General features: G+C 42.5%; 54 protein-coding genes. 30 read left to right on the top strand and 24 right to left on the bottom strand.

The features are described 5' to 3' along the window. The first annotated feature begins 305 nt into the window (after positions 1 to 305). The 3 genes from tig (at position 306) to clpX (ending at position 3,662) form a co-directional block, all read left to right on the top strand. A complete protein-coding gene (tig, locus tag L990_RS11475; RefSeq protein WP_047449221.1) occupies positions 306 to 1,637 on the top strand; it encodes a trigger factor in 1,332 nt (443 codons plus the stop codon). 38 nt (positions 1,638 to 1,675) lie between these two features. Next, on the top strand, positions 1,676 to 2,356 hold the full coding sequence (gene clpP / locus L990_RS11470; RefSeq protein ID WP_047449219.1) for an ATP-dependent Clp endopeptidase proteolytic subunit ClpP: 681 nt from the start codon (positions 1,676 to 1,678) through the stop codon (positions 2,354 to 2,356). Positions 2,357 to 2,441: 85 nt separating this feature from the next. After that, on the top strand, positions 2,442 to 3,662 hold the full coding sequence (gene clpX, locus L990_RS11465; protein WP_047449216.1) for an ATP-dependent Clp protease ATP-binding subunit ClpX: 1,221 nt from the start codon (positions 2,442 to 2,444) through the stop codon (positions 3,660 to 3,662). Between the two features lie 28 nt (positions 3,663 to 3,690). Here the strand turns inward: clpX and L990_RS11460 are convergent, their stop codons facing one another. Genes L990_RS11460 through L990_RS11430 form a run of 7 tightly spaced genes read right to left on the bottom strand, consistent with a single transcriptional unit; the run spans position 3,691 to position 9,728 of the window. Further along, positions 3,691 to 4,485, bottom strand: coding sequence for a hypothetical protein (locus L990_RS11460; protein ID WP_047449213.1), 795 nt, complete (start codon positions 4,483 to 4,485; stop codon positions 3,691 to 3,693). A 52-nt stretch (positions 4,486 to 4,537) separates the two neighbouring features. Further along, a complete protein-coding gene (locus L990_RS11455) occupies positions 4,538 to 5,020 on the bottom strand; it encodes a dihydrofolate reductase (RefSeq protein ID WP_047449210.1) in 483 nt (160 codons plus the stop codon). Then, on the bottom strand, positions 5,017 to 5,811 hold the full coding sequence (locus tag L990_RS11450; protein ID WP_047449208.1) for a thymidylate synthase: 795 nt from the start codon (positions 5,809 to 5,811) through the stop codon (positions 5,017 to 5,019). Before L990_RS11450 ends, L990_RS11455 begins: the two co-directional genes overlap by 4 nt. Then, entirely contained in the window at positions 5,808 to 6,743 is a 936-nt protein-coding gene (locus L990_RS11445) for a hypothetical protein (protein ID WP_047449206.1), read from the bottom strand. Before L990_RS11445 ends, L990_RS11450 begins: the two co-directional genes overlap by 4 nt. Then, a complete protein-coding gene (locus tag L990_RS11440; RefSeq protein ID WP_047449203.1) occupies positions 6,743 to 7,492 on the bottom strand; it encodes a UDP-2,3-diacylglucosamine diphosphatase in 750 nt (249 codons plus the stop codon). Before L990_RS11440 ends, L990_RS11445 begins: the two co-directional genes overlap by 1 nt. A 3-nt stretch (positions 7,493 to 7,495) precedes the next feature. After that, on the bottom strand, positions 7,496 to 8,629 hold the full coding sequence (locus L990_RS11435) for a TlpA disulfide reductase family protein (protein ID WP_047449200.1): 1,134 nt from the start codon (positions 8,627 to 8,629) through the stop codon (positions 7,496 to 7,498). Positions 8,630 to 8,645: 16 nt separating this feature from the next. Continuing rightward, the gene (locus L990_RS11430) at positions 8,646 to 9,728 is read right to left on the bottom strand and encodes a peroxiredoxin family protein (RefSeq protein ID WP_197057274.1); all 1,083 of its coding nucleotides are present in this window, start codon (positions 9,726 to 9,728) and stop codon (positions 8,646 to 8,648) included. Between the two features lie 283 nt (positions 9,729 to 10,011). Here L990_RS11430 and L990_RS11425 point away from each other — a divergent pair, with 283 nt between their 5' ends. The 3 genes from L990_RS11425 to L990_RS11415 are packed head-to-tail and all read left to right on the top strand — an operon-like array spanning position 10,012 to position 12,617. Then, positions 10,012 to 10,947: a bifunctional riboflavin kinase/FAD synthetase gene (locus L990_RS11425; protein ID WP_047449195.1), complete on the top strand. Its 936-nt coding sequence runs from the start codon at positions 10,012 to 10,014 to the stop codon at positions 10,945 to 10,947. Between the two features lie 24 nt (positions 10,948 to 10,971). Then, positions 10,972 to 11,634, top strand: a complete 663-nt coding sequence (locus L990_RS11420; RefSeq protein WP_047449193.1) for an HAD family hydrolase — start codon at positions 10,972 to 10,974, stop codon at positions 11,632 to 11,634. A 53-nt stretch (positions 11,635 to 11,687) separates the two neighbouring features. Beyond that, a complete protein-coding gene (locus tag L990_RS11415; RefSeq protein ID WP_156121518.1) occupies positions 11,688 to 12,617 on the top strand; it encodes a hypothetical protein in 930 nt (309 codons plus the stop codon). A gap of 21 nt (positions 12,618 to 12,638) precedes the next feature. On the opposite strand, the gene L990_RS11410 is transcribed toward L990_RS11415, so the two are convergent. After that, a complete protein-coding gene (locus tag L990_RS11410; RefSeq protein ID WP_047449187.1) occupies positions 12,639 to 13,244 on the bottom strand; it encodes a bifunctional nuclease family protein in 606 nt (201 codons plus the stop codon). Between the two features lie 200 nt (positions 13,245 to 13,444). Between L990_RS11410 and rplU the strand changes: the two genes are divergently transcribed. The 8 genes from rplU (at position 13,445) to L990_RS11370 (ending at position 19,157) form a co-directional block, all read left to right on the top strand. Beyond that, a complete protein-coding gene (gene rplU / locus L990_RS11405; protein WP_047449184.1) occupies positions 13,445 to 13,756 on the top strand; it encodes a 50S ribosomal protein L21 in 312 nt (103 codons plus the stop codon). Between the two features lie 20 nt (positions 13,757 to 13,776). Next, the gene (gene rpmA, locus L990_RS11400; RefSeq protein ID WP_047449181.1) at positions 13,777 to 14,037 is read left to right on the top strand and encodes a 50S ribosomal protein L27; all 261 of its coding nucleotides are present in this window, start codon (positions 13,777 to 13,779) and stop codon (positions 14,035 to 14,037) included. Between the two features lie 97 nt (positions 14,038 to 14,134). Beyond that, positions 14,135 to 15,412, top strand: a complete 1,278-nt coding sequence (serS, locus tag L990_RS11395) for a serine--tRNA ligase (protein ID WP_047449178.1) — start codon at positions 14,135 to 14,137, stop codon at positions 15,410 to 15,412. Between the two features lie 79 nt (positions 15,413 to 15,491). Next, positions 15,492 to 15,803 carry a DUF4286 family protein gene (locus L990_RS11390; protein WP_047449176.1) on the top strand — a complete coding sequence of 104 codons (312 nt, stop codon included), beginning with the start codon at positions 15,492 to 15,494 and terminating at the stop codon, positions 15,801 to 15,803. A 6-nt stretch (positions 15,804 to 15,809) separates the two neighbouring features. Further along, positions 15,810 to 16,697, top strand: a complete 888-nt coding sequence (locus tag L990_RS11385; RefSeq protein WP_047449173.1) for a DMT family transporter — start codon at positions 15,810 to 15,812, stop codon at positions 16,695 to 16,697. Further along, complete coding sequence (gene ruvC, locus L990_RS11380) at positions 16,693 to 17,250, top strand: crossover junction endodeoxyribonuclease RuvC (RefSeq protein ID WP_410488767.1); 558 nt, start codon at positions 16,693 to 16,695, stop codon at positions 17,248 to 17,250. The genes L990_RS11385 and ruvC overlap by 5 nt, the downstream gene beginning before the upstream one ends. A 97-nt stretch (positions 17,251 to 17,347) precedes the next feature. Then, a complete protein-coding gene (locus tag L990_RS11375; protein ID WP_047449170.1) occupies positions 17,348 to 17,953 on the top strand; it encodes a DUF4254 domain-containing protein in 606 nt (201 codons plus the stop codon). A 166-nt stretch (positions 17,954 to 18,119) separates the two neighbouring features. Next, positions 18,120 to 19,157, top strand: coding sequence for a glycosyltransferase family 9 protein (locus L990_RS11370; RefSeq protein ID WP_047449167.1), 1,038 nt, complete (start codon positions 18,120 to 18,122; stop codon positions 19,155 to 19,157). Positions 19,158 to 19,179: 22 nt separating this feature from the next. Here the strand turns inward: L990_RS11370 and L990_RS11365 are convergent, their stop codons facing one another. Both L990_RS11365 and greA read right to left on the bottom strand, forming a co-directional pair. Continuing rightward, entirely contained in the window at positions 19,180 to 19,575 is a 396-nt protein-coding gene (locus L990_RS11365) for an HIT family protein (RefSeq protein WP_047449163.1), read from the bottom strand. A 9-nt stretch (positions 19,576 to 19,584) separates the two neighbouring features. Continuing rightward, entirely contained in the window at positions 19,585 to 20,058 is a 474-nt protein-coding gene (gene greA, locus L990_RS11360; RefSeq protein ID WP_047449160.1) for a transcription elongation factor GreA, read from the bottom strand. A gap of 270 nt (positions 20,059 to 20,328) precedes the next feature. Between greA and L990_RS11355 the strand changes: the two genes are divergently transcribed. Beyond that, positions 20,329 to 20,769 (top strand): hypothetical protein, encoded by a 441-nt coding sequence (locus L990_RS11355; RefSeq protein ID WP_047449157.1) that lies wholly within the window; start codon positions 20,329 to 20,331, stop codon positions 20,767 to 20,769. Between the two features lie 201 nt (positions 20,770 to 20,970). Here the strand turns inward: L990_RS11355 and L990_RS11350 are convergent, their stop codons facing one another. Next, positions 20,971 to 22,287, bottom strand: coding sequence for a peptide MFS transporter (locus L990_RS11350; RefSeq protein WP_047449154.1), 1,317 nt, complete (start codon positions 22,285 to 22,287; stop codon positions 20,971 to 20,973). 98 nt (positions 22,288 to 22,385) lie between these two features. Beyond that, positions 22,386 to 23,924 carry a YifB family Mg chelatase-like AAA ATPase gene (locus L990_RS11345; RefSeq protein ID WP_047449151.1) on the bottom strand — a complete coding sequence of 513 codons (1,539 nt, stop codon included), beginning with the start codon at positions 23,922 to 23,924 and terminating at the stop codon, positions 22,386 to 22,388. 225 nt (positions 23,925 to 24,149) lie between these two features. Between L990_RS11345 and L990_RS11340 the strand changes: the two genes are divergently transcribed. The 8 genes from L990_RS11340 (at position 24,150) to L990_RS11305 (ending at position 31,939) form a co-directional block, all read left to right on the top strand. Next, a complete protein-coding gene (locus L990_RS11340) occupies positions 24,150 to 24,440 on the top strand; it encodes a hypothetical protein (protein WP_047449230.1) in 291 nt (96 codons plus the stop codon). A gap of 15 nt (positions 24,441 to 24,455) precedes the next feature. After that, entirely contained in the window at positions 24,456 to 26,330 is a 1,875-nt protein-coding gene (gene mutL / locus L990_RS11335) for a DNA mismatch repair endonuclease MutL (RefSeq protein ID WP_047449148.1), read from the top strand. A 6-nt stretch (positions 26,331 to 26,336) separates the two neighbouring features. Continuing rightward, positions 26,337 to 27,155, top strand: a complete 819-nt coding sequence (locus L990_RS11330) for a rhomboid family intramembrane serine protease (protein WP_047449145.1) — start codon at positions 26,337 to 26,339, stop codon at positions 27,153 to 27,155. A gap of 4 nt (positions 27,156 to 27,159) precedes the next feature. Continuing rightward, a complete protein-coding gene (locus tag L990_RS11325) occupies positions 27,160 to 28,032 on the top strand; it encodes a rhomboid family protein (protein ID WP_047449143.1) in 873 nt (290 codons plus the stop codon). Next, a complete protein-coding gene (locus L990_RS11320; protein WP_156121516.1) occupies positions 28,029 to 29,126 on the top strand; it encodes an endonuclease/exonuclease/phosphatase family protein in 1,098 nt (365 codons plus the stop codon). Before L990_RS11325 ends, L990_RS11320 begins: the two co-directional genes overlap by 4 nt. 93 nt (positions 29,127 to 29,219) lie before the next feature. Beyond that, positions 29,220 to 30,041, top strand: a complete 822-nt coding sequence (locus L990_RS11315) for a 2,3,4,5-tetrahydropyridine-2,6-dicarboxylate N-succinyltransferase (protein WP_047449137.1) — start codon at positions 29,220 to 29,222, stop codon at positions 30,039 to 30,041. Between the two features lie 202 nt (positions 30,042 to 30,243). After that, entirely contained in the window at positions 30,244 to 30,801 is a 558-nt protein-coding gene (locus L990_RS11310; RefSeq protein WP_047449133.1) for a Sua5/YciO/YrdC/YwlC family protein, read from the top strand. 4 nt (positions 30,802 to 30,805) lie between these two features. After that, a complete protein-coding gene (locus L990_RS11305; protein WP_052180933.1) occupies positions 30,806 to 31,939 on the top strand; it encodes an MraY family glycosyltransferase in 1,134 nt (377 codons plus the stop codon). A 46-nt stretch (positions 31,940 to 31,985) separates the two neighbouring features. Here L990_RS11305 and L990_RS11300 read toward each other — a convergent pair whose 3' ends face one another. The 3 genes from L990_RS11300 to L990_RS11290 are packed head-to-tail and all read right to left on the bottom strand — an operon-like array spanning position 31,986 to position 33,801. Next, positions 31,986 to 32,678, bottom strand: a complete 693-nt coding sequence (locus tag L990_RS11300) for a head GIN domain-containing protein (RefSeq protein ID WP_047449130.1) — start codon at positions 32,676 to 32,678, stop codon at positions 31,986 to 31,988. 51 nt (positions 32,679 to 32,729) lie between these two features. Further along, positions 32,730 to 33,362, bottom strand: a complete 633-nt coding sequence (gene rimM, locus L990_RS11295) for a ribosome maturation factor RimM (RefSeq protein WP_156121514.1) — start codon at positions 33,360 to 33,362, stop codon at positions 32,730 to 32,732. Next, positions 33,271 to 33,801 (bottom strand): 30S ribosomal protein S16, encoded by a 531-nt coding sequence (locus tag L990_RS11290; protein ID WP_047449124.1) that lies wholly within the window; start codon positions 33,799 to 33,801, stop codon positions 33,271 to 33,273. Before L990_RS11290 ends, rimM begins: the two co-directional genes overlap by 92 nt. 309 nt (positions 33,802 to 34,110) lie before the next feature. Here L990_RS11290 and L990_RS11285 point away from each other — a divergent pair, with 309 nt between their 5' ends. From L990_RS11285 to ahcY, 4 genes are all read left to right on the top strand, one after another. Next, entirely contained in the window at positions 34,111 to 35,016 is a 906-nt protein-coding gene (locus L990_RS11285) for an ROK family protein (protein WP_047449122.1), read from the top strand. A 231-nt stretch (positions 35,017 to 35,247) separates the two neighbouring features. Further along, on the top strand, positions 35,248 to 38,739 hold the full coding sequence (dnaE, locus tag L990_RS11280; RefSeq protein ID WP_047449118.1) for a DNA polymerase III subunit alpha: 3,492 nt from the start codon (positions 35,248 to 35,250) through the stop codon (positions 38,737 to 38,739). Positions 38,740 to 38,843: 104 nt separating this feature from the next. Beyond that, positions 38,844 to 39,161: a thioredoxin gene (gene trxA / locus L990_RS11275; RefSeq protein ID WP_047449115.1), complete on the top strand. Its 318-nt coding sequence runs from the start codon at positions 38,844 to 38,846 to the stop codon at positions 39,159 to 39,161. 91 nt (positions 39,162 to 39,252) lie between these two features. Next, complete coding sequence (ahcY, locus tag L990_RS11270; protein ID WP_047449112.1) at positions 39,253 to 40,674, top strand: adenosylhomocysteinase; 1,422 nt, start codon at positions 39,253 to 39,255, stop codon at positions 40,672 to 40,674. A gap of 349 nt (positions 40,675 to 41,023) precedes the next feature. Here the strand turns inward: ahcY and L990_RS11265 are convergent, their stop codons facing one another. Together L990_RS11265 and L990_RS11260 are read right to left on the bottom strand one after the other, a co-directional pair. Beyond that, the gene (locus tag L990_RS11265; RefSeq protein ID WP_047449110.1) at positions 41,024 to 41,653 is read right to left on the bottom strand and encodes a DUF3226 domain-containing protein; all 630 of its coding nucleotides are present in this window, start codon (positions 41,651 to 41,653) and stop codon (positions 41,024 to 41,026) included. 8 nt (positions 41,654 to 41,661) lie between these two features. Continuing rightward, complete coding sequence (locus tag L990_RS11260; RefSeq protein ID WP_047449107.1) at positions 41,662 to 42,696, bottom strand: AAA family ATPase; 1,035 nt, start codon at positions 42,694 to 42,696, stop codon at positions 41,662 to 41,664. Between the two features lie 177 nt (positions 42,697 to 42,873). Here L990_RS11260 and L990_RS11255 point away from each other — a divergent pair, with 177 nt between their 5' ends. Next, complete coding sequence (locus L990_RS11255; protein WP_047449105.1) at positions 42,874 to 43,626, top strand: hypothetical protein; 753 nt, start codon at positions 42,874 to 42,876, stop codon at positions 43,624 to 43,626. Positions 43,627 to 43,698: 72 nt separating this feature from the next. Here L990_RS11255 and L990_RS11250 read toward each other — a convergent pair whose 3' ends face one another. Both L990_RS11250 and L990_RS11245 read right to left on the bottom strand, forming a co-directional pair. Beyond that, complete coding sequence (locus tag L990_RS11250; RefSeq protein WP_047449102.1) at positions 43,699 to 44,991, bottom strand: serine dehydratase subunit alpha family protein; 1,293 nt, start codon at positions 44,989 to 44,991, stop codon at positions 43,699 to 43,701. A gap of 216 nt (positions 44,992 to 45,207) precedes the next feature. Further along, positions 45,208 to 46,323 carry a PLP-dependent cysteine synthase family protein gene (locus tag L990_RS11245; RefSeq protein ID WP_081981688.1) on the bottom strand — a complete coding sequence of 372 codons (1,116 nt, stop codon included), beginning with the start codon at positions 46,321 to 46,323 and terminating at the stop codon, positions 45,208 to 45,210. A gap of 389 nt (positions 46,324 to 46,712) precedes the next feature. Here L990_RS11245 and L990_RS11240 point away from each other — a divergent pair, with 389 nt between their 5' ends. Further along, positions 46,713 to 48,239 carry an AbgT family transporter gene (locus L990_RS11240; RefSeq protein WP_047449099.1) on the top strand — a complete coding sequence of 509 codons (1,527 nt, stop codon included), beginning with the start codon at positions 46,713 to 46,715 and terminating at the stop codon, positions 48,237 to 48,239. Positions 48,240 to 48,299: 60 nt separating this feature from the next. Here the strand turns inward: L990_RS11240 and L990_RS11235 are convergent, their stop codons facing one another. Next, positions 48,300 to 49,967, bottom strand: coding sequence for a formate--tetrahydrofolate ligase (locus L990_RS11235; protein ID WP_047449096.1), 1,668 nt, complete (start codon positions 49,965 to 49,967; stop codon positions 48,300 to 48,302). Positions 49,968 to 50,026: 59 nt separating this feature from the next. After that, entirely contained in the window at positions 50,027 to 51,046 is a 1,020-nt protein-coding gene (locus L990_RS11230) for a hypothetical protein (RefSeq protein ID WP_047449093.1), read from the bottom strand. 197 nt (positions 51,047 to 51,243) lie between these two features. Here L990_RS11230 and L990_RS11225 point away from each other — a divergent pair, with 197 nt between their 5' ends. Further along, a complete protein-coding gene (locus L990_RS11225; protein ID WP_047449091.1) occupies positions 51,244 to 51,921 on the top strand; it encodes a porin family protein in 678 nt (225 codons plus the stop codon). A 71-nt stretch (positions 51,922 to 51,992) separates the two neighbouring features. Here L990_RS11225 and L990_RS11220 read toward each other — a convergent pair whose 3' ends face one another. The 3 genes from L990_RS11220 to L990_RS20220 form a co-directional block, all read right to left on the bottom strand. Beyond that, on the bottom strand, positions 51,993 to 53,633 hold the full coding sequence (locus tag L990_RS11220; RefSeq protein WP_047449088.1) for an NAD+ synthase: 1,641 nt from the start codon (positions 53,631 to 53,633) through the stop codon (positions 51,993 to 51,995). Between the two features lie 98 nt (positions 53,634 to 53,731). Continuing rightward, positions 53,732 to 54,340 carry an energy transducer TonB gene (locus L990_RS11215; protein WP_047449085.1) on the bottom strand — a complete coding sequence of 203 codons (609 nt, stop codon included), beginning with the start codon at positions 54,338 to 54,340 and terminating at the stop codon, positions 53,732 to 53,734. A gap of 264 nt (positions 54,341 to 54,604) precedes the next feature. Beyond that, the coding region (locus tag L990_RS20220; RefSeq protein WP_047449082.1) for a hypothetical protein at positions 54,605 to 54,879 on the bottom strand (275 nt) is incomplete at its 5' end.

Raw genomic sequence — 54,879 nt, 5'->3', positions numbered from 1 at the left:
GGTAGCCGCGCCAGACTTAGGATCTGGTGCCGAGAGGCGTGGGGGTTCGAGTCCCTTCATCCGCACAAAGCCCCGAGAAATCGGGGCTTTTATCGTTTACGTATACTTCCTAACTCAACAAAACGTTAATCCTACAAAAGATTGTTTGTAACTATAAAGCGATTTTCATACCTTTGCTAACCATTTTACGCTGTGGCGATATTCTGATAATCAAATCAATTCAATGCAATTTGCATCGTTTTTTTGAAGATAACAGCCTACAGAATGTAGAACCATAGTAATGATCATCATTAAACTGTCAACAAATGAATATTGCAAAGGAGAACGTTGATGCTCTAAACGCAGTGCTTAAGATTAACATCGAGCCTAGCGACTACGAAGAAAATCTAGCGAAGGCACTTGCCAATTTCCGTAAAAACGCAAAAATCGACGGATTCCGTCCTGGTAAAGTTCCTGCAGGAATCATCAACAAGATGTACCGCAAGCCTGCCCTCGTTGAAGAAATCAACAAGCTAGTTTCAGAAGCCATCTCAGGCTACCTAAAAGATAGCGACACCAAAGTTCTAGGAGAACCCCTGTCAAGCGAAAGCCAAACTCTTATTGACTGGGACAACGATACCGCATTCGAATTTGCTTTCGACCTAGGTCTTGCTCCAGCTGTTGACATTAAGCTTAGCAAAAGAGATAAAGTCAACTACTATACCATTGCAATCGACGAAGAAATTCGCAGCTCTTACATCACCAACTACCAACGCCGCTTTGGTAAGCTTACAGATGTAGATACTGTTGAAGGCAAAGAAGACTTCCTTCGCGGAAATCTTTCTCAAGCAGGAGGAATTAGCATTGAAAATGCAGCATTCTCTCTCCGCCAAATTTCAAACGAAGAGTTTAAGAGCCAAATAGCAGGAAAAGCCAAAGGAGATACCTTTGAATTCGACGTAAACGAAATTTTCGAAAACGAAACAGACAGAGCAGCACTTCTTAACATTAAAAAAGAAGAGCTCGCAAACATCAACCCTGCATTCAGCTTCACCATTACCGAGATTAAGAATTTCGAAAATGCGGAAGTAAATCAAGAACTTTTTGACAAAGCATTTGGAGAAGGCAACGTAACTAGCTACGATGAATTCATTCTGAAGGTTGATGAAGAAATCCGTGCAAACCTTGCTAAAGAAAGCGACTATAAGCTTCATGTAGATATCCGCACTAAACTTATTGAGAAAGCAGATCTTCAGCTACCAGAAGCTTTCCTCAAAAGATGGATTTACTTCATTAACGACGGAAAGTTCTCTCAGGAAGATATTGAGAAGGATTTTGCATCATATGCTGACGACATTAAATGGCAAATTATTAGAGAATTCTTCATTAACAACAACAAGATCGAGGTTAGCGAAGAAGAGCTCATCGCAGCAGCATCAGAATACGCTTCGTACCAATTTGCTCAATATGGCATGAGAAATCTTCCTGAAGAATACATAACCAAGTATGCAACAGACATTCTTCAAAACAAGGAAGAAAGACGCCGTATCGTGGAGAAGAAATTCGAAGATAAGGTTATTGAAAACGTTAAAGAATCCATAAAAGTTGAAGACAAAGAGGTAAGCCTTAAAGATTTTGACAAGCTATTCGAAAAATAGTTGTACCTTTAAGCATACACTCAACAGTCGAAGGCATTATGAACGAATTCAACAAATACGCAACAAAGCATCTTGGGATAAGCAGCTTAACGCTGCATCGCTACAACAGCATGCATCATGTGCACAGTGGCTACATCAACCCAACAATTATTGAAGAGCGTCAACTCAACGTTGCATCTATGGATGTATTCTCGAGGTTGATGATGGATCGCATCATCTTTTTAGGAGTTCCTATCAACGACGATGTCGCAAATATCATTCAGGCGCAGCTTCTCTTCCTCGACTCTACCGACAACTCGAAAGACGTTCAGATTTACTTGAACACTCCAGGAGGGTCTGTATATGCAGGATTAGGCATCTACGATACAATGCAGCTCATCAACTCTGATGTTGCCACAATATGTACCGGGATGGCAGCCTCAATGGGAGCCGTTTTGTTGACAGCAGGCGCTGATGGTAAGCGCTCCGCACTACCCCACTCGCGTGTAATGATACACCAGCCAATGGGAGGTGCTGAAGGGCAAGCTTCAGACATTGAAATCACCGCAAGGGAAATTTTAAAATTGAAGAAAGAGCTTTACGAAATCATCGCCTTGCATTCTAAGCAACCTCTTGAAAAAATTGAGAAAGATTCCGATCGAGACTACTGGATGACATCTTTCGAAGCCAAGGAGTACGGAATGATTGACGAGGTGCTTGTGAAAAGTATTACGAAATAAACAGCATAAGCCAAATAAAAAGAACCGCACCAAAGGCGGTTCTTTTTTGGTTTACACATGCTTAATCTGAATAAACTAATTAAAGATGGCCGGAAAAAAATGTTCATTTTGCGGTAGAGAAGAGAAGGATGTAAATCTTCTTTTGGCTGGAATTTCAGGCCATATCTGCGAAAATTGCGTTGAGCAGGCAGGACAAATAGTAAAAGAAGAGCTCAAGAAAAAAGGATCCTTCAGCCTTAACGACCTTCAACTCCGCAAACCCAGCGAAATAAAAGAATTTCTTGACCAGTACGTTATAGGTCAAGATGAGGCTAAAAAATTCCTCTCTGTTGCCGTTTACAACCACTACAAAAGGCTTAAACACGCATCTATTGCAGACGATGAGGTAGAGATTGAAAAGTCAAACATCATACTAGTCGGTGAAACAGGAACTGGAAAAACACTTTTAGCCAGAACTATTGCAAAGCTACTTCACGTTCCCTTTACCATTGTTGACGCAACAGTTCTTACTGAAGCTGGCTATGTTGGCGAAGATGTAGAAAGCATCCTCTCCCGCTTGCTACAGGTAGCCGACTACAACGTAGACATGGCCGAAAAAGGCATTGTTTTCATTGATGAGATTGACAAAATTGCCCGTAAAAGTGACAATCCATCCATTACGAGAGATGTCTCCGGAGAGGGCGTGCAGCAAGCACTATTAAAACTCCTGGAAGGCTCTGTAGTCAACGTTCCTCCACAAGGAGGCAGAAAGCATCCTGAGCAAAAAATGATACAAGTAAACACCAAAAACATCCTATTTGTATGTGGAGGTGCTTTTGATGGTATTGAAAAGAAAATAGCCCAACGGCTAAATACAAAGGTTGTTGGTTACGGAAATAGCAAGAAGGTTGCAAATATCAACAAAGCAAATATGCTTCAATACATTGCACCTCAAGATCTAAAATCGTTTGGACTTATTCCCGAAATTATAGGTCGACTCCCCGTGCTAACCTACCTCCAACCTTTAGATAGAGACGCGCTCCGCAAAATATTGACAGAACCCAAAAACTCGATTATCAAGCAGTACGTTAAAATGTTTGATGTAGACGGAATTAAACTAACATTCTCTCAAGAAGCACTTGATTACATTGTCGATAAGGCTGTCGAATTCAAGTTAGGAGCAAGAGGATTACGCTCTATTTGCGAAGCAATCATGATCGATCCTATGTTCGAATTTCCTTCACAAGAAATCAGCGAATTTACGGTTACTAAAGAATATGCAGAACAAAAAATCGAGAAGATTAACTACCAAATGTTGAAAGCATAAAAAAGGCAGCTAAATGCTGCCTTTTTCTTTATATATAGTATAATCCAGATTTATCTTTGTAGGTTAAGTAAACATGATTTAGCGCATTACCTTTTCCAAACTCTATGCTAAAAGATTCTGTATATCCAGAAGGAGTCATTGTAACCTTCCCTTCACTTGCATATGCAGAAGAATAAGTATAAACAATCGGATTTGTGATCGTCAGGTTATAGCTAACTTTGTTTACAAAAACACCATTCTCATTTCCAGAGAAGGTAAAGGTGTCATCACTAGTTCCAGTAACCTTCCCTTCCTTTTGTTCACAGTTTAAATTACATCCAAAAGCGATCTCTGCTCCAAACTTATCTGTAAGAATTCCTCGCTCAATAATAACTCCAAACTTACTCTTAGCATCTTCTTTGCCTTTAAAATCTAACCTAGTAGGTCCACCAATTTTTATCCCTGAATAAGATAAATCTACCGGTTTTATTAGCATACTAGATCCCTCGGCAAACGGAATTCCTGTATAGGAAATTTCTAACTTTCCAACTCTACCGTTGATTTCTGAATACTCTACGGTAAGGCTAACCAACTTACCACCTTCTAAGACCGGGGTTACCGTTACTCCTGCAGGAAACTTGTCTCCAGTAGGATTATCCACCTGCAATTTTGTAATTTCCATTGCTTGTTTTACAACATCGAAAAACATAGCATGCGAATATCTATTGGTTGAATAGTACCCAACCTCTTGAGGAGGTTCCTCGTATTTAGGTGAATTCAACTCACAAGAAGTAATCCCCAAAGAGGAAACTCCCAATACTAATCCAAATAATATTTTCTTCATAGATCTAAGATTTAAGTCTATTATACAAAAAACACACCAAAGGATAATAAATCTACAATTTTTTATAGGTAAAGAAAGAAAAAGGATATTCATAAGTAGCTCCTCTTTCAAAATCCACCCGATCAACCTCCTTCCACTGCGAATATTCGATATCAGGGAAAAAAGTATCGGCGTCATAGGTTCTATCAACCTTCGTGATATAAAGCATATCCGCAAAACTTATAGCCTGCCTATAAATTTCGCCACCTCCTATAATAAACACTTTTTCATCTGATTCAGCAATGGACAATGCTTCTTCCAATGAATGAACTATTTCAGCGCCATCTGCAAGATAACCTTCAGTGCGCGTAATAACTATATTCCTTCGTTTAGGCAGCGGTCTTCCAATCGATTCATAAGTTTTACGCCCCATAATAACAGTTCCCCCAAGTGTCAGTTTTTTAAAAAACTGAAGATCCTCAGAAATGTGCCATAATAGCTGATTATCTTTTCCAATGGCATTATTACCCGCCATTGCAACTACAAGCGCAATCATATGGCAATGTCTGCTTTAATTGATGGGTATGAATTATATCCTTCCAGTGAAAAATCTTCGTATTTAAAATCTACGATAGACTTTACATCTGGATTTAAAACCATCCTTGGCAAATCCATTGGTGCCCTTGAAAGCTGTAGGTTAACCTGCTCCATATGGTTCATATAAATATGGGCATCGCCTATAGTATGAACAAAAGTTCCCAATTTTAAACCAGTTACTTGAGCCATCATCATCATAAGCAATGCATAGGAGGCAATATTAAAAGGAACTCCCAAGAAAACATCTGCACTTCGTTGATAAAGTTGGCACGAAAGTTTTCCATCTGCAATATAAAACTGAAACAGTACATGGCAAGGAGGCAACTTCATTTTGTTGATATCGGATACATTCCAAGCGCTAACAATGTGTCTTCTAGAATCTGGATTTTTTTTAATCGATTCTACCACCTCCATCAACTGATCTGTTGTAGTTCCATCCAAATTATGCCATTGACGCCACTGGTATCCGTAAATAGGCCCCAAATCACCATTTTCATCAGCCCACTCATCCCATATCGTTACCTTATTATCATTCAAATACTTGACATTTGTATCTCCATTGATAAACCAAAGCAACTCATGAATAATCGAGCGGAGATGTAACTTCTTAGTAGTCAACAAAGGAAAGCCCTCTTCCAAATTGAATCGCATTTGGTACCCAAAAATACTTTTAGTACCAACACCAGTTCGATCCTTCTTTACAGATCCTTCAGCCAAAATTGTTTTCAGCAAATCGTGATATTGCCTCATATAGTCGCAAACTTATGATTTCGATATAATGTAAGCCTAACCACCCAAACAATAAGAGCGGCAAGCCCAACTCTAAGCACTAACATCCAAAAAACGGATGCTCCAATCGCTGCAAAAAGGAACAAATCCTCCAAATTACTATGGGATACAGCCACATGGTAGTTCAACAAATCCGCCTCCTCCTTTTCTATATTCTTCTTTTCGACCTCCGAGATCATAACTGCAGCACCATATGCAAGTCCTAATGTATTGGCGACAATCCACAAAAACGAAGTTCTATTGGGTAATCCCAAAACCGAAAGTAGAGGACGCAGCAACTTTGAGAGTATCTCTATAATACCCAACTTTTTCAAAATTTGCTGAAGTAAATTTAATGCAAATACCAGACCTACAATCTTAAATGAAAGAAAAATGGATGATGTCAGCCACTTGTGTAAGGCATCAATTAATGCTGGCTTTTCGACAATCCCACTTTGAACTAAAACTCCAGACGATGAGGGAAGCACCAAGTTCATAATCACCAAAGAAATAACAGAAAGCCCCAACCTAACCGAAAGCATGGCCCAAGCCGAAGATCCCGTTTTTCGCTGTACTGCGGTCTCCACAATAAGGTTGTGAGCAATCAAGCTAGAAATTGCCAGCATTGTAATCGCTCTCGCATCAAATGAAAAAGTAGATATAACGGCAATTGCAGAGTATATGTTAACTAACGCCGCCGTAATATAAACCAATGCAGCCTCCCCCGGGAGGCCTACTAGCTTAAAGAGAGGTGAGGTTACTTCTGATATTTGCTCAATAATCCCAAAATGTTGAAGAAGAACAACTCCTAAAGAAATGGAAATCATCATCTTCAAAATCCAAAGAGCCGATTTTAAAGATGGCTTGTAGCAATCTTTAACGACTGCGAGCACCTGATTAAAAGTAGATTTCATCAACGATCAAATTTAACGAGTTCCACTTTTTCTCCATCAAAAACAGCGTAAATACTGCTCGTTATCCAATCTCCCAATATGAACATCTTAGCATCATTAGGCAATTCAACCTCTACAGGTGTATGCCTATGCCCAAATATCATGAAATCGTAATTTCCTTTGAAAGATTCCTCTACCGCAAACTGATATATAAACTCTTTCTCACCCCGATAAGTCTCGGCGATCCCTTTAGAATAGCGGCTACTATACGACCATTTATGACCGAACCATAATGCCCAATTGGGATGAACTAAATTTGAGAACAAGAATTGAGCGATTTTTGATGTAAAAAGCATTTTCAGGGCCTTATACTTCCTGTCATACTTCCCAAGACCGTCTCCATGATGCAAAAAAAACACCTTGCCATCAATTCGTGTTACATAAGGTTCCCTATGAATCCTTACACCACATTCCTGTTCTAGGTAATCAAAAGCCCAAATATCGTGGTTTCCTGTAAAAAAATGGAGTTCAATACCCGCATCGGCGAGTTCTGACAGCTTACCTAAGAATCTTGTAAATCCTCTCGGAACAACTTTCTTATACTCATACCAGAAATCAAAAATATCGCCAAGGAGGTAGATTGCCTTTGCATCCTCCTTGGCCATATCAAGCCATCTAACAAATCGTTTTTCTCTCTCCAAAGGCAACTCCACACCAGGCAGTCCTAAATGGACATCTGAGGCAAAATAAACCTTGCTCCTATTCTGCATTAGCTATTTTAAAACTTTATTAATCTGATTCTCCAGTTCCTTTCCAAATAGATTGCGACCAACTAAATCACCATTCCTATCAATTAAAAAGTTCGTTGGGATAGATTTTACATTATATAGTTGTGCCGCAGGCGAGTTGGCTCCCAAAAAATCGGACACACAAATCCATTGCAGATTTTGACGCTTTATTGCGGCCAACCAAGGCGCTTTCGTAGCCAACGAAACTTGAAAAACCTCAAATCCTCGACCTTTATATTTATTATAAACTCCGACTAACCCAAGATTTCCTTCAAGGGATTCTTCATTTGCTGGATCCCAAAAATCAAGAAGAACCACTTTTCCTTTCAAAGATGATAGCTTAACAAGCTCGCCCCTATGATTCTTGATACTAATCTCGGGCACTCCTACTGTTTCTATCTTTTTTGAATTAAGCAAATCCCCCATCATTAAATCATTAGCCATCTGAGCATAATGCTTTCTTAGCGAAATAACATAAGGCGATTTTGCATAAACGGTATTTAGCGAGTCAGCCAACAGTTTGTAGTAGTTAACATCATCGTAAGTACCAAAAATATTTGTATTACTTGGAATTTGAGAATAGATAGCAAACAAGCTAGCCATGCTCTTTGGATTAGTTACAATGTACTTAATAAACTCGCGCTTACAAGTAACAAAAACCTTTCCCATTTTATACTCGACAGAATCATTTCCAACCACGCGTTGCTTATCAAGAGAATCCAAAGAACTTATTGTAACATTTAGAAGTCGAGATAGCGTACGAATGTCCTCGGAAGTTTTAGAGCCGGTTACAACATAAGAAGACTCGAGCTTTGAAGCGTCTCCTTCAAGCTTAATTTTATCCCCTCGCTCTACAAATAGGGTAATAAAGTTATTACCATCCACCTTAACTAGGTAAAAAGAAGGCTGCTGTTCTGGAGCAAACTTTACATTAAACTTGAACTTCCCATCTTTTGTTGTTTTAACAGAGTCTATAATTTCAGAAGAACCTACCTCTAGCCTCTCCAAATACACCACCTTCTCCTTAAGATTAGAGAACTGCCCTTTGATCTTAGCAGAATTATTAGAGCAAGATGAAAAAACAACAGCGGCTACTATAAATAAAAGTAATTGTCTCATAAAGATTTATATTCGTTTATCGGTCAGTAGTATTTTCAACATTAGGTGCTATAGCACGAAGAGAATCGCGCTTGATAAGGTAAGGTCTAACTAAGTACCATCGCAAAGTATCATACAAATTCTTGTTCAGTACATTCTTTGCAACTACAACACCTTGCCTATTAATTATAAAATTGGATGGAATATTGGCAACTCGGTACTTTTTAACTATCGATGAGTTCCAAATTTTAAACTCCGAAACCTGCTTCCACTTCCTCATTTCAGGAATCAGCATGCGTTGCATTTCATCCATGTTCCTATCTAATGAGATTTGTATAATCTCAAAACCATAAGGCTTATATTTTGCATAAACTTGAATTAAGTTCGCATTCTGTGCAACAGAAGGCTTTGCCCATGAAGCCCAAAAAGTTAATAACACGTATCGCCCTCTATACCGAGATAAAGAAACAGTATCTCCATCAAGCGATTTTAGCACAAAATCTGGAGCAACCGCCCCTTCTGCAATCGACTCCTTGTTTGCTTTTTGATTATTTAACTGGGACCTTAAGGCCGCCATTTGATTGTGAAAAGCCTTCACAATATGGCTGTCAGGGTATTTTCTATGCAAAACAGAGTCTACCAATAAAAAACACTTCAAATCAGCCTGCTCTGAGAGAAAGTAATGAGAGGAATCCATCCGCTGATATAACGCAGGAATGGAAACAATTGAACCCGAATTAGCATTAACAAACGCTCTCAAATACTTTTTATAGATTTCAATATTAGATAGGTATAAAGTTTTAACAACAGTCCTAACACTGTCGTACTTATAGCTATACTTCAACGTGTCAAATTGAGATTTAATGGCTGCTATACGCATCTTAAATCGAGCAAGAGAATCACTTAGATTTTTCAATCTAACAGCCCCCAAAGAGCCTTTAACAACTCCAAAAGGCAGCTTTTTCCCGTCAGGAACCACAACATCTAAACGATCATTCGGATAAGCAACTACGATTAATCCATCCGTCTTAGATCGATCTGTTATTTCAAAAAAGTCTGGATTGGAAAGTGATAGCCTAAACGAAAAATTGCCCAAAGAATCTACTACGGCTGAGTCCATCAGCACTTTTTTTGCTGGTGTAACTCTAGAAATAAACAACTTACCGTTAGAAAAACTAGGAGCAACTCCGCTTATAATTGTATTTGCCTTATCCTTCCTACCACATGCGGCAAGCAATATTACAAGACAAAGAAATGGGAACAATCGCTTAAACATCATCTTCTTTTAAAACAGGCTAAAAGTCGAAAAAAAAACGATTAAAACCAACTTCCCACAGCCTCCGATTTACGTGCTGCAAACATTTCTTTAAAAAGCAAGCTATATTTGCAGCAAAAAAAGGAAAATGAAAATCTACAAACCATTTGAAGAAGACGTTCCTGCCAAAGGAGTTGCAGCTCTCGGCTTCTTCGATGGTGTTCATATAGGCCATCAGGCTATCCTAAATAAGGTAAAAACAGAGGCAGCAAAGTTAGAGGCAACTCCATTGCTTTTAACACTTTGGCCTCATCCTCGTATCGTTCTCAATAAAAACACCGCAGAATTACACCTAATTAATACATTAGAAGAAAAAACGAGCTTATTTTCCCAAAATGGACTCGAACATTTTGTTGTAATTCCATTCACGGAAGAGCTGTCAAACTATTCTGCAGAGGCTTTTTTTAAGCATTTTTTTGTAGACTGGCTAAAATTATCAAAATTAATCGTCGGCTATGATCACCATATAGGCAAAAACGGAACGGGAGATTTTGAATCAATGCAGCGTTTAGGAGATAAGTATGGGATTTCTGTTGAAAAAATAGATGCACTAACCAGTGATGATATCAGCATCAGCTCTACAAAAATACGAAATCTCATAACCAATGGGGATGTCGCAACAGCACATAAATACCTCGGATATAGATATTTTATATCAGGCACCGTCGAATACGGGAATCAATTGGGCAGACAAATCGGCTTCCCAACTGCCAATATAAAAGTTGACAACACCAATAAGTTAATCCCTGCAGATGGAGTTTACGCTGTTAACGTTATAATTGACGGTTTCACGCATAAAGGAATGCTAAACATTGGCCTTCGTCCAACAATAAACAACAACCTGCATAAAACGATAGAAGTCAACATATTCGATTTTAATCGAACAATTTATGGATGTTCCATATCCATTCTTTTTGTCGAAAGAATCCGGAGCGAAAAAAAATTCGAAAGCATTGAATCGCTAAAATTCCAGCTAGAGCAGGATAAAAATATAGCGACAAAAATTCTCAACAAAATAGACTAGCAACCAACATCCCTTATTTTTATAATGAAATTTAAAGCTATAATTTTTGATATGGACGGAGTGCTCATTGACAGTGAGCCTTTACACAAAGAAGTAGAGCAACAAATACTGTGCAAACTTGGAGTAAAATTACCCCATGAAGAGCACATCAAATTTGCCGGAGTAGGTAAAGAAATGTGGAGCATCATCAAAAAGCAGTACGGCTACAATAAAGACATATCTGAAAATGAAATACATGCCACCAAACGCCAACTGTATCTAGAACGCCTAACATCAACCCCCATACGCCCCATCGACGGAGTTCGAGACATCATCCATTTTGCCGAAAATAGAAATTTAAAAATAGCGATTGCCTCATCCTCCTCAAGAGATAATATTGAGATAGTTGCTAGGGCCATTGAAATCTCAGACAAAGTTGAAATTATAGTAAGTGGAGATGAAGTGCCTAAAACCAAACCGAGCCCCGATATATTTCTTGAAACAAGCCGTCTGCTTAATCTAGCTCCAGAACAATGCATCGTAATAGAGGACTCAGCCAACGGAGTAAAAGCAGCAAAAGACGCTGGAATGTTCTGCATTGGATTTGCCAATCCAAACTCGGGAGATCAAGATCTTAGCCTTGCAGACGAAATTGTTTATAAGCTTACCGATTGCATCAAATCTATAGAAAATAAAGATTTAGTTTAGCTATATTTTTACTTTTTCAGTTGTTAATATACGGATACCTTAAACGTATGACAATGAAAAAGACTGCATTTCTATTAGTCATCGCCTGTATCACCGCCAGCTGCGTAGAATCGTTTTATGCACCATCCGTTTTTTTGCTTAATGCACAACCATTTAAGGCCCACAACAACTACGTTGAGGCATTTTATAACGGAGATAGGTTCATTCAACCCCAAGACTATGTGAAGGTGGCTGTTATTAGGCAAAAAACAGACTCGCCTAATATCGATAGGCAAATATCTGTTTTAAAAAAAGTTGCACAAAGCAACGGTGCTGACGGTATTTTAATCCTAGGAATAAATGACCCAGGAATCACAATCGCAAAAAAATACCATTTAGGCCAGGATGTCATTAAAATTTTAGCGAAAGAGGAGGCCAACGACTATTACACCCGATCAAAAGAAAACTCGATTACAGTGTTAGCCGTAAAATACAAAAGCAACCTAAAAAACATCGACAAGAAGTTAAAAAAAGTCGAGTTGTATGCATACAACCCGCATCAACACAGCTACGAATTTGAGGATTCGCTACTATTTAGCGTCGATTCTCAAATGATATCCCCATCGCATAAAACTCAATACACAAGAATCCTCCTTAACTACTCAAATGATTTTACAGGAACAGCAGCCTCTCCTAAAGTTGAAGCAACAACCAAAGTTGAGTACAATAAAAATGGAGTTATAATTTTCCAAGAGAAGACTTTCCCAAAGAAAAAGAACAAGGAGGTTATTACTTACAACTATAACAACGAGAAGCTGGTAGGAAGAGTAATAAAAACAGGAGACAATAAAGAACTAATTGAAGAATACAAGATTGACAGCCAGAATAAGATCAACGAAGTTTACATTTACAAACAGTCAAAAAATCAGCGTGTTCCTCTAATGATGCTTAAATGCGTTTACTACACGCTTGATGACTTTAGCCAAAACAATAATAATTTATAAATCAAGGAGCAGTAAGGAATGCTATTCCATTCTGCTCCTTTTCTGAATTTCATCACGAATATATGAGGCCTTTTCATAATCTTCCATATCAACAGCTTCCTGAAGCAGGCTATTCAAAGACTCAATGCTCATTGTTTCATACTCGCTATCATGATAATCTACCGTTTCAGAAGTATCCGAAGTAATAGAAGCCGCCTCCTCTCCTTCCGATCCATCCTCATCGATATACACACCAGCCCGGTCTACGATTTCGGGAAATGTAAAAATCGGGCACTTGAATCTTAGTGCAAGCGCAATAGCATCACTTGTTCTAGAGTCTATAACTATCTCCTTTTCCCCATTAAAGCACACCAGCTGCGAATAAAAGACACCATCCTCAAGCCTATAAATATTCACCTCGAGCAACTCAATATTGAACGAACTTGCAAAGGATAAGAAAAGATCGTGGGTAAGCGGCCGTGGAGGTGTTAACCCCTCTAAATGAATAGCAATAGACTGGGCTTCAAACCCTCCAATTATAATAGGTATACGCCGCAGGCCCTCTTCTTCTGATAGGACAAGAGCATAAGCGCCAGATTGAGTTTGGCTGTACGAGATACCTAGTACGTTTAGTTTAACTTTCTGCATCCTCTCGGAAATTCTTTAAAACACCATTTATACTGGTGCTAAGGTAATTAATTTAATTATATCTAGTTTGAGAAGAATGCCACTTTTTTAAGTAAGATTTAAAGAATTCTTCAAAAAATAATCCTCCATATTTTGCACATCTAATTCATTATTGCTACTTTTGCCGTTCGAATTGATATAGTACAAATTAAACTGAACCGATGTACGCAATCGTAGAAATCGCAGGACAGCAGTTCAAAGTACAAAAAGATCAGAAGCTTTACGTTAACCGTCTCAAGGGTGACGAAGGAACCCAAGTTAGCTTCGATCGTGTACTGCTAGTCGACAATGACGGACAGGTTAAAATTGGTGCACCTGCAGTAGAAGGCGCCAAAGTTAATGCTAAAATTCTTTCTCATCTTAAGGGCGATAAGGTTATCGTATTTAAGAAAAAGAGAAGAAAGGGTTACAAAAAGTGTAATGGACACCGTTCATACCTTTCTCAAATTTTAGTAGAAGATATTATTGCGTAACTTTTTAAAGTAGTAAGACAATGGCTCACAAAAAAGGTGCCGGTAGTTCGAGAAACGGTAGAGAATCGGAAAGTAAAAGACTAGGTCTTAAACTTTTCGGAGGTCAAACTGCAAAGGCTGGTAACATCATCGTTCGCCAAAGAGGTACACGCCATTACCCAGGTCTTAACGTAGGTATGGGTAAAGATCACACCTTGTTTGCGCTTATCGACGGTGTTGTTTCTTTCAGAAAAAAAGACAACAAGTCATTCGTAAACATCGAACCTATTTCTGCTGAGTAGGTAAAGATTTACGACAATAACTTATTATGATCTCCTGTTTTTTTGCAACTTTGTTTGCAGAAACAGGAGATTTTAATTTACATAAACTATATCTCACATGCTAACCCTCAAACAAATTCGAGAAGACAAGGATCAAACCATTAAACGACTTGCGGTTAAGGGGTTTGATGCGACAACAATTGTTGATGAGATAATCGCCTTAGACGACGAGCGCAAAGCAACACAAGCCAAGGTGGACGCCAACCTTGCAGAAATGAACAACATATCGCGCCAAATTGGGGTGATGTTCAGCCAAGGGAAGCAGCTTGAAGCAAATACCCTTAAGCAAAAGACGCTGGACATGAAAGAGGCTACAAAAGAAATGCAGGATCGCCTTTCGGAAGTAGAATCTCTTTTAGATCAAAAAATAGTGCTTCTACCAAACTTCCCTAGCGAACAAGTTCCGGCCGGAAGAACTCCAGAAGACAACCAAGTGGTTCGGGAAGGCGGTGAAAAGCCCAACTTGAATAAAGACAACACACTTCCTCACTGGGAGCTAACCAAGAAGTACGATATCATTGATTTTGAACTCGGAGTGAAGCTTACCGGTGCTGGATTCCCTGTTTACAAAGGCCAAGGAGCCAAACTACAACGTGCGCTAATTGCATTTTTCCTAGACGAAAACACAGCAGCAGGCTACACCGAAGTTATGCCCCCCCTTATGGTGAATGAAGCATCTGGTTTTGGAACGGGTCAGCTTCCTGACAAGGAAGGTCAGATGTACCATGCTACAACAGATAACTTCTACCTGATACCGACCGCCGAAGTTCCTGTTACAAACATATTTAGAGATGTAATTCTAAACGCTAAAGAATTACCCGTAAAAATGACGGCCTACACGCCTTGCTTCCGCAGAGAAGCGGGATCATACGGCAAAGACGTACGTGGACTAAACCGTCTACACCAATTTGACAAGGTTGAAATAGTTCAAGTTGCACATCCCGACGAGTCTTACAAAGCTTTAGAAGGAATGGTTGCCCACGTTGAAAACATCGTAAAAAAGTTAGAACTCCCATATCGAATTCTAAGACTTTGCGGCGGAGACATGAGCTTCACCTCTGCGCTAACATTTGATTTTGAGGTATACTCTGCAGCACAAGAACGTTGGCTAGAGGTCTCTTCCGTTTCAAATTTCGAAAGTTTTCAGTCAAATAGGCTTAAACTTCGCTTCAAAGACGATGGAGATAAGAAAACACAGCTTGCGCACACGCTTAACGGAAGTTCCCTTGCTCTTCCCCGTATTGTCGCAGCACTACTTGAAAACAACCAAACAGAAAAAGGCATCAGAATTCCGAAGGCTTTACAACCTTATACAGGATTCGAATACATTTGCTAGCAACAATTATTGAGTTAAATATGTAGGCACATCGTTTGTGTACGATGTGCCTTTTTTCTAGACACCGAAAAATACTTTTATGGCTGGATTTATCATCAACACAACCTTTAGCGTCGACAAAAAAGTTGATTTAGCATGGCTTGAATGGCTACAAAAAGACTACATCCCTTTTGTATTAAACTCTGGAGTGTGCAAAAGTCACCTACTCACCCGAGTTCTTTTACAAGGAGGTGAAAACGACTTAACCTATTCCCTTCAAATCCGAATCAGCGACCCACAGCAAAGCCTTATCTACGATTCGCTTTGCCACTCGGCTCTTGAAAAACAGATTCCTGAACTTTTCCCCAATGCGGTCTACTACTTCAAAACTGTTATGAAAATAATTGAGTAGCATAAAATGAGCAACGCCACAAAGAGCATTCTTTTTGCATCGATAACAATCCTTTTCTGGAGCACGGTTGCGACAGCTTTTAAAATAGCCCTTAAACATTGCTCAATTCCTCAAATCCTACTCTTAGCATCGCTCACCTCCTTTATAATTATGGGAGCAATGGTTCCTTTGGTTGGAATTCAAAAGATGTTTAGTCAAACTAAAGAAGACCTATTACGATCTGCTCTAATGGGGTTTTTTAATCCGTTCTTATACTACTTGATTCTATTTAAAGCATACACCTTACTTCCAGCACAGGTCGCACAACCCATAAATCAGATTTGGCCGCTAATTTTAGCCCTACTTGCAGTACCTTTACTTCACCAAAAGTTACCCAGGACAACGCTAACTAGCTTAATAATCTGCTTTGCGGGGGTTACTGTCATTTCATCTCAAGGACATCTAAATATCTTTGAAAATTCGAATCCCGTTGGAATTATACTCGCACTATCAAGTTCTATCATTTGGAGTTTATACTGGATCGTTAATGTAAAAGACACTAGAGACATTGTTATTAAGCTTTTTACTAACTTTGGATTTTCAGTCGCATACCTTCTTCTGATCTCTCTCTTCATCCCAAACTTTTACAGTTACTCAACAACAGCAATATTTAGCAGCATTTATATCGGCATTTTTGAAATGGGAATCAGCTTCTTATTCTGGTTAAAAGCGCTGAAATACGCTAAATCAGCAGCAAAAATAGGCCTCATGATATACCTCATTCCATTTATATCGTTAATTTTCATCCACTTTATAGCCGGAGAAGAAATAAAAACGACTACTATTTTAGGTTTACTTCTCATAGTAGCAGGCATTGGATACCAACAGAAGGATAACGTTTTCTCAAAAAATTAAAATCGTGGAAAAAATAATTTTAGGAATCGATCCTGGAACAAACTTAATGGGTTATGGCATAATTGCAGTTAACCAACAAAAAATAAAGTTGGTTTGCATGGGGGTTATCGATCTAAAAAAAATGGGAGATCACTACCTTAAGTTGGGAAAGATTTTTGAAAAAGTAACGTCCATTATCGACCAATATCATCCTGATGAGCTAGCCATCGAAGCCCCATTCTATGGCAAAAATGTGCAATCCATGCTAAAATTAGGACGAGCCCAAGGAGTAGCCATGGCTGCAGCACTTGCCCGTCAGATGCCAATATTTGAATATTCTCCTCGTAAAGTTAAGATGGCAATCACGGGTCAAGGAGCCTCTTCTAAAGAGCAAGTAGCCGCAATGCTTAAAAGTATTTTAAAAGAAAAAGAACTTCCTGAATCAACCTTTGATGCGACCGATGCATTGGGAATTGCTGTATGCCATCACTTTCAGTCATCCTCTCCAATCCCAGACAATAAGTACAATAGCTGGACTGAGTTTATTAGCAAAAACCCCAAACGTTTGAAATAAGCCTAATCCATTCCAATTACAACAAAAGTGAAATTTCAAATTTGCGTTTGTCTTAGAATAAGCTACTTTTGTTTACCAAACTATAATCCTTACTACTATGGAGTTTAGCGCACTATGCAATAAATTATTCGACCAGTGTGTTGAAAATTATCACATTGCAGACCATGTTGACAGCGAATTTGTAAATCCATACGAACAACAAACCATCGAATACGTCCTATACCTCAAAAACAGAATTGATGCTGTTCAGTGGCATTTGGAAGATATTATTCGCGACCCCAACATCGACCCGGTAGAGGCATTAGCACTTAAAAGAAGGATTGACAAATCCAATCAAGACCGCACCGATTTGGTAGAAATGATAGACAGCTACTTCTTCGAAAAATATGCCGCTATCAAGCCTCTAGATAACGCTGTCATTAACACAGAAAGTCCAGCATGGGCTATCGACAGGTTATCAATTCTTGCTCTTAAGATTTACCACATGCAGCAGGAAGTTAACCGAACCGATTCGGATAGCGCCCATATAGAACAATGCACTAAAAAGTTAAACATTCTACTTGAGCAGCGCGTTGATTTATCCAGCGCCATCGACCAGCTTATTGCCGATATCGAAGCAGGAAGACGATACATGAAGGTTTACAAGCAGATGAAGATGTACAACGATCCATCTTTAAATCCCGTTCTTTACGCAAAGAAATAGAATAAAGTGGTAGAGGTTTTCAAAAAAACCTCTACTAACTTACATGATTAGCTTTCTTTATCATGTAAATATTTAAAACTCATTCTATATTCCATCTCTTTTTTGTTTTCATCGACAATCGACTTTTTGTACATTTGCACCCTATTTACAAATCGACCTTTTTTGAATGAGTCAGCGACCAATTAAAATATTAGTTATCCGATTATCGGCACTGGGGGATGTCGCAATGACAGTACCTGTCATTATCTCTATTAAAAGCCAATATCCCAATGCCGAAATAACAGTTGTTTCAAAACCTTGGGTAAAACCGATTTTTGATAAAATTGGAGTAAATTTTGTTGGCCCAGAAATCAGAAAAGGGAGGAAAGGAATCGTTGATTTTCTTCGTTTTTTTAGGAAGTTGAACAACTTGGAAAAGTGGGATGTCGTTATCGACCTGCATAATGTTATCTTCTCGAAGCTACTTAAAATTCTTTTTAGACTAACAGGAACTCCTTTTGTTGTCATCGACAAAGGAAGACAAGAAAAAAAAGAGCTAACCGAATATCCTAAAAAAGAATTTAAACAGCTACCGAGCACTTTCGAACGGTACGCCAACACTTTTAAGCGAGCTGGATTTCCTATCAACATTGAGTTTGATACCATATTCCCAAGGGAAGAACAGTTAACCGAACAAATACTTACCATTACGGGATTAAAACAGGGTAAGTGGATTGGTATCGCCCCATTTGCTCAGCACAAAGGAAAGATTTACCCGCCCGAAAAAATGGAAGAGGTTGTTAAACACTTCAGCCTGCAAGCCAGCACAAAGATAATCCTCTTTGGAGGAGGTGCTTCCGAGCAGAAGTTGCTTTCTGAATGGGAAACAAAGTATCCCAACACCATTTCGATGGCTGGCAAAATCAAATTAGGACAAGAGCTCTTAGTAATGAATCTGCTCGACGTTATGGTTTCCATGGATTCAGCAAACATGCACCTAGCTTCGTTATGCGCAACACCCGTTGTCTCCGTATGGGGAGCAACACACCCTTACGCTGGATTTTACGGATGGAAGCAACCTCAAGAAAATATTGTACAGCTATCATTAGACTGCCGTCCCTGTTCCGTTTACGGGAATAAGGAGTGCATGTGGGGAGACTATAGATGCATGAACAACATCACTCCTTCTCAAATTATCGAAAAAATCGACAACATCATAAAATAAAAAAGAGGGCAAAGCCCTCTTTTTACTTTATATGCTCAGAAATCTGTTTTGCAATCTCCGTAAATTCCTCGTTCGTCAACTTTAATTTTTCCTTACGGAAGTCCAGATCTGACTCCTTATTAATGGGCACTAGGTGGATATGTGCATGGGGAACTTCCAACCCCAAAACAGCAACCCCTACCCGACTGCAAGGCATGGCCGCTTTAACCCCTTTTGCAACCTTTTGGGCAAACAAAGTCATACCAGCAAGGACTTCTGGGCTAAGATCGAACAAGTAATCTACCTCCATCTTAGGCACTACTAACGTATGCCCTTTTGCCATTGGGAAAATATCCAAAAAGGCGTAATAGTTCTCGTCCTCGGCTACCTTGTAGCTGGGTATTTCGCCACTAATAATTTTAGAAAAGATAGAAGCCATAGAATCTGCTTACCTAGAAATTTCAACAATTTCGAAGTTCACCAGCCCTGCAGGTATTTGCACTTCAACCACATCACCAACCTTCTTGCCCATTAGTGCTTTGGCAATAGGCGTTCCGATTGATATTTTACCCTCTTTCAGGTTTGCCTCATTTTCGGAGACAAGGGTATACTGCATTACAGTATTATTCTTAAGGTTCTTAATTTTAACCTTATTCAAAATCTGTACAGAGCTGATATCTATTTTAGACTCGTCAAGGATGCGAGCGTTGGCAAAGGTGTCCTCCAGTTTAGCAATACGCATTTCAAGTAGGCCTTGCGCCTCCTTTGCTGCATCGTATTCTGCATTCTCCGAAAGGTCGCCCTTATCGCGCGCCTCGGCTATCTGACGAGCTATGGCAGGTCGCTCTACACTCTTTAGGTGTTCAAGATCTTCGCGAAGTTTATTAAAACCTTCCTCCGTAAGATAGATGACTTTTGACATAGCTAAATAATTTGGGATTAAATAAAAACGAAAGAATTCCGACGCTGCCAGAACTCTTTCGCTTTACAAATATACACTTATTTTAATCTATCCGCCACTTTAACACCTCCAAATTCCCCAAAAAGCAACGATTTAGCTCAACATCATTCACAGATGTTAACACATCCAGCCCGCTATTCAGGCTAATTTCAGGGAGAGTAAATTTCCTTTAACACTCGCCCAGCACCATATCCTACTTATAATTGCTAATATTGCTTCAATTTTAAAAATATGAGAACAAAACTCCCTCGCCTAATTGCGGCTACGCTGCTGATGCTCAGCTGCGCCAAAGAAGAAAAAAATGTGCTCCCAAACGTCCCTGTCTACTTTACCATATTCCTCAACGACCCTGCATACATTAAGCTTCAAGCCACCGGAACATCACTAAAAGTACGCTCCTACAATGCGCTGCCAGTAGGATACAGAGGCAATGGCGTCATTGTAATAAATGGGGTAGATGGATTTCACGCCTACGATGCCACTTGTACCAACCCATCTTGCCTAACCTCCTCTATCCAAAGTATAGATATAGTTGACGAGCTGTTTGCGCTGTGCCCCGCTTGCAAAACCCGCTATAGCCTTCTAAGCGGATACGCCACCAACTACAAAGCGCGACATCTTAAGGAATACCAAACAATGCAGACTGGTTACCAGCTGAACGTTCATAACTAGCAGGCAAACGCCTCTCCTAACCGCGACGAAAATCTACTACAGGCATAACAATCAACGACAAAACAGCCATCTGCTTAAAATATAATACTTTTCACAACGCTCCCCCTACCATGTACCTCAATTTGTAGACAGAAGTTGAAGTTAGAACACAAAAAAGGAGACCCCAAAAAGAGTCTCCTTTTCGTATTTATTGTAGGAGTCCTAAACCCTTCCGTGCATCCAGTAAACCAGCTTTTTCCTAATCAGAATAACGGCCAATCCTAGCACTATAACAAATGCAGCAATACCAGCAAAGGTGGTACCATACCCCCAATCCTTTATGTAACCAGCAATAAATCCACCCATAAGGTGTGCAAGGAAAGTTGGCAAAAACCAAATCCCCATAAACATCGAAACCATCGAAGGTGGCGCCAACTTGGTAATCATAGACAAACCTATTGGAGAAAGCATCAACTCGCCTATGGTTTGAAGGAAATAGGCGCCGACTATCCATGACATGCAAGCCTGAAGGCCTGTAGCACCTGCATGTTGTACTGCACCCAGCATGACGATAAATCCTAATCCCAAGAAAATCATTCCCAACCCCATTTTTACAGGAGTTGATGGGTTCTTTCCGATTTTATGAAGACGAAGCCAAAGCGCAGTAATAGCAAATCCTAATGTCGATACTAGGAATGGATTAACGCTCTGAAACCATGATGTAGGAACAAGCCATCCCAAAAGATTTTTGTCTATCTTTTCTTCAGTAAACAACGTCATGGAACTACCGGCCTGCTCAAATCCAGTCCAAAAGAAAGTCACAAAAAATAGTAGGATAAAGATTACCCTAATTCTATCTTTTTCCTCCTTGGTAAGCGGCATCTTTTCTTGCTTTTCTACGGCCAAAATTTCCTTTTTCTTTTGCTTACCTACCCCTTTTAGTATGCTTGGGGCAAATATCCAGTAAGTAAGCATACTCACGAATACTGCCGCGGCAGCCACCGAGAATCCAGCTAAATAGCCGTACTGTATAGCCACATATCCACAGAGCAGAGGGGCAACCCAAGCTCCAATATTGAATAGCTGATAGTAAAGAGTAAAAGCATTATCCCTGCGAGGATCTCCCTGCTCATAGAGTTCTCCAATCATAGAAACAACCGTTGGCTTGAAAAAACCGTTACCAATAGCAATGAGCAGCAAACCGCCAACAAAAGGCCCCATCGTATTGTCGATAGACAGGGTGGCTAACCCAAGAATTATAAAAATTCCGCCAATTGTCACCGACTTTCTGCTTCCAATTATTTTGTCGGCCAAAATCCCCCCAAAGAAAGGGAGCCCGTAACAAAGTGCGTTAAAAATGCCGTATATATTACCGGCAGAATGCTGCGAAAAGTTCATCCCCGCAAGCTGGGCGCTGGCCCCGGCTACCATATAAAGCATAAGAAGGGCGCGCATGCCGTAGTACGCAAAACGCTCTCCAGCACCTGTTGCAGCAATAAGGTATAGTGCAACTGGCTGTTTCTGACTGGTTCTTTCCATTGTTAAGATTTGTTTAGGCTGCGAATATATCTATTTTATGCGCAAACCGCCGCAAACCATTGCAAAAAGATAGAAAGGCAGACACAGAACAAAGACAGCTAATCAGCCCAATCGCTCCTGTCTAAGCTTCGGTAGTTTATAGCCTCAGCAATATGACGAGTTTGAATTTCGCGCTCGCCCTCCAAATCAGCAATTGTTCGAGACACCTTCAGAATTCGATCGTATGCTCGAGCCGATAGCCCCAACTTTTCCATCGCATTTTTTAAGATAGCCGTCCCCGAATCGGAAATTTTACAGTACCTCCTAATCAGCCGCGAACCCATCATGGCATTGCAGTGAATGTCGCTTTCGTCGACAAAACGCTGATGCTGAAGTAACCGAGCTTTTACCACCCGCTCGCGTACCGTTTGGCTCGATTCAGCCAATCTATGGTCAGCTAACTTGTCAAAAGGTACTGGCACCACCTCTATTTGAATATCAATTCGATCAAGCAACGGACCTGATATTCTGCTAAGGTAACGCTGAACCATACCAGGAGGGCAAACACACTCCTTTTCGGGATGATTATGAAAGCCACAAGGGCAGGGATTCATTGAAGCAACGAGCATAAAGTTGGCAGGATACTCAATAGAGAACCGAGCCCGAGAAATGGTTATCTGTCGATCTTCCAATGGCTGCCTCATCACCTCCAGCACAGTCCTCTTAAACTCGGGAAGTTCATCTAAAAACAAAACTCCATTATGCGCTAAACTTATTTCTCCGGGCTGAGGATAGGTTCCTCCACCAACTAACGCCACATCTGACACCGTATGGTGGGGGGCCCTAAAAGGACGACGAGTTATTAAGCTGCTATTTTTTTCGACCTTCCCCGCCACAGAGTGAATTTTAGTAGTCTCCAACGCCTCTTCGAGCGTTAGCGGGGGAATAATTGTTGGCAACCGCTTTGCCAGCATCGTCTTCCCCGATCCTGGAGCACCAATCATTATGATGTTATGCCCGCCTGCGGCTGCAATTTCGAGCGCTCGCTTCACATTTTCCTGCCCTTTCACATCGGCAAAATCCACCGAATAGCTGTTAACGGTATCAGAGAATAGCTCATCAACATTGCAAGTTGCGGGTTCAATATGCTTCTTATCAGCAAGAAAGTCGACAACGTCCTTTAGGTTGGACATGCCGTACACCTCAAGTCCCTTTACAATAGCAGCCTCCTGCGCATTCTGAACGGGAAGAATCAACCCTTTAAATCCTTCGGCAGCAGCCTGCAGCGCAATAGGGAGCACTCCCTTCACAGGCTGTAAACCACCATCAAGAGAAAGCTCGCCCATTATCAAGTAATCTTCAAGATGATCCGAAACAATTTGCTGAGAACCAGCAAGTATCCCAATAGCAATTGGCAAATCGTAAGCAGAACCTTCCTTTCGAATATCAGCAGGAGCCATGTTAATGATGATTTTATGTCCAGGCATTTTATATCCATTGGTCATAAGAGCGGAGGTAATTCTTTGCTGACTTTCCTTTACGGCGCTATCGGGCAAACCAACCAGATAGAAGTTTACACCAGCAACAACGTTAACCTCGATGGTGATTGTTGTTGCCTTTATGCCATAAACTGCGCTTCCAAAAACTTTTACGAGCATATCTAAGTAGTAAAGTATTGCATCTAAATTTACTATTTTATATTCACTTCACTTAATTCGGACTAATTTTTATACAAATATCCCCCTATTTTCTTAATAATAGCTTTACAAAGACATTACACGAACATCACTAAGCGTTCTTTTCTATACTATTAGGCAATCCCAATTTTGACAATCGGAAAAGAATCGCTTTTTTTAGGTAGATTTGCATTAAACAATACAGAAATGGTATTTAGATTTTTCAAGCTTCCCAAACATAGAACTTTCAGCTATAAACCACGCTACTACGATCCCATCAAAGATGAGGTAGAGGAGCGTAAAAGGCTTATAGAGCAAGAGATGAAAGCGGAACAAGAAAGTTACGTTCCCGGCTCTAGCATTAGAGGCAATATGAGAAGGCAAATTCGAAGCGCCAGAACTGATGCAAAAAAGAATCGCATGCAAAGCTTATTCATTAGGCTACTTCTAATGGGACTAATATTTGCCATTCTTTACTTTGTACAAAGATATTTGTAGCATAAATCTGGATAGATGTCGGATATAATTCAGCTTTTACCCGATGCTGTTGCCAACCAAATAGCAGCTGGGGAGGTTATTCAACGTCCAGCCTCTGTAATAAAGGAGCTGGTTGAGAATGCTGTCGATGCAGGAAGCACAGCCATCACCGTCATCATTAAGGATGCGGGAAAAACTCTTATTCAAATTATAGATAACGGGTGCGGAATGAGCGAAACGGATGCTCGTCTCTCATTCGAACGCCATGCGACCTCTAAGATTCGCTCCGTTCACGATATTTTTAGCATCAGCACCTTCGGATTTAGGGGAGAGGCGCTTGCATCCATAGCCTCAATAGCTGAAGTTGAGCTAAAAACAAGGAAAGAAAACAGCGAGCTGGGCACCCACATCGTCATGTCAGGATCGGAAGTGCTAAGCCAAGAACCAATAAGCAGCCCTGTTGGCTCCATTTTTTCCATCAAAAACCTATTTTTCAACGTCCCTGCCCGACGCAAATTTCTCAAATCAAATAGCGTTGAAATTCGCCATATCATAAACGAGTTTCAGCGAGTTTGCCTGTGCCATCCCGAAATTGCTTTTACGCTGGTTAATAATGGGACGGAAGTTTACAACCTACCGTCGGCCAACCTCAAGCAACGCATCGTAGGCCTCATGGGGAAATCTATTGCCAACAACCTAATAGATATAAATACCGAAACATCAATTGTTAAGGTAACCGGGTTTATTGGAAAACCCGAAAACGCAAAAAAAACATCCGGCGAACAGTTCTTTTTTGTAAATGGACGCTTCTTTAAGAGCCCCTACCTACAAAAAGCGGTGGTTAGCGCCTACCACCAACTCATACAAAACGATCACTACCCTTCGTTCTTCATCTACCTAGACGTTGATCCTGCGGCCATCGATATTAATATCCACCCAACTAAAACAGAAATAAAATTCGAAGATGAAAGTGCGATATGGCAAATTATCAACGCCTCAACTCGCGAAGCCATCGGAAAATTTTCGGTAGCACCCTCTATCGATTTCAACACTTTTGGGGATATTGAAATTCCCGTATTCTCTAAAGACGCCCCGGTGAGCATGCCAGTTATCGATGTTAACCCCAACTTCAACCCTTTTGATGAAGCAACAAGCCAGAATTTTTCGAAATCGAGTTTTGGCAGCGGATTCAGAAAAGACCCTGTTCCAAGTGGATGGCAGAAACTATACCAAGGATTTCCATCTGTAGAGAATCATCCTTTTGAGGATGAAAGAGCAAATACGGCAACTTTTTTCGACGAGCAACCAGAAGAAGAGCCCCAGCAAACATTCGAGGTGAGGAGCCAATCGGAGCAGCTTTTCTTCCAGCTAAAAGCGAGGTATATCCTCACTCCTGTAAAATCAGGAGTAATGATTATCGATCAAACGAAAGCCCACCAGCGTATTCTATACGAATACTATCTAGCAATAATAGAGCATCATACGGGAATTGCACAACAGGAACTTTTCCCTCAAATCGTAGAGTTCAACCCTGCCGACTACGCCTTGCTTATAGGGATATCTGAAGATCTGCATTCGATAGGCTGGGATATCCGACCCTTTGGAGGAAATTCGGTAGCAATTTATGGTAGCCCAGCAAGCCTATCAAACCAAAATTTTAAGGAAGTGCTTGAAGGACTACTGCAGGATTTCAAAAATAACGAAAGCGACTTGCAGGATTCATCCAAGACTAAGATTGCAAGATCTATGTCCATTGCATCTGCCATAAAACCAGGCCAAACGCTTAGTCAAACAGAAATGCAAGATCTATTCGACAAACTATTTGCCTGCGAATCGCCCAACACAAGCCCAGGAGGCAAGCCCACGCTTTTTATCTTGGGATTAGACGAATTAGAAAAACGCTTTAAATAACGCACTATGTTTCAGTCGAACCGTTTCGGAAACACGCCTCCAATAGTATTAAACCTCATAATAATCAATGCTTTATTTCTATTGGTTACATGGGTTTTAGACAACCAAGGAGTAGACATTGTTTCAATATTTGGGTTGCACTCCTTCTACTCCAGCGAGTTCCGCATTTGGCAACCGCTAACCAACATCTTTTTACACGGTGATATTGGGCACCTGTTTTTTAACATGTTCTCATTGTGGATGTTTGGACGAATTTTAGAGCAAGTATGGGGCGACAAAAAGTTCCTCATTTTCTTCCTATTTACCGGAGTAGGAGCCTCTCTACTAAATTCGCTTGTAAACATTGCAGAAGTAGAGTATGCTCGATATGCATTTGACCAAGCAATAAATAACCTTTCTCCAGATACATTTTTCAGCATTCTTAAAAGCCATCATTTGTTAAATTCTGAAATAGAAGCATATTTTGGCAATTGGTACAAAAATCCCTCAAGCCCAGAATTCATAAATCAGGCTAAAGAATTTCTACTTGGATCAAAAGAAGTGTACGTCGAGGCTTTATCCAAAACCGTAACCATAGGTGCTTCTGGGGCTGTTTATGGCGTCTTGCTTGCCTTTGGCATGCTATTCCCCAACATGACATTAATGCTAATTATCCCACCAGTCCCCATAAAAGCAAAATACATGGTAATGATTTTTGCTGCATTTGAGTTATATTTCGGAATAAGTGGAAAGCAGCCAGGCATTGCGCACTTTGCCCACCTAGGAGGTATGCTTATTGCCTTTATTATATTAAGATACTGGAAGAAACACAACATGATGTACTAGCAACATGTCGAACTATAGGCTAAGATTATCTATAACAAAAGACGGTGCTCTTGCGGGGCTTATATATATCAACATTGCCATTTTTCTATTTGTTGGTATATACAATGCCATTTTTTACCTCGTAACCGACCATACCCCCTTGTTTTTTGATAGGGTACTAGCACTCTCTTCAGAACCAAATGTACTGGCAAAACATCCGTGGACATTCATAACCTACATGTTTTACCATTTAGACTTTTTGCATGCGCTATTTAATCTACTCGTGCTTTACTGGTTTGGAATCATATTTGTAGATTTTTTTGGAAATACAAAACTCACCTCTGTTTATCTTGCTGGAGGTATTTTTGGAGGCCTCTTTTATGTAATTGCCTACAATACGCTACCAGTTTTTTATACTGATGGTCCAGCAACTCTTCTTGGAGCATCTGCTGCGATCATGGCAATCGCCTTTGGAGCAACAGCCTTTTCTCCCAACTTTAAGATCTGGCTAATGTTTATAGGAGACGTAAAGCTTAAATATCTTGCTTTTGCCTACTTAACAATCGATTTGATTCAAATACCATTTGGCAATGCAGGCGGTCACATTGCTCATATTGGAGGTGCTTTTATTGGTGCGTTATGGGGATATACCTACAGAAAAAATGGGCTTAACATACTAGCATGGGTTGAACTCGCGCTTGAAAAAATTAAACATATTAGATTCAAGAGGGAGAGAATAAAGGTTGCCTATAAAAATCCAAATCCAACAGTACGAAAAGTTTCAACAGGAAGAGACTTGGATTTAATTTTAGACAAAATATCTCAAAAAGGATTTGACAGTCTAACAAACGAAGAAAAGGAGAAGTTATTCAAATACAAAAACGACCTAGATAGTTGAGAAGAGTTATATCAGTCATCGCACTATTTTTCAATGTACTTGCAGCATTGGCTTTGCTTATGGCCAGCATTGCTGGCTACATTAGCCCTACAATTTATTGGATTTTCGCTTTTTTAGGACTATCCCTTCCATTACTATTCGTAATCAACATCCTTTTTATAATTTTCTGGTCTATTTTCTGGAAAAAAGAAGTCGCTGTATCAATAATTGCCTTGCTGTTCAGCTTATGGCATATTCCAAAATTTCTATCATTCAACTCCAAAAAAGTTAAACCCAACAATGTAACGGCAATACGGGTTATGAATTACAACGTAAATCTCTTTAACCAGTATAACGAAGAATCGACATCTGCACCTGAGATGCTTAGCTATATTGCCAATAAGAATGCCGACATCATTTGTTTGCAGGATTTCTTTACGATAAAAGGGAAGTTAAGCGAGAAATATGTTCGCAATAAATTTAAGAAATACCCCCACGCCTACATAAACTATAGCGTAAACGAAAGAAAAAGAGAAGTTAGCTATGGAGTTGCCATCTTTAGCAAATATCCCATACTAAAAAAACATAATATTTCTTTTGGTGAAAACACCTACAACTCATCGATATACGCAGATGTCCTTGTAAATACAGATACCCTCAGAGTATTCTGTTGCCACCTCGAATCAACAAAACTAAAGGAAGCAGATAAGCCATATAAACTTCGAAAAAGGATCATCGAAAACGATATTGACTTTAAAGAAATCAAGAGTATTGTCAGAAATTTACGAAAAGCGTATCTAAAGCGCGCAAAACAGGTAGATTCGATTAGCAACGTTGCAAGTAAAACTCGCTTCCCCATTATTTTTTGTGGCGATTTCAACGATATTCCTGCCTCATATACTTACAGTAAACTAAGAGGATCGTTATACGATTCGTATGTAGAAGCCGGAAATGGATTAAAGCCTACCTATAGAGGTCTATTGCCAACAATGAGAATAGATTACATATTCTCTGACAAGCAAATAATCCCCTACAAGTATAGTAGTCCACGAATTAAATATTCCGACCACTACCCTATAATTGTAGACTTTTACATCAAGCATAGACAAAGCTAACAAACATCAAACGGCACATTTGCTAGCCAGAATAATCTATATTTAGCAAATTACGCATGAAATGAGAGCATAAAAAATAATAACTACGAATCAATGACTTTTGAAGAACTACAACAGCTAGTTGAAAGCGCTTGGGACAACAGGGAGTTGCTGCGCGAAGAAGAAACTAAGAGCGCAATTTTTGACGTTGTGAACCTTCTAGATAAAGGAGAACTCAGAGTTGCGCAACCTCAAGGAGAAGAGTGGATTGTAAATCAATGGATAAAGAAGGCTGTACTGATGTACTTCCCTATTACTCAAATGAAAACCATTGAGGTTGGGCCTTTCGAATTTTATGACAAAATCCCACTAAAAAAGAATTTTGAACAGCTGGGTGTTCGTGTCGTCCCTCAAGGCATAGCAAGACATGGCTCTTACCTTGCCAAAGGTGTAATCATGATGCCTTCCTATGTCAATATAGGCGCCTACGTTGATGAAGGAACGATGGTAGATACATGGGCAACTGTCGGTTCATGTGCACAAGTAGGAAAACATGTACACTTAAGCGGAGGTGTTGGGCTTGGAGGTGTTTTAGAACCAGTACAAGCAGCACCCGTTATTGTAGAAGATGGCTGCTTTATTGGCTCTCGCTGCATTGTTGTAGAAGGCGCCCATATTGGCAAAGAAGCCGTGCTTGGAGCCAATGTTGTCATAACCGGATCTACAAAGATAATTGATGTTTCAGGAGAAACGCCTATTGAATATAAGGGATATGTCCCCCCCCGTTCTGTTGTTATTCCAGGAAGTTATCCCAAAGCATTTCCAGCAGGTGAATATCACGTACCTTGTGCCTTAATCATTGGAAAAAGGAAAGCATCCACGGACTTAAAAACGTCTTTAAACGATGCTTTACGCGACTTTAACATTGCGGTATAAACAACGAAAAAGGGAGGTTCTACCTCCTTTTTTATTTTAGCGAAAGCGCCTTACCTACAAATAATGTTTACAACAACCAATCTAACAACTAAATTTTAAGTTCTCCACAATTCGCCCAATTCAAACATAGCACTTTAAGTTGATTTTATCTATATTTGATCCTTATTACAAAAACGTACCCGAATTATATTAAAATTCGTCAATGATGATTGATATACTTTTAGTTATCGAAAAATTAAAAAGCGGAAATATTGTTGCCGTGATGACAGATATTGGTATTGAGCTTATTTGTGACGCAACAAACGACAAAACAATTGAGCTGCTACAAAAAAACTTTCCCTCAAAAGAACCTATCCATTCGATTTTTGTTCTAAACATTAATCACCTTACGAAATATGTCTTTGAAATTCCAGAATTAGCGGAGCAACTATTTGAACTTAGTACCAAACCCATCAGCCTAAGGCTACCTAACGTTCAAAACATAGCAAATGCAGCCATTTCTGAAACAAAAAGAGCACCATTTCGCATTACAAGCGTTCATTCAATTAATGGCATCCTACGTAAATACAGAAACCCTCTATTTGCAATACCTTTAATTTATAAAGATAAAAAGGTTGCAACCCAAAAAGATCTATTTGCGTCTATCTCTGAAAAAATCAATTTTACGGATTGGGTAGAGAATGACATTAAACCAACTGGTGTACTACCATCTTTAATGGATCTTGATGTAAACGGCGAGATTTTAATAATTAGAGAATAGTTGTATGAAAAATTTAATTCCTTTAATAACCTTACTTATTGCCTTTTTTACATGCATTAGGATTATTCCTGTAGTAATCAGAATTGCTCGAGAAAAAAATTTAGTAGATGAGCCAAACCATAGAACCTCACACAAAAGGGCTGTACCCACGTTGGGTGGAATTGGCATTTATCTAAGTTTTGCAATTACCACCTTGTTTTTTGCATCCTACTACTATATTCCAGAATATAACTACTTGCTCTTAGGTATGATGATACTTTTTTTTCTGGGAATAAAAGACGATATCTTAGAGTTATCAGCTAAAAAGAAGCTTGCAGGACAAGTCATTGCTGCACTGCTTCTAACAATAGGTGGAGATTTAAGATTAACCTCACTCCAAGGTGTTTTTGGGGTATATGAAATAAACTCGTTTCTATCCATAGCTATAAGCGCATTTATCTTCATAGCGCTAATCAATGCCATCAACCTCATCGACGGCATTGATGGGCTTGCATCAGGGGTTGGTATTCTTAGCCTTACATTTTTTGGCGGATGCTTTTTTCTGATGGGGCACTACGGCTGGGCAATGCTATGCCTAGCAATGGTAGGTGCTTTAAGTGCCTTTTTCCTTTACAATGTTTTTGGGAGTACAAATAAGATATTCATGGGAGATACAGGGTCGCTTGTTTTAGGAATTTTCCTAACTGCTGCCGCGTTTAAGTATATCGAGCTCAATTCTATTCTTGCAAGCCCTTTTACCATAAGCTACGCTCCCGCAGTCGTAATTGCTGTACTTATTTTGCCAATATTCGATACTCTTAGGGTATTCTCAATTCGAATAGCACAAGGAAAATCACCGTTTTCACCCGATAAAAATCACATTCACCATCAGTTGCTATTCCTCGGGTTTAACCATAGAAATTCTACAGCCATTTTACTGGGGACAACAATCTTCTTTTTAGGTTTTTGCTTCCTATTAAAAAATCTAAATATAAACCTGCTGATATTTCTAATAGCAACAACTGCACTTCTATTTATAGGAATACTTATGACCATTAAAAAACAAAGAAGCAAAAAAATAGAACCTCTTGATATCAGAAAACTAAATACGAAAGAAAACGCTCTAGAAAAAACACAATTTCTTGAAAGAGTCAACTAAAATAAAAAAGGAAGCAGATAACTGCTTCCTTTTTCTTTATTTTAGATTATCGTATATTCACGCTTCCAGATCCAAACTTCACCTTGTCAACACTTTTAGGACTTCCCGTACAGGTAACATTCCCTGAGCCTACTATTTTAACCGTTAGTTTTTCACTAGCATAAGCATTGACATTACCCGATCCTGCTATGTTTACGTCAACATTTTTAGCCTGCAAAGCCGAAAAAGAAATATTCCCTGATCCTGCAATTTTATAGACACCAAAGTTTACTTTAGAATGCTCCTCAACCTTTACATTTCCCGAACCAGCCACAGAAACCGATATTTCACCAAGATCAACGGCTTGAAGTTGAATCTCGCCAGAGCCTGCAAGGCTAACCTCCAAAGACTCGCCTTTTACAACATCATTCACATTAATTCGACCAGAACCAGCAGATGAAATCATAGAAAGTTTCGGTAGTGAAACATAAATTTTAGTATCAGAATCAAATCGATGACGCCCAGATTTGGATTTTAAAATCAGCGAATTCCCACTTTTTTCTACAACAATCAAGTCTATATCTTCCACAGAACCAACAGCCTTAATTTCATACTTATCTCCTATTACAACCTGCAAGTTTACAGGCAAAGAGTAGGATATTCCAGTAAAATCGGCAGCCACATACACTCTCCCTTTTTGGGCTAATGCAGCAATAGAAATAGAAGACAGAAAAAGTAGGGATAAAAATAATTTTCTCATGACGATATCGTTTTTGGAGTAAGACGATATCTAAAGATAAAAAGTTACAGCCTAAAGATCAAAAACATCAAGAAATCCTTCGGGAAGATCCACAAAGATTGCCTCTCCCTCATCGTCTATTGCGACAATGAACTCTTCATTCACAGGAAGAAGAATCTCCTTATCATCGGCAGTAAGAACCTGGAATAATGGATTATTGGGGCTGTCGTAATAATCCTCAATGGTACCAAGCATCAGTGGAGGTTCGGCATGAGTAAGAACTTTAAATCCAATAAAATCAGCAGGAGATGGTTCTGCTTCTTCTGAATCCAAATCTTCTTCATTATAAAATACCGCCTTCCCCAACAACTCTTCAGCAAGAGTTTCTGTTTCAAAATCGTCGAAAACGACAATCGCCTTGCTCTTCCCGTTAAATCGAAAAGATTTAAAAAAGAAAGGAACTGGTATTCCATCCATATCGATGAATACCGGTTCCTCCAAGTCAATTTCTTCAGGAAAGCTGCTATAGAGCTTTAAAACTAATTCTCCGTTTACACCAAAGGTCTTAACAACTTCGGCAACACTAATCTTTCCTGAAAGCATAGCCTTAAGATTAAGCTTCAGTTGATTCAGCAGCTTCTTCTGTTGCTTCTGGAGCTTCTGCCTCAGCAGCAGCAGCGTTAGCAGCAGCAAGTTTTTCTGCAATTTTAGCAGCTTTTGCTTCTTTTTGCTTTGCTTCTTCAGCAAGACGAGCGCGCTTTGCTTCGTTCTTAGACTGAGTTAGCTTGTTTAGTTCAGCAGCATCCTTGTTACCCTTTTCAGATACCCATGCGTTGAACTTTTCTTCAGCAACCTCAGCAGAGAAAGCACCCTTCTTAACACCTTCTAAAAGGTGCTTCTTAAGAAGTACGCCGTTCTTTGAAAGAATTGACCTTACAGTGTCAGTAGGTTGGGCGCCTTTTTGTAACCAGCTAAGAGCTTTTTCAAACTTTAGCTCGATAGTAGCAGGATTAGTGTTAGGATTGTAAGAACCAACCCTTTCGATAAATCTACCATCACGTGGCGCCCTGCTATCTGCAACGACAATGTGATAGAAAGCATAATCTTTCTTACCATGACGTGCCAAACGAATTTTTACAGGCATTTTCTAAAAATTTAAAAGTTAAACAACCTACGTTATTTTCGGTGCAAAGATAGGATATTTATCTAATAATACGGTTATCAGCAGGTTGTTTTCATGCACATCGCGCAATAAGCACCCAACCAGTACAAAAAGACACTAAAACCTGATAACAAATACGTTACACACAAAATCAAGACACAAATCGCGAACCTTTACTTCTTAAAAAACACTAAACGCCCCATACATTTACATTAAAAACAAGCAATTACTAGTGCTAGCGCACTCGTTTGCTGCTTTTTTTGATATTTTTGAACAGTCAAAATCAACGTAATGAATAAGAGTTACATACTTGGAGCCGACATAGGAGGCTCACACATCACTTGTGCAGCAATAAAAATCGAGACAGCAACGATTGAAGAGGGAACCTACACCGAAGAGAAAGTAAACTCTAAGGCAGAAGACGCAAAGGAGGTCTTGGATGCATGGGCTAAAGCAATTAACGACGCAGCCTCTAACGTTGGATCCGAGAATGTGGAGGGAATTGGCCTTGCAATTCCTGGTCCTTTCGACTATGCCAACGGCATAGCCCTGTACACTGGCGAAAACGATAAGTTCGCAGCACTCTATCAGCTAGATATTAGGTCTGCCATCTCCGAAAGAACAGGGATTCCTGCCAACCGTATCTTTTTTGCAAACGACGCAGCTTGCTTTGGCATGGGAGAAAACTGGGCTGGCGCAGGCAAAGGGTCTAATCGAATGATTGGGATAACGCTTGGAACTGGCTTTGGAGCCGTTTACATGAAGGATGGAAAGCACGTTACTGAAGGTTCTGGTGTGCCAAATGGTGGAGAACTTTGGGATTACCCCTACAATGGAACTATTGCCGAAGATTTCGTTTCAACCAGATGGTTCATTAAAAGATACGCAGAACTAACTGGCGAAACCGTAGAAGGAGTATATGACGTAGCTAAAATCCACGCTACCAGCCAAGCCTCCCAGCAGATTTTTGAAGAATTTGCGAACACGCTTGCCAACATTCTATCCCCCTCTATCAAAGAGTTCGAAGCAACCACCCTGGTTATTGGAGGAAGTATTGCCAAATCGAGCCACCTTTTCATCGGTAAGGTGCACGACGTGTTAGCCAGCAGAGGGCTTAACGTTAAAGTGGCGACCGCAGAGCTATTCGACCAAGCAGCAATTCTTGGTGCCGCAAAGCTCGTTCTCAACTCGATATAGAACGACCATTTCTTCTACATACTAAGGCGCTACAACTAGCGCCTTTTTACTTTTTTACGTACATCAACATTCATTTACACGTGTGGACACATTGGCTATCAATCCAATAAAAAGGAGACAGCAAAGACAACACCTACGGCAAAAAAAGTTGAGCGGCAAACAAAAATTTAATGGTTAACTTTATTGCCAGAAGGTTGTTCTAACCTCCACCAAATAATCAGGCGCAAGACAATGGCAGAATTTACGCATCTACACGTACACACCCAGTACTCCATTCTTGATGGAGCCTCTAGCATTGCAGGGCTTCTTAAAACGGCCGCAAAAAAAGGAATGAATTCCATTGCCATTACTGACCATGGGAACATGTTTGGCGTGAAACTTTTCCACAAAAAAGCAAAAGAGCTTGGTGTAAAACCAATACTTGGCGTTGAGGCCTACGTAGCTAAGAATAGCCGATTCGATAAAAGTGACAAAGACGACCGAAGCGGAGACCACCTCATCCTTTTAGCCAAAAACTACAAGGGATATCAAAACCTGATGAAGATAGTATCCTACTCATGGACCGAAGGATTTTACTACAAGCCTCGTATAGACAAAGAGCTGCTTGAAAAATATAATGAAGGCGTTATTGCCTGCTCAGCCTGCTTAGGGGGAGAACTTCCTCAAGCCTTAATGAACGAGGGATACGAAGCAGGCCTTAAGGTAGCCAACTGGTTCAAAAATATTTTCGGGGAGGATTACTACATGGAGCTTCAGCTGCATCAAGCAGGTGATCCTCGACTAGATAAAGAGGTATTTGAGAACCAGAAGAGAGTAAACGAGGATATCGTAAAAATATCAAAAGAAACAGGCATCAAGTATATCGCCTCCAACGACGTCCATTTTATAAACGCAAAGGATGCCGATGCGCACGACCTGCTGATATGCCTGAATACGGGTAAGGACATTGATGACCCAACTCGAATGCGCTACACCAAGCAAGAGTATCTAAAGTCGCCCGAAGAGATGTCTACCCTCTTTAAGAATTATCCCGAAGCAATTGAAACGACGCAAGAAATTGCAAATAAGATAGAGGCATACGAGCTAAATCAAAAGCCATTCATGCCCGTTTTCCCTCTTCCTGAAGGATTTGACGACGAAATGAAGTACCTCCGACATGTAACCTACCAAGGATCGCTAGAGCGTTGGGGCGAAAATTTTACAGGAGAAATAAAGGAGCGTGTCGACTTTGAACTTGACACCATGGAGAAGATGGGATTCCCCTCCTACTTCCTCATTGTATGGGACTTTATCCGTGCAGCTCGAGAAATGGGGGTTTCGGTAGGGCCAGGTCGTGGTTCGGCTGCAGGATCGGCTGTAGCCTACGCTTTAAAGATTACCAACATCGACCCCGTTAAATACGACCTACTGTTTGAGCGTTTTCTTAACCCAGACCGTATCTCAATGCCCGATATTGATATAGACTTCGATGAAGACGGCCGGGAAGAGGTGCTAAAATGGGTTGTTAAGAAATATGGAGATAAACGCGTAGCGCACATCATAACTTTTGGAACAATGGCTGCTAAAATGGCCATCAAGGACGTAGCACGTGTACAGAAACTCCCCCTTCCTGAAGCCGACAGGCTCGCAAAGCTAGTACCCGAAAAACCTGGAACAACTCTTGCAAAAGCTTTTGCAGAGGTTCCAGAGCTCAACCAAGAGCGCACATCTCCCAATGAGTTAGTCGCCAAAACCCTTGGATTTGCCGAAACGCTCGAAGGTTCTGTTCGCCAAACTGGTATCCACGCCTGCGGTATTATCATTGCCCGCGACGACTTGGAGAATTACATTCCGGTAAGTACCCACAAGGATGCCAGCCTTTTGGTTACCCAGTACGACGGGAAGCACGTAGAAGATGTCGGCCTACTAAAAATGGACTTCCTTGGACTCAAAACGCTCTCCATCATTAAGGATGCCCTAGAGTACATTGAAGGAAGTAAGGGTGTTGTGCTAGATATCGAAAAAATTCCACTAGACGACGTAGAAACTTACGAGCTCTACGCTCGAGGCGACACTACCGCGCTATTCCAATTCGAGTCGCCCGGTATGAAAAAGTACCTCCGTGCCCTTAAACCCAACCGCTTTGAGGACTTGATTGCGATGAACGCTCTCTACCGTCCAGGACCTTTGGAGTACATACCCGATTTTATCGACCGTAAACACGGCCGTAAGAAGATTGAGTACGATATTGCCGAGATGGAGGAGTACCTGAAGGACACCTACGGTATCACAGTGTACCAAGAGCAGGTGATGTTGCTCTCGCAGAGTTTGGCTGGTTTTACCAAAGGTCAGGCCGATACGCTGCGTAAGGCAATGGGGAAAAAAATGAAGGACGTTATGGACAAGCTAAAAGCCGACTTCATCAAAGGGGCAACCGAGCGCGGCCATGACGCCAAAATTTTGGAGAAAGTTTGGAGCGACTGGGAAGCTTTTGCGCAGTACGCCTTTAACAAGTCGCACTCCACCTGCTACGCCTACGTTTCGTACCAAACTGCCTACCTCAAGGCGCATTATCCCTCAGAGTTTATGGCTGCTGTGCTCAGCCGTAACCTGTCGGACATAAAGAAAATTACCACCTTTATGGACGAATGCCGCCGCATGGGAATTGACGTACTTGGTCCAGATGTGAACGAAAGTAACTACAAGTTTGCCGTAAATAAAAAGGGACAAGTACGCTTTGGACTAGGCGCCGTAAAGGGTCTTGGAGAAGGAGCTGTAAACGCCATCATAGAGGAAAGACGAAAGAATGGACCATACAAGGATATTTACGACCTGGTAGAGCGCGTAAACCTTAGCGCGATGAACCGCAAAAACCTAGAAACTCTAGTTCTGGCTGGAGGATTAGATAGTCTCAGCGACCTTCCCCGTTCGTCGTACTTTGCCACCGACGCCAAGGACGTAACCTTTGTCGAAAACCTAATACGCTACGGAAACCGCCTACAAAGCGAGAAAAATAGCGCCATGAACAGCCTATTTGGCGCTATGGCCTCGGCAGAAATCATACAACGTCCCGAACCAGCCCCCTCTCGCGAATGGAGCAACCTCGAGAGGCTCAACAAGGAGCGCGAAGTGGTGGGCATCTACCTTTCCTCGCACCCGCTAGACGATTACAAAATAGAGATCGATAACTTTACCAATAGCACCCTAGCCGACTTCCAAGACCTTGCGGCCATCAACGGGAAAGAGTTTTCGGTAGCAGGAATGGTAACTACTGCCAAAAATCTGATGACAAAAACCGGCAAGCCTTACGGGATGATTACGGTAGAAGATTACACCGAAAGCTACACATTCACCCTTTTTGGACGCGACTACGAGCAGTTCCGAACCTTCTTCTACGAAGGCTACTCACTGCTGATACGCGGCACCGTAGGCCCTCACCCATTTAGGCCAGGCGAGTTCGAAACAAAACTCCGCATACTTCGGCAGCTGCACAACGTGCGCGACGAAATGGTGAAGGGAATTCAGATCACCTTGCCCATCTTCAGCATCACTGAGGAGATCGCGACCGAGATTAAAAACTATGCCGAAACAAGTAAAGGGAACGTTGCCCTAAAGGTGAAAATAGTCGATCCCGCAGATAAAATATCGGTAGAGATGCACTCGCGAACCTACCGGGTAGGACTAAATAACGAATTTATCAGCTACCTTCAGCATAACAACATCAACTTTAGACTGATTGACTAACGGGAATAATTCGTACAGCAAGCTTTTTTTAATGCTTGCAGGTTGATATAAAAAACAGCCTTTTTTGTAGTTTTGTAAAGCGACAATCTTTTAAAACAAATAATATGGCACTAGAAATTAACGAAGCCAACTTCGACGAACTAGTAAGCAAGGCAGACAAGCCTGTAGTATTGGACTTTTGGGCAGAATGGTGTGGACCATGCCGCATGCTTACACCTCTTATTGAGGAGATGCATACCGAGTACGAAGGAAAAGCCATTATCGGCAAGGTTAACGTTGACGAAAACCCTAGCATCTCTAGCAAGTTTGGTATTCGCAACATCCCAACCATTCTTTACATCGTAAATGGCGAGATTAAGGATAAGCAGGTTGGCGCTGTACCTAAAGCCAAGTTGGTAGAAAAGTTGAATGCTTTGCTATAGGCATTAACAGCATAAAAGATACGAGAGGGGAGGCAGATGCTTCCCCTCTTTTCATTATAAATCGCTAAATTAGGCGCAAAATTTACTGACGATGTTTTCATATACGATCGACGAACAGCTCCCCTACAAAGTGGCCGACATCACCTTGGCCGATTGGGGGCGCAAAGAGATAGAAATTGCCGAAAAGGAGATGCCAGGACTAATGGCTATCCGCAAAAAATATGAGGGCAAGCAGCCCCTTAAGGGGGCCCGCGTTATGGGCTCGTTGCACATGACCATCCAAACCGCCGTGCTCATCGAAACACTGGTTGATCTAGGTGCCGACGTACGCTGGTGCAGCTGCAACATCTTCTCCACTCAAGATCACGCCGCCGCCGCCATTGCCGCCGCTGGCGTTCCTGTATACGCATGGAAGGGAGAGAGTCTTGAAGAGTACTGGTGGTGCACCGCTCAAGCGCTATCGTTCCCCGAAGGCAAAGGACCAAACTTAATTGTCGATGATGGAGGAGATGCGACCTTGCTTATCCATAAAGGATATGCGGCCGAAGATAACGCCAAAATACTAGACTACACCCCCAGTAGCCACGAGGAGAGCGTAATACTAGACGCCCTAAGGCAAATTCTTAACGACGACCATGGCAAGTGGCACCGCACCGTAGCCGAATGGAAGGGTGTTTCGGAGGAGACAACCACTGGTGTACACCGCCTTTACCAAATGATGGAAAAGGGCGAGCTGCTAATCCCCGCCATCAACGTAAACGACTCGGTTACGAAAAGTAAATTTGACAACCTCTACGGCTGCCGCGAATCACTAGCCGACGGCATCAAACGCGCTACAGACGTAATGATTGCTGGTAAGGTGGTAGTAGTCTGCGGATATGGCGATGTAGGCAAAGGTTGCGCCCGCTCGATGCGTGCCTACGGAGCTCGCGTTATCGTCACCGAGATAGACCCCATCTGCGCCCTACAGGCCGCCATGGAAGGTTTCGAGGTAAAAACCGTGGAGGTTACCCTAAACGAAGGAAACATCTACGTTACCACCACCGGCAACCGCGACATCATCACCGCGGAGCATATGGCTGGTATGAAGGATCAAACCATTGTGTGCAACATTGGCCACTTCGACAACGAAATCCAAGTAGACCGCCTAAACACTTGGACTGGCATTCAGAAAGTAAACATCAAGCCCCAGGTTGATAAATACGTGTACCCCGACGGCCACGCCATCTTCCTACTCGCAGAAGGGCGATTGGTTAACCTCGGCTGTGCAACAGGCCACCCATCATTTGTCATGAGTAACTCGTTTACCAACCAAACGCTTGCCCAAATAGAACTTTGGGAAAAAGACCTTAAGGTAGACGTATACCGCCTTCCTAAACACCTCGACGAGGAGGTAGCCCGCCTTCACCTCGAGCAGCTAGGTGTAAAACTAACCACCCTAAGCCCCGAGCAGGCAGCCTACATTGGCGTACAGCCCGAAGGCCCCTACAAACCCGAGCACTACAGATACTAGCCATAGGTTAGCCCACACGCCATACAGACGCGGCAGCCTAGGTTGCCGCGTCTATTTTCTATTAGAGCCCAACAATTTCCTCCACGCAAAAAAGCCCCACCGCCCCTCACACTACAGCTGCTCTTCGACGTTTCTACAAACAACATGTGCAAACTGAATGAACAATTCGGTTATATCCCAAACCACCTATCCAGTTATATCTCGTTGTTGTGCGCTACCAAACGCAACCTGCCCCAGGAAGATCGCCTTAACATTGTGATAACAAAAAACACTCCTTACAAAAAAGGCTGCACAGAATGCAACCACCAGAAAAAGAAGGAACCACCCATTAACGATTCCGATCAAAAAGCTACACAAACAACTCTCGGAGCCACTCTACAAACTCACGTCCAAGTCTAGCATTAGTATCGAGATAGCTATGGGTTATGGCGATACCAATGGGCATTCCAGGGCTATCCTGCCACGCGAGCCAAGTGTGTAGCAGCGATTTGGCTCGATGCACCGGCTTGTAGCCATTAATCTGCTCTAGTTCCAACCGGCTAAGAGTGCTCTCGGCCTCGGGCAGCAGCAGATCGCCTTTTGGAATAAGATACTTCAAAAAATCTTCAAGCATCCCCGACGAGGTATTGTCGGGCATTAGCCATACGCCAACAGTAGGCAGCCCCTCCTGTCTAATAATCACTCCGCCTCGCTGCGGGTGTTCTGGCACTTCGTAGCCCACACGGGCTAGCCGCTCGCGCACCTCATTCCAACGGCGGCTCAGCAGCTCGTCGGCATCGAGTATCATCCCCAAGGTCTGCAACGACGAGGTTTTTAGCCACACGTTAAGGCTTTTAAGCAGGTTGGTTACCCCGCGGTTATCCACCACCTCGAAGGATAACGGTACGCCATGCTTGTGACACAGGGCCAGCACCACGTGCAAATCATCGCTACCCTCAACCAGCAACTTCTGCGATATCTTCCCTTTTACATCCATCATGCCTTCTCCTATCGTAAATTAATGCGCTGTTCAGTGGCAATCTTCATTTCCTCGGGATCAAACTCCACCTGTATAATTCGCCCATCTCGGTTGTCGAGCCGCACCAGTTTTCCGTCGTTGATGTGCACGTCGTCGTTAAGCAGTTCCTCGAAGGTGATGATACAGTCGTTGCTATGCGTAGTGGCAAACACCTGTATGTTTAGCTTAGTGGCCATCTTGAAGATCACCTCCCAAAGTTTATGCTGCACGGAATGGTGCAGCCCATTCTCGAACTCGTCGATAAGCAACACCCCATTGGAGCAGTTTACCAGGGCCAAAACGATCGAAAGAACACGGTTGATGCCATCACCCATCCCTGATAGGGGAATGATGCCCTCGCGCCCACGAACCCGAACCACCGGCTTCCGAAAGCCCGATGCGTCAATTTCAATAAACGCCAATCGCTCGATGTTCGGATCGACAATTTGCAGCGCCTCCACCGTTAAATCCTCCTTTTCGGTAAGAATAATGCTATCCCAAAGCTGCTCGCTTGATTTGAAGAAGCTATTGGTGCGCACCAGACGGTAAGGCATGGCGGGCTTTATATGGCTGTAAAAGCGAGAGGGATGGTCGATAAAAAGCGGCATAATGAGCTTCTGCATGCAATTCTCAATCTCGAGTCCCACTGTGTTTTGCTCGCCCATCTCCACTATTTTCAGGTGCAGAGTATCAACAGTGTCACGCCCATCTTCTGATGCGGTGATGGTGATGGCCCCATTCCCATTATTTACCAAAACCTTTCGGTTATAGAACATGGAGGCCAGCGATTTGAGGTTGAGCGCCGTAAAATCAGCCCCCGCTTCGGTTTTGTAGTACTCGCCCCGTTCTGCAAGCAGCTTAAAAATCCACTCCACATCGCCCTGCGAGGCGTAAAGCGTAATTGCCTCTAGCAAGGTCGACTTCCCGGTATTGTTTTCGCCCGTAATGAGGTTTACCTGCGAGAACCGATCCACCTTCAGGTATTGTAAGCAGCGGTAATTCTTTACCAACAACGATGAAATCATGTCAACAGAATTTTGGATTGAAACAAATATAGCCAATTGTTGGGGCCGATGTTCGCCTTATTTGTCGCTGGCCATAAAACGTAAAAAAAACTATAAAAAAGATGCAAAAAAGTGGCCGAAAGTACTATAAAATGAAGGCTTTTGAGTACATTTAAGGCAACACCAAAATTATCTGCTATGAATAATCTGATGGAAACTAGCGGGAGCACCTACTTAACAACCAAAGGCAAGGTTTTTAAGAGTGATTTTATTCTGACTAGCGCGCTAGAGGAGGCATTTGAGTTTGCCTACGAAAAGACGGTAGGAAAGAAGCGTAATCTGATGTCGATATTTTGGGGTTCGAAGCGCAAAGAAAATGTGGCCGAATTTGCAAAGGCATTTAGAGGGAAACTGTGTGAGATTGGACTCAAAAGGTACTTCTCCGTCAATAACCTGTCTGTACGCTACCCCAAAGCGCGCAGCTGGGCACCTGATAAGTACGAAAACTTCGATCTGCTTGTCAACGGCAAGCGGATTCTGGTAAAGGCCATCCCTTACTACTCCAATCTATTGCTGCTAGACACCAAAATGTGGAAGGCAGATGCAAGCTACGGGAAGGGGCGTAGGCACCGCATACAGTACGACTACTTCGTGCTGACACGCATAAAGCCAGGGGTGATCCATCTTTTCGAGAACTTTAAGCTCACCAAAGATCAGGAGATAAATAAAGAGAGGCTCAAAGAGATCGTGTTTGCACCCTACTTCCAGTTTGAGGTAACCGGCTATCTTTCCAAAGATGAGGTTAGATATCTAGACGAAACCAAGCAGGTGCTTGCCGAAGGATCGATAGTTAATGGAATCAAAAAGTTAGATAACGAGTACTACTACTGCCAAGCGGGCGATTTAAACCGCCCCAAGCTGCTAGTAGACCTAATAAAATATGGAGCATAACTTCCGCTCCAAGCTCCTTTAAAATAAAAGCCCCCGAGATCTTATTCTCGGGGGCTTGCTTTTATAGCGGTACTATTTTTTAAGCATCAGGTCTAGAATCATCTTATCGGTTTCCATCATTCCTTCCGATCCCAACTTGGCCAAATTTTCGATAGAACTCTCTACATCGTCGGTAACAATACCGTCTGTCTCCTGAATGCAGATATTGTCGATTGCCAGCAGCGCAGCATTTACGCTAGCCGAAACACCCGACGAAACCTTTAACGAACAGCCCACCTTTGCGCCATCACAAATCATGCCGGTTAGGTTGCCAACCATATTCCTGATAGCGTAGGTCATCTGCTCGAAGGTACCTCCAAGAAGGAACACTATTCCGCACGAGGAGGCAGTAGCGGCAACAGCCACCCCACAGAGGGCTGATAATCTTCCCATCTTCGACTTGATGTAGATGGATAGCAGGTTGCTAATTACCAGCGCACGTGCAAGTTCGTCAGTGCTCGACTTAAGTTTTTCAGCAACAGCCACAACGGGGAGCATAACGGTTATACCCTGATTTCCGCTGCCTGAGTTGCTCATTGCAGGAAGTTCGTTACCCGCCATACGGGCATCCGACGCTGCAGAAGTAACCGCCATAGCGTAAGTTAGCAAATCGTCCTTTAAAATATTTTTATCAATCTTGCCAATAATACACTTGCCTACCTTAAGCCCATAGTCTCCACGTAGCCCTTCGTCAGAGATACGCTTGTTCATAACTCCACCCTCTAAAATAAACTCAATCTCATCGATCGAGGCGGTAGTCGCAAACTCGTAAATATCAGAAAAGAGAACCTTAGGACAAGGTGATAACGCATTGGAATTAATCGATGTTGGTTTTAATGCTTCGGCAGAGCCATTCACCACGGCACCATTGCGCTCTACCAGCACAATATTGCTGTGAGCACCTTTAATAAATACAGAAGCGGAATCAGTATCATTGCGACATATAGCCTCTACGTAGAGCTTGTCAATGTCATTTTTCACGGCAATGGTAACCTTCTTTTCCTCCACAAACTGCTTTGCTAGATGAACAGCATCAGGCGTAACCCCATTCAACAGCTGCAACATGTTGCTGGTATCTCCATAAAAAACACCCAACGCAGCAGCGATATGAAGCCCCACCATTCCTGTACCTGGGACACCTACCCCCATTCCATTTTTTAGAATATTAGGGCTAACATAAACGGTGATTGAAGTAGGTAAAGATCCTAATACCTCTCGAGCTTTGGCTACAGCTAACGCCACCGCAATAGGCTCTGTACAACCTAGTGCTGGCACCACCTCTGTCTTCAACAGCTTAATCAAATGCTCTTTTAAGGTTTGTTCCATAAAATTATTTCGAATAGATAGTTTTAAATGCGCCCAAATATAACAGATTGAAAGTTATCAACAGAAGTTAGCCTCATATTTTTAAGCAAAAACGATCCAATCTCTAACAGTACCCCAAAACAGGACACAACAACACGTCAGGAGCCTAAATCTCGATACAACCTTACCAATTCGCCCTTTAAATAAAAAGGGAATATCCGTAGACATCCCCTTCTTCTATCTGTTAGACATGTAGTCTTTTGCCTTTATGCACGTTTTGGCATACTCTGGGTAGCACTCTATGCACTCCTCCGGATTGCAGCATATCTTACAAGATCGCTTTATGGATCTAAAGCCCAGCAGCTCTATGTCGGGAGAGATGAAACCCGCTAGCACAGGTTCCTCTTTCGTATAGTCGGTGCTTAGATACTTCTTGCTATCGTCGGCAAAAACGGTAACCACAACGGCATTGTCCCCTAGCTCGTTTTGGAGTTGAACAGCCCCCAGAAAGTTAGCCCCAGAAGAGATGCCAACGCCAAGGCCTAAGCTTGTAGCCAAATTTTGAGCCATGATAATAGAGTCGCCATCGTCAACCGCAACTATTTTATCGAGCCTATCCAACTTTACAATTTCAGGAATAAACTCATCCGAAATTCCCTGAATTCTGTGCTTTCCTATTTTATGGCCTGTAGACATTGTTGGCGAATTAGAGGGCTCGAGCGGATGCACCCTAATACGAGGATCCTGCTCCTTCATAAAACGCCCAATCCCCATTACCGTACCGCCCGTTCCTACTCCTGCAACGAAAGCCTCTGGCTTGAGCCCTACGCTAGCCAGCTGCGCCCATATTTCGGGTGCAGTTGTCTGGTAATGCGCCTCACAGTTGTCGGTATTAGCAAACTGACAGGGAAGGAATACGCAAGGCTGGTCTGCGGCCATTTTTTCCGACATAGCAATACTTCCTAAAAAACCGCCCTCCTCCTTGCTTACTAGGCGAATTTGTGCTCCAAAACTTTTAATGAGGTTTATACGCTCGGCGCTCATCCAGTTTGGCATAAAGATGGTAACAGGATGCCCCATTGCACGACCAATTCCCGAAAAGGCAATTCCTGTATTTCCGCTTGTAGCCTCCACTATATGGTCGCCAGGCTTTAAGCGCCCCTGCTCGTAAGCTTTCTTTAAGATATAGAAGGCCATCCGATCCTTAATACTCCCAGTGAAGTTAAGATACTCGGCTTTTGCGTAAATGGTGCGAACGGCACCTTTATACTTGTAATCAATGGCCAAAAGTGGTGTCTTGCCAATCATACTCGACAACCCTGCAATACGCCTGTTTAAGTTAGATTCGTTCATAGGTTCGTAGTTATTCGCCAACAATTTACATATTTCGTCCAACAACAAAGCCCAGCCGTACAATTTATCTTAAAATTTAAAATTGATATTAAATGCGGTCAGGGACAAGCAGCTATCAGCAACTATCGGTTAGTTGCTATTCGAAGAAACCCCAACTTTCAAAAAAAGATCACACCTCCTTCTGGCATGACTCTACAAACCAATATAAAACGGTTAACTTGTTCAGACCTATTGTAGAATAGAAGCTTTTGTGCCTTAACCAACATTTCAATACAGGCAACCAATCTTCCCCAAAAGTATAAGCCGTTTTCTTTTCTTTGCCTCCAATCAAACCAAATCAGAGGTAGACGTACAACGTTCTACTGCTACTAATTTAATACCTACATAACATGAACACGACCACTAAGAAAAGATCGTTTTTCGACCGATTTCTTGATGGTGTTGAGGTAGTTGGCAACAAGCTACCTCACCCTGCGACCCTTTTTGCCCTTATGGCTGTTCTGGTCGTCATTCTTTCGGCTCTTGCCTCCACTCTGGGACTTTCAGCAACCCACCCGATCACAGGAGAATCCGTCACCGTCAACAACCTGCTCACCGCTGATGGTATCCGTTGGATGTGGACAAATGTTGAGAAAAATTTTGTCGATTTTCCTCCTCTTGGGCTTGTCCTCGTCGTAATGGTTGGAATTGGAGTTGCAGAAGGTTCTGGACTCTTCACCGTACTAGTTCGCCAGCTAGTGCTAGGAGCCCCTCGTAGCATGATCACGGCAGCTATTATCATTGCTGGAATTTTCTCCCACCTCGCCTCCGAAGCTGGATATGTAATTCTCATCCCTCTTGGAGCCATGATCTTTCATGCCCTAGGACGCCACCCAATGGCTGGTTTTGCAGCAGCATTCTGCGGGGTTAGCGCAGGTTTCGGGTCCAACTTCCTCATCGGATCGGTTGACCCCATCCTTGCAGGACTATCAACATCTGCGGCACACATTATCGACCCAAGCATGCAAGTAAACCCTATGGTAAACTACTTTTTCATGGTAGTTTCGGCCTTTATGGTTGTTATTGTAGGAACTTGGATTACCGAAAAGATTGTTGAGCCTCGCTTAGGAAAGTATACGGGAGAACTTAGCCCTTTAGCCATTGAAGAACTTTCTAAAACGGAAAGAAAAGGACTCCGGATGGCTGGAATCGGAGCCCTTGCCGTTATTGGATTGCTAGCTTGGTCTATCATTCCCGAAAATGGTCTTCTCCGCGATCCTGAAACAGGAGGCATCCTTCACTCTCCATTCTTCAAAGGAATCGTTGTAGCCATTTTCCTAATTTTCTTTGTACCAGGATTGGTATACGGAATAATAACCAAAACCATTCGCAACGACAAGGATGTGGTGAAGCACATGACCAGCGCCATGAAGGGAATGGGCGGCTATATTGTGCTTGTATTCTTTGCTGCGCAATTTGTGTACATGTTCAAGGAGAGCAACCTCGGAATTGTGGTAGCAATCAACGGAGCGGCTTGGCTTAAGTCTGTTGGGCTTACCGGCATTCCTTTACTAATTGGATTTGCCCTCCTTTCTGCATTCATCAACCTTTTCATGGGAAGCGCATCGGCTAAATGGGCAATCATGGCACCTGTATTTGTTCCCATGTTTATGCTTTTAGACTACCACCCTGGAGTAGCTCAAGCGGCATTCCGTGTAGGAGATTCCGTAACCAACGTTATAACTCCTATGATGAGCTACTTTGCGCTAATTGTTACATTTGCTCAAAAGTATGACGAAAAGTACGGCATTGGAACAATCATATCCATGATGCTTCCTTTTACCTTCATTTTCTTTATTGCCTGGACAATCATAATAAGTATCTGGTATTTGACTGGCTTCCCACTAGGGCTAGACGGTCCAATCTACCTTAAGTAAAGGATGTAAAATAAAAAGGGTGTCTTCCGACACCCTTTCCCATCTAACAATATCTTCTTTCTAGAACAATCCCGAAATATTCCCTTCAGCATCAATATCGATATTATTTGCAGAAGGTTCCTCTGGCAAACCAGGCATTCGCATCATCTCTCCTGTGATTGGGATGATAAACCCTGCTCCAGCCGCTATTTCAATATCCCTTACGGTGACAATAAAATCCTCAGGTCTTCCCAATAGGTTGGGATCGTCGGATAGCGACTTCTGAGTCTTTGCCATACAGATTGGCAAATTACCAAGCCCTAAAGCGTCTATCCTTTTTAAGGCGGTTTTCGCTTTTGGCTGGTAGTCTACGCCATCGGCACCGTATATTTTACCTGCAATAATGGATATTTTATGCTCAACGGGCGTATTCCAATCGTACAAAGGGCGAAACTCCTTCGTATTGCTATCGGCAACTTCGGCAACAGCCTTAGCCAACTCAATGGCGCCATTTCCGCCCTCGGCCCACACATTTGCCTCGTAGGCCATCACATCGTGGCGCTTACACATTTCGATAATTGCCTCCATATCTTCGGGCGTATCATGCGTAAACTTGTTGATAGCAACAATTGGGGTTAAATTAAAGAGCTTTGCGTTCTCTATATGCTTTTCGAGATTTTCAAGACCTTTTTTTAGCGCACCAATATTAGGATTATTTACCTCCTTAACGGGCACACCTCCGTGATACTTCAGCGCACGGGTTGTGGCAACCAAAACCACTGCTGCAGGCTTCAAGCCTGCATACTGGCACTTAATATCTAGAAACTTTTCGCCGCCAAGGTCAAATCCAAAACCAGCTTCGGTTACCACATAGTCCGATAGCGACATCCCCATTTTGGTGGCAACTACCGTATTGGTTCCTTGTGCGATATTAGCAAACGGACCTCCGTGTATAATGGCAGGATTACCCTCTAGCGTTTGCACCAAGTTAGGCTTAATGGCATCCTTTAGCAATGCCGCCATTGCCCCTTGTGCCTTTAGGTCGCGAGCGTATATAGGCTTTTTATCAAAGGTGAACCCTACAAAAATGTTTCCTAGCTTCTCCTTCAGATCTTCAATATCCTTCGAAAGACAAAGAATGGCCATAACCTCCGAAGCGGCAGTAATATCAAAGCCAGACTCACGAGGTACACCTCCTGTAGTTCCACCCAAACCTAGCACCACGTTGCGCAGCGCACGGTCGTTCATGTCCATCACCCGCTTCCAGGTTACCGTTCGGGGATCAATATTTAGGTTATGCTTTTTGCTTTGCAGATTATTATCGATGAGCGCAGCTAGCAGGTTATGCGCCTTTTCTATAGCAGAAAAATCGCCCGTAAAATGAAGGTTAATATCCTCCATCGGGATAACCTGAGCATATCCCCCGCCTGTAGCGCCTCCCTTAATTCCAAAAACAGGACCGAGCGAAGGCTCCCTAAGAACCACGGTTGTCCGCTTTCCAATTCGGTTAAGCGCCATCGTTAAGCCAATAGAGGTTGTTGTCTTTCCTTCGCCTGCAGGGGTTGGAGATATTGCTGAAACCAGAATTAGCTTCGACTTTTTTACCTTATCCTCGTCTATTAAACTTAAAGGAAGCTTTGCCTTGTACTTTCCATACAGTTCCAACTCGTCGGCTGAGATGTTTAGCTTCGCCGCAATGTCTACCACCGGCTCCAACTTTGCCGCTTGGGCAATTTCAATATCAGTCATAAATCTGTCGATTAAGTTATTCTACTGGTCAAACACCTGTATTGACAAAACGTCGCTTCTTACGGCTTATATTTTGCTAAGTCCAATATTCTTTGAAAATCGTCCTCCTTCATCAGCTGATCCAAGGTCGAGCCAGTATTCTTCATGTAGCTCGATACAATCCTAAAACCTTGCCAAACGGCAGCCTTCCCAGGCGAATCGGGAGAGTAAATAGTTGTAAAAGGAGCCTCTCCCACCATTTTGGTGGCAACCATCTGCTCCGTATTAAACAGCAACTTCTGCCCAATCAGCACCTCCCACATCATCTTCTCGTTATTCTTAACCCACTTCATCTGCTTCTTGGTAAAGCCAAAAAGCAGGGTATCGGTTACGTTTGGCATCATTTGGCTAACTAAGTACATCAGCTTACCTTGGTACACCATGTGCGAAAGCAGCGGCTCGCTGGCGCTCCGTATGGGGAACTCGCCCGAAGCCCAAGCATACATGGCATCAACGGGTAGATGCTCTACGGTCATCTTTCGCATGATGTAGCGAGGAAAGCCCATGCTTGGATAGTTTTTGTAATCGGCTCCCAGATATTTATCCAGACCTATCCCCAAGGCGCCATCGGCAAGCATCATCGACTGGTTAAAGCCAGCCACGTAGCTGTAAACTTTAGGAATTTGCCTGTCAGGGAAAGTCCCCTTATATAAGGTAAATGCGGAAGAGAGCTCTTCCTCTACCTTCGAAATAACCTCAGGCGTAAACACCCTGTTCGATGCGCTAAAACCCTCCTGAACTACCGGATAGGTTAAGAAAGCGTACAGCCCCTTTTGAAAATCGGGACTAGTAGTACGTCCAATGCCCAAAATTCCTTCGCAGTAAAGCTCGCCAAACTCGCCATACTTGGCCCTTATCATCGGGCCTACGGCTGTTAGGTTGTTTACATTCGACTTTGCTAAATCCCTGTCTAATCGGATAATCTTAACAGCTACAGCATCGGCAGCCTTTACGTCGGGTGCCTTTGGCGCACCGCTCTTACTACTACATCCAACAGCAAATAGTGAAGCTAAAATGGAAAGGATAAAAAGCTTCTTCATCTAAGATTTTTTTTACAAATGTATAATTACATCGCTTAGCGAAAAACTCTTTCACACTAAATAGCGTTTATAGACCTTTTCTTGCCTTTTTCGTACAACTTTACGCGGGGAGAAGCAGCGCAACCCGTTTCTTTCTATACTTTTGTAGCCGTTTGTACAGTTAACTGTAGTAGAATTATACTTTAAAAAGGCTTAGGATGAAGAAATTTGCGCTCATTTTTACATTAGCAATCATCACCGCACTACCGTCTGTAGCCCAAATCAAGCTTGGGGTTTCGCTAGAGCCTCAAATCTCGTGGTTTGGCACCGACCGTAAGGCAATCAAAGGCGATGGATCAATTGGAGGCGTTTCGTTTGGGTTAAATGTGGATAGATACTTTGCAAAACAGTACGCCTTTTACACGGGAGTATTCATCGAGACCACCGGGGGCTACCTAAAATATCAGAACGGCACAACCATTCACTCTAAGGATACGCCCAACTTTGCGGTAAAACCCAACGGTAGCGTAAAATATCGCACGCAGTATATTTCGATTCCAACAGGGATCAAACTAAAGACAAACCCCATTGGCTACAACTCGTTCTACGCCATACTGGGCTTCAAGACCTCCCTTCGCATGCGCACCAAAGGCTTTACCAACGACGGTAAGAATAGCAGCGGAATCAACTCGATGGATGGCGAGGTGCTAAAGAACCAAACAGAGTGGGCCAACTTAGGCTACCAGCTGGGAGTGGGTACCGAATACTCGCTAGGCAACAGCGTATCGCTTCTGCTTGGGATCACCTACAACAACGGAATTACCAACACCATGGACGACGAAAATGTCCACGTTAACCTCAACAACCTATCGCTTAAGCTAGGCGTGATGTTTTAGAGAAAACCTTATACAAAGCAAAATCCCCAACCTAAACGGTTGGGGATTTTTTTTATTTACAGGTATCATTTTTAGAATCTAAACACCAGCGGCATCTTACGCCCAAAACCAAAAGCTTTAGACGATACCCGCAGCACGGGTGCAAACTGAAAGCGCTTGTACTCGTTCATATTCACCAGGCGAATAACCTTACGCACCACCTCGCGATCGAAGCCAGCGGCCACAATAGCCTCCTCGTCCTCCTGCCTTTCAATGTAGCGGAAAAGGATGTCGTCGAGGATTGGATAGTCGGGTAGCGAGTCGGTGTCCTTTTGGTCGGGACGAAGCTCGGCCGAAGGCGCCTTTACCAGCACGTTCTCCGGAATAATCTCGCCGTTACGGTTGATGTACCTTGCCAACTCGTAAACCTGCGTTTTATACACGTCGCCAAGTATCGACATCGAGCCGTTCATATCGCCGTATAGCGTGCCGTAGCCCACGGCAGCCTCGCTCTTGTTGGTGGTATTTAGCACCAGATTCCCAAATTTGTTGGATATCCCCATAACGATAATTCCGCGGATACGCGCCTGAATATTCTCCTCGGCCACGTTAAACGGCAGGTTGCCAAAAATAGGATCGAGCATCTTTTCAAAGGCCTTATACCCCTCCTCTATCGCCACGATATCGTACTTAATGTTCATGGTTTGAGCCTGCACCACAGCGTCGCTCACCGAGTGGTCGGTAGAGTAGCGCGAGGGCATCATCACCACCCGAACGTTTTCGGCACCAAGCGCCTCTACGGCTAAGGCCGAAACCACCGCCGAGTCGATCCCTCCCGAAAGCCCCAGCACGGCGCTTCGGAAGCCCATCTTGCCAAAGTAGTCGCGGATACCCAGCACCAGCGCATCGTGGATGCGGGCAATAGACGTGCGCTCGTCCACAATAGCAGGCTGTAGCGCCTCCACGTCCACCACGCTAAAGTCCTCCTCAAACGACTTCAGCTGCAGGCAAACCTCGCCCTCCGACGAGAGTACCATCGACGAGCCATCGAAGATGAGGTCGGTGTTGGCACCCACCTGGTTGACGTAAACAACAGGCAGCCCAAAGCGGCGCACGTTGCCCAAAAAGACAGATAGCCGCTCCTGCACCTTATCGTGCGAAAAGGGCGATGCGGCAATGTTGATAACCAGATCGGGATTTTGGGCAGCCAGCATCTCCATGGGCGAGGTACGGTAGAGGCGATTTTTCCCAAAGCGGTTAGCGATTGGCTGATCGTCCCACAAATCCTCGCAAACGGTAATGGCTAGGCGCTTGCCCTTATACTCTATGGTGGTAAACTCGCGGTTTGGCTCAAAGTAGCGGTACTCGTCGAACACGTCGTAGGTGGGCAGCAGCGTTTTGTTGGTGATGTGGCGCACCTGCCCATCGGCCAAAAAGTAGGCGCTGTTGAAGAGCATTTTGCCCCGCTCCGACGGGTTTACGCTCGGAGCGCCCACAATGGCAGCCACCCCATGGGTGTGCCCGGCGATATCGGCAATAGCCTGCTCGCAGCGCTCCACAAACTCGCGACGCTCGAGCAAATCGTGGGGCGGATAGCCGCACACGGCCAGCTCGGAAAAAACCACCAAGTCGGCTCCCTGGGCCTTAGCCCTATCGATACCCTGCTTTATTTTGGCGACGTTAGCGTCGAAGTTGTTGACATGATAGTTGAGCTGCGCTAATGCTATCTTCATTGTACGTACGTTTTTGATGGTAATACGCCGCTAAATTACACCTTTTGGGTTGGCTTTCGAAACCCAACGAAGATTTTATCTAATGCAAGAAAGACTCATTACATGGCTCTAAAATTGAAAGGACAAAACACGACGGATTCCACGGGCTCACCCTGCTCATTTATCCCCGGAATCCAAGGATGTTGTCGCGCTATAATTTGAGCGACTCTCAACGATTCCTTATTCAACTCCAAAACTCCGCTGCTTGCCTCAATCTTAAAATCGACAGGAACTCCCTCTTTACTCACAACGATTGCAACAACCACAGTTCCTGAAATACCATTCTCCATCGACTTCTCAGGATATGACAGATTAGAGGCCTTCAGCAACTCAAGATAAACCATCCCTTCCGAAAACAAAGCCAGCCGACTTTTACCAAGCGTATCAGAAACAACCTTTTTCGAGTCAAAATCGTAGCTAAATTCAAGCTTGTCGCCAATGTAGTAGCTCCAAATTCCAGCCTTTACCCCTTTTACATATGTCCCCTTTTGAAATACCCAATTCATATTTCTAAACAAATATTCGCCATGCTTAACCGCCTTATCTGATTTCAGAACACAGTAAACCTCTTCAAATCCAAACTGTAGCTGTTTTTTCTTTGTTTTCACCTCCACATCGGTAAAAGAGGATAGCACTAGAAAGGCGCCTAACAGGAAAATCAATCTCATATTTATATGTATTATACTTCAAAATAGCGTTATCATTCGGCAAGCTAAAATACTCTTTTTAAGAATATCAGCAAGCCCGTAGCCTTTCTCATCCAGCGCAGCCCTACAGGCAGAAACGGCATGCCACATAATAGCACGTATATCTTTGTGTACCCCCATACAAACACCTAAACCCTGAATGTAGTCGCTACATTCAGGGCTCAGTTTGAAAATAAGACAATGATTAGTCCTATTAAGGGGATGTAGTATTAGCCGTTGTATTTCTTAGTGGCCACCGCAATTTCCGCAGCCGTTGTTATGATGTCCGGCGCTGGTTTGAATGATGGTGCCATAGTTTTGGTAACCCATTTGAACTACCGTTACGTCGCTGCCGAAGGTTTCGCTCTTTAGGCTAAGCTTGTTGCCTACGCCAACTTGCGATACGTATAGGTCGTCGCCCTTGAAGGTGGCTGGTTCGGTTGGGCAGTTCTTGCAGATACCCTTGCCGTAGTAAGCTACCGAGTTGCCAAAGCCAACTTGAGAGATCTTTGCTTCGCCGT

The sequence above is a fragment of the Alistipes sp. ZOR0009 genome (genome assembly GCF_000798815.1).
Lineage (GTDB): Bacteria > Bacteroidota > Bacteroidia > Bacteroidales > ZOR0009 > Acetobacteroides.
The sequence above is the reverse complement of the archived record's forward strand: the minus strand, read 5'-3'. Positions and strand labels throughout refer to the sequence as shown.

What these genes read in the sequence shown, in the direction of transcription:
- tig (WP_047449221.1), top strand. Translation starts at nt 306, where the DNA reads ATGAATATTGCAAAGGAGAACGTTGATGCTCTAAACGCAGTGCTTAAG.
- clpP (WP_047449219.1), top strand. Translation starts at nt 1,676, where the DNA reads ATGAACGAATTCAACAAATACGCAACAAAGCATCTTGGGATAAGCAGC.
- clpX (WP_047449216.1), top strand. Translation starts at nt 2,442, where the DNA reads ATGGCCGGAAAAAAATGTTCATTTTGCGGTAGAGAAGAGAAGGATGTA.
- L990_RS11460 (WP_047449213.1), bottom strand. Translation starts at nt 4,485, where the DNA reads ATGAAGAAAATATTATTTGGATTAGTATTGGGAGTTTCCTCTTTGGGG.
- L990_RS11455 (WP_047449210.1), bottom strand. Translation starts at nt 5,020, where the DNA reads ATGATTGCGCTTGTAGTTGCAATGGCGGGTAATAATGCCATTGGAAAA.
- L990_RS11450 (WP_047449208.1), bottom strand. Translation starts at nt 5,811, where the DNA reads ATGAGGCAATATCACGATTTGCTGAAAACAATTTTGGCTGAAGGATCT.
- L990_RS11445 (WP_047449206.1), bottom strand. Translation starts at nt 6,743, where the DNA reads ATGAAATCTACTTTTAATCAGGTGCTCGCAGTCGTTAAAGATTGCTAC.
- L990_RS11440 (WP_047449203.1), bottom strand. Translation starts at nt 7,492, where the DNA reads ATGCAGAATAGGAGCAAGGTTTATTTTGCCTCAGATGTCCATTTAGGA.
- L990_RS11435 (WP_047449200.1), bottom strand. Translation starts at nt 8,629, where the DNA reads ATGAGACAATTACTTTTATTTATAGTAGCCGCTGTTGTTTTTTCATCT.
- L990_RS11430 (WP_197057274.1), bottom strand. Translation starts at nt 9,728, where the DNA reads ATGGACTCAGCCGTAGTAGATTCTTTGGGCAATTTTTCGTTTAGGCTA.
- L990_RS11425 (WP_047449195.1), top strand. Translation starts at nt 10,012, where the DNA reads ATGAAAATCTACAAACCATTTGAAGAAGACGTTCCTGCCAAAGGAGTT.
- L990_RS11420 (WP_047449193.1), top strand. Translation starts at nt 10,972, where the DNA reads ATGAAATTTAAAGCTATAATTTTTGATATGGACGGAGTGCTCATTGAC.
- L990_RS11415 (WP_156121518.1), top strand. Translation starts at nt 11,688, where the DNA reads ATGAAAAAGACTGCATTTCTATTAGTCATCGCCTGTATCACCGCCAGC.
- L990_RS11410 (WP_047449187.1), bottom strand. Translation starts at nt 13,244, where the DNA reads ATGCAGAAAGTTAAACTAAACGTACTAGGTATCTCGTACAGCCAAACT.
- rplU (WP_047449184.1), top strand. Translation starts at nt 13,445, where the DNA reads ATGTACGCAATCGTAGAAATCGCAGGACAGCAGTTCAAAGTACAAAAA.
- rpmA (WP_047449181.1), top strand. Translation starts at nt 13,777, where the DNA reads ATGGCTCACAAAAAAGGTGCCGGTAGTTCGAGAAACGGTAGAGAATCG.
- serS (WP_047449178.1), top strand. Translation starts at nt 14,135, where the DNA reads ATGCTAACCCTCAAACAAATTCGAGAAGACAAGGATCAAACCATTAAA.
- L990_RS11390 (WP_047449176.1), top strand. Translation starts at nt 15,492, where the DNA reads ATGGCTGGATTTATCATCAACACAACCTTTAGCGTCGACAAAAAAGTT.
- L990_RS11385 (WP_047449173.1), top strand. Translation starts at nt 15,810, where the DNA reads ATGAGCAACGCCACAAAGAGCATTCTTTTTGCATCGATAACAATCCTT.
- L990_RS11375 (WP_047449170.1), top strand. Translation starts at nt 17,348, where the DNA reads ATGGAGTTTAGCGCACTATGCAATAAATTATTCGACCAGTGTGTTGAA.
- L990_RS11370 (WP_047449167.1), top strand. Translation starts at nt 18,120, where the DNA reads ATGAGTCAGCGACCAATTAAAATATTAGTTATCCGATTATCGGCACTG.
- L990_RS11365 (WP_047449163.1), bottom strand. Translation starts at nt 19,575, where the DNA reads ATGGCTTCTATCTTTTCTAAAATTATTAGTGGCGAAATACCCAGCTAC.
- greA (WP_047449160.1), bottom strand. Translation starts at nt 20,058, where the DNA reads ATGTCAAAAGTCATCTATCTTACGGAGGAAGGTTTTAATAAACTTCGC.
- L990_RS11355 (WP_047449157.1), top strand. Translation starts at nt 20,329, where the DNA reads ATGAGAACAAAACTCCCTCGCCTAATTGCGGCTACGCTGCTGATGCTC.
- L990_RS11350 (WP_047449154.1), bottom strand. Translation starts at nt 22,287, where the DNA reads ATGGAAAGAACCAGTCAGAAACAGCCAGTTGCACTATACCTTATTGCT.
- L990_RS11345 (WP_047449151.1), bottom strand. Translation starts at nt 23,924, where the DNA reads ATGCTCGTAAAAGTTTTTGGAAGCGCAGTTTATGGCATAAAGGCAACA.
- L990_RS11340 (WP_047449230.1), top strand. Translation starts at nt 24,150, where the DNA reads ATGGTATTTAGATTTTTCAAGCTTCCCAAACATAGAACTTTCAGCTAT.
- mutL (WP_047449148.1), top strand. Translation starts at nt 24,456, where the DNA reads ATGTCGGATATAATTCAGCTTTTACCCGATGCTGTTGCCAACCAAATA.
- L990_RS11330 (WP_047449145.1), top strand. Translation starts at nt 26,337, where the DNA reads ATGTTTCAGTCGAACCGTTTCGGAAACACGCCTCCAATAGTATTAAAC.
- L990_RS11325 (WP_047449143.1), top strand. Translation starts at nt 27,160, where the DNA reads ATGTCGAACTATAGGCTAAGATTATCTATAACAAAAGACGGTGCTCTT.
- L990_RS11315 (WP_047449137.1), top strand. Translation starts at nt 29,220, where the DNA reads ATGACTTTTGAAGAACTACAACAGCTAGTTGAAAGCGCTTGGGACAAC.
- L990_RS11310 (WP_047449133.1), top strand. Translation starts at nt 30,244, where the DNA reads ATGATGATTGATATACTTTTAGTTATCGAAAAATTAAAAAGCGGAAAT.
- L990_RS11305 (WP_052180933.1), top strand. Translation starts at nt 30,806, where the DNA reads ATGAAAAATTTAATTCCTTTAATAACCTTACTTATTGCCTTTTTTACA.
- L990_RS11300 (WP_047449130.1), bottom strand. Translation starts at nt 32,678, where the DNA reads ATGAGAAAATTATTTTTATCCCTACTTTTTCTGTCTTCTATTTCTATT.
- L990_RS11290 (WP_047449124.1), bottom strand. Translation starts at nt 33,801, where the DNA reads ATGCCTGTAAAAATTCGTTTGGCACGTCATGGTAAGAAAGATTATGCT.
- L990_RS11285 (WP_047449122.1), top strand. Translation starts at nt 34,111, where the DNA reads ATGAATAAGAGTTACATACTTGGAGCCGACATAGGAGGCTCACACATC.
- dnaE (WP_047449118.1), top strand. Translation starts at nt 35,248, where the DNA reads ATGGCAGAATTTACGCATCTACACGTACACACCCAGTACTCCATTCTT.
- trxA (WP_047449115.1), top strand. Translation starts at nt 38,844, where the DNA reads ATGGCACTAGAAATTAACGAAGCCAACTTCGACGAACTAGTAAGCAAG.
- ahcY (WP_047449112.1), top strand. Translation starts at nt 39,253, where the DNA reads ATGTTTTCATATACGATCGACGAACAGCTCCCCTACAAAGTGGCCGAC.
- L990_RS11265 (WP_047449110.1), bottom strand. Translation starts at nt 41,653, where the DNA reads ATGATGGATGTAAAAGGGAAGATATCGCAGAAGTTGCTGGTTGAGGGT.
- L990_RS11260 (WP_047449107.1), bottom strand. Translation starts at nt 42,696, where the DNA reads ATGATTTCATCGTTGTTGGTAAAGAATTACCGCTGCTTACAATACCTG.
- L990_RS11255 (WP_047449105.1), top strand. Translation starts at nt 42,874, where the DNA reads ATGAATAATCTGATGGAAACTAGCGGGAGCACCTACTTAACAACCAAA.
- L990_RS11250 (WP_047449102.1), bottom strand. Translation starts at nt 44,991, where the DNA reads ATGGAACAAACCTTAAAAGAGCATTTGATTAAGCTGTTGAAGACAGAG.
- L990_RS11245 (WP_081981688.1), bottom strand. Translation starts at nt 46,323, where the DNA reads ATGAACGAATCTAACTTAAACAGGCGTATTGCAGGGTTGTCGAGTATG.
- L990_RS11240 (WP_047449099.1), top strand. Translation starts at nt 46,713, where the DNA reads ATGAACACGACCACTAAGAAAAGATCGTTTTTCGACCGATTTCTTGAT.
- L990_RS11235 (WP_047449096.1), bottom strand. Translation starts at nt 49,967, where the DNA reads ATGACTGATATTGAAATTGCCCAAGCGGCAAAGTTGGAGCCGGTGGTA.
- L990_RS11230 (WP_047449093.1), bottom strand. Translation starts at nt 51,046, where the DNA reads ATGAAGAAGCTTTTTATCCTTTCCATTTTAGCTTCACTATTTGCTGTT.
- L990_RS11225 (WP_047449091.1), top strand. Translation starts at nt 51,244, where the DNA reads ATGAAGAAATTTGCGCTCATTTTTACATTAGCAATCATCACCGCACTA.
- L990_RS11220 (WP_047449088.1), bottom strand. Translation starts at nt 53,633, where the DNA reads ATGAAGATAGCATTAGCGCAGCTCAACTATCATGTCAACAACTTCGAC.
- L990_RS11215 (WP_047449085.1), bottom strand. Translation starts at nt 54,340, where the DNA reads ATGAGATTGATTTTCCTGTTAGGCGCCTTTCTAGTGCTATCCTCTTTT.